Origin of the sequence: Yinghuangia seranimata (assembly GCF_029953285.1) — a bacterium.
Classification (GTDB): Bacteria; Actinomycetota; Actinomycetes; order Streptomycetales; family Streptomycetaceae; genus Yinghuangia; species Yinghuangia seranimata.
Map to the genome: position 1 here is coordinate 112,332 of NZ_JASAOI010000023.1, position 57,671 is coordinate 170,002.

42 protein-coding genes (2 of these 42 cut by a window edge) are annotated in these 57,671 nt (G+C 74.3%); 19 read left to right on the forward strand and 23 right to left on the reverse strand.

Annotated features, from left to right (window positions below):
* Window positions 1–51 carry the 5' portion of a hypothetical protein gene (locus tag QI554_RS15920; protein WP_281470557.1) on the reverse strand. 222 nt of this gene lie to the left of the window's left edge, so only the first 51 of its 273 coding nucleotides appear in the window; the start codon lies at window positions 49–51; its stop codon lies off the left edge, out of view.
* A gap of 214 nt (window positions 52–265) precedes the next feature.
* Here QI554_RS15920 and QI554_RS15925 point away from each other — a divergent pair, with 214 nt between their 5' ends.
* Window positions 266–1,108 (forward strand): GNAT family N-acetyltransferase, encoded by an 843-nt coding sequence (locus QI554_RS15925; protein WP_281470558.1) that lies wholly within the window; start codon window positions 266–268, stop codon window positions 1,106–1,108.
* Window positions 1,109–1,254: 146 nt separating this feature from the next.
* On the opposite strand, the gene QI554_RS15930 is transcribed toward QI554_RS15925, so the two are convergent.
* Window positions 1,255–2,550 carry a L,D-transpeptidase gene (locus QI554_RS15930; protein ID WP_281470560.1) on the reverse strand — a complete coding sequence of 432 codons (1,296 nt, stop codon included), beginning with the start codon at window positions 2,548–2,550 and terminating at the stop codon, window positions 1,255–1,257.
* A gap of 133 nt (window positions 2,551–2,683) precedes the next feature.
* Entirely contained in the window at window positions 2,684–3,544 is an 861-nt protein-coding gene (locus tag QI554_RS15935) for a spermidine synthase (RefSeq protein WP_281470562.1), read from the reverse strand.
* Between the two features lie 112 nt (window positions 3,545–3,656).
* On the opposite strand from QI554_RS15935, the gene QI554_RS15940 reads away from it, so the two are divergent.
* Window positions 3,657–5,513 (forward strand): alkyl/aryl-sulfatase, encoded by a 1,857-nt coding sequence (locus QI554_RS15940; RefSeq protein WP_281470564.1) that lies wholly within the window; start codon window positions 3,657–3,659, stop codon window positions 5,511–5,513.
* Between the two features lie 50 nt (window positions 5,514–5,563).
* Here the strand turns inward: QI554_RS15940 and QI554_RS15945 are convergent, their stop codons facing one another.
* A complete protein-coding gene (locus QI554_RS15945) occupies window positions 5,564–6,490 on the reverse strand; it encodes a LysR family transcriptional regulator (protein WP_281470566.1) in 927 nt (308 codons plus the stop codon).
* Window positions 6,491–6,648: 158 nt separating this feature from the next.
* On the opposite strand from QI554_RS15945, the gene QI554_RS15950 reads away from it, so the two are divergent.
* From QI554_RS15950 to QI554_RS15980, 7 genes are all read left to right on the forward strand, one after another.
* A complete protein-coding gene (locus QI554_RS15950; protein ID WP_281470568.1) occupies window positions 6,649–6,843 on the forward strand; it encodes a hypothetical protein in 195 nt (64 codons plus the stop codon).
* A 122-nt stretch (window positions 6,844–6,965) separates the two neighbouring features.
* Window positions 6,966–8,093: a HEAT repeat domain-containing protein gene (locus QI554_RS15955; RefSeq protein WP_281470570.1), complete on the forward strand. Its 1,128-nt coding sequence runs from the start codon at window positions 6,966–6,968 to the stop codon at window positions 8,091–8,093.
* A 195-nt stretch (window positions 8,094–8,288) separates the two neighbouring features.
* A complete protein-coding gene (gene gadC / locus QI554_RS15960; RefSeq protein ID WP_425527988.1) occupies window positions 8,289–9,776 on the forward strand; it encodes a glutamate/gamma-aminobutyrate antiporter GadC in 1,488 nt (495 codons plus the stop codon).
* On the forward strand, window positions 9,773–10,270 hold the full coding sequence (locus QI554_RS15965; protein ID WP_281470574.1) for a hypothetical protein: 498 nt from the start codon (window positions 9,773–9,775) through the stop codon (window positions 10,268–10,270). The genes gadC and QI554_RS15965 overlap by 4 nt, the downstream gene beginning before the upstream one ends.
* A 43-nt stretch (window positions 10,271–10,313) precedes the next feature.
* Window positions 10,314–11,702 (forward strand): dipeptidase, encoded by a 1,389-nt coding sequence (locus QI554_RS15970; RefSeq protein ID WP_281470575.1) that lies wholly within the window; start codon window positions 10,314–10,316, stop codon window positions 11,700–11,702.
* 130 nt (window positions 11,703–11,832) lie between these two features.
* Window positions 11,833–12,909 carry a hypothetical protein gene (locus tag QI554_RS15975; RefSeq protein WP_281470577.1) on the forward strand — a complete coding sequence of 359 codons (1,077 nt, stop codon included), beginning with the start codon at window positions 11,833–11,835 and terminating at the stop codon, window positions 12,907–12,909.
* A gap of 9 nt (window positions 12,910–12,918) precedes the next feature.
* The gene (locus QI554_RS15980; RefSeq protein ID WP_281470578.1) at window positions 12,919–13,464 is read left to right on the forward strand and encodes a permease-like cell division protein FtsX; all 546 of its coding nucleotides are present in this window, start codon (window positions 12,919–12,921) and stop codon (window positions 13,462–13,464) included.
* Between the two features lie 39 nt (window positions 13,465–13,503).
* Here QI554_RS15980 and QI554_RS15985 read toward each other — a convergent pair whose 3' ends face one another.
* Entirely contained in the window at window positions 13,504–14,286 is a 783-nt protein-coding gene (locus QI554_RS15985; protein ID WP_281470580.1) for an SDR family NAD(P)-dependent oxidoreductase, read from the reverse strand.
* Between the two features lie 108 nt (window positions 14,287–14,394).
* On the opposite strand from QI554_RS15985, the gene QI554_RS15990 reads away from it, so the two are divergent.
* The gene (locus QI554_RS15990) at window positions 14,395–15,504 is read left to right on the forward strand and encodes a CapA family protein (RefSeq protein WP_281470582.1); all 1,110 of its coding nucleotides are present in this window, start codon (window positions 14,395–14,397) and stop codon (window positions 15,502–15,504) included.
* Between the two features lie 58 nt (window positions 15,505–15,562).
* On the opposite strand, the gene QI554_RS15995 is transcribed toward QI554_RS15990, so the two are convergent.
* Together QI554_RS15995 and QI554_RS16000 are read right to left on the reverse strand one after the other, a co-directional pair.
* Complete coding sequence (locus QI554_RS15995; RefSeq protein WP_281470584.1) at window positions 15,563–16,894, reverse strand: hypothetical protein; 1,332 nt, start codon at window positions 16,892–16,894, stop codon at window positions 15,563–15,565.
* 60 nt (window positions 16,895–16,954) lie between these two features.
* Entirely contained in the window at window positions 16,955–17,353 is a 399-nt protein-coding gene (locus QI554_RS16000; RefSeq protein WP_281470586.1) for a nuclear transport factor 2 family protein, read from the reverse strand.
* A 178-nt stretch (window positions 17,354–17,531) separates the two neighbouring features.
* Between QI554_RS16000 and QI554_RS16005 the strand changes: the two genes are divergently transcribed.
* Complete coding sequence (locus tag QI554_RS16005) at window positions 17,532–19,631, forward strand: MMPL family transporter (RefSeq protein WP_281470588.1); 2,100 nt, start codon at window positions 17,532–17,534, stop codon at window positions 19,629–19,631.
* Window positions 19,632–19,653: 22 nt separating this feature from the next.
* Here the strand turns inward: QI554_RS16005 and QI554_RS16010 are convergent, their stop codons facing one another.
* Window positions 19,654–20,121 (reverse strand): DUF5959 family protein, encoded by a 468-nt coding sequence (locus QI554_RS16010; protein ID WP_281470589.1) that lies wholly within the window; start codon window positions 20,119–20,121, stop codon window positions 19,654–19,656.
* Window positions 20,114–21,337: an Lrp/AsnC family transcriptional regulator gene (locus QI554_RS16015; protein WP_281470591.1), complete on the reverse strand. Its 1,224-nt coding sequence runs from the start codon at window positions 21,335–21,337 to the stop codon at window positions 20,114–20,116. The genes QI554_RS16010 and QI554_RS16015 overlap by 8 nt, the downstream gene beginning before the upstream one ends.
* 122 nt (window positions 21,338–21,459) lie before the next feature.
* On the opposite strand from QI554_RS16015, the gene QI554_RS16020 reads away from it, so the two are divergent.
* Together QI554_RS16020 and QI554_RS16025 are read left to right on the forward strand one after the other, a co-directional pair.
* The gene (locus tag QI554_RS16020; protein ID WP_281470593.1) at window positions 21,460–22,680 is read left to right on the forward strand and encodes a M20 metallopeptidase family protein; all 1,221 of its coding nucleotides are present in this window, start codon (window positions 21,460–21,462) and stop codon (window positions 22,678–22,680) included.
* 907 nt (window positions 22,681–23,587) lie between these two features.
* Complete coding sequence (locus QI554_RS16025; protein ID WP_281470594.1) at window positions 23,588–24,226, forward strand: TetR/AcrR family transcriptional regulator; 639 nt, start codon at window positions 23,588–23,590, stop codon at window positions 24,224–24,226.
* A 19-nt stretch (window positions 24,227–24,245) separates the two neighbouring features.
* On the opposite strand, the gene QI554_RS16030 is transcribed toward QI554_RS16025, so the two are convergent.
* From QI554_RS16030 to QI554_RS16055, 6 genes are all read right to left on the reverse strand, one after another.
* Window positions 24,246–25,214, reverse strand: coding sequence for an AfsA-related hotdog domain-containing protein (locus QI554_RS16030; protein ID WP_281470596.1), 969 nt, complete (start codon window positions 25,212–25,214; stop codon window positions 24,246–24,248).
* The gene (locus tag QI554_RS16035; protein ID WP_281470598.1) at window positions 25,211–26,770 is read right to left on the reverse strand and encodes an NAD(P)/FAD-dependent oxidoreductase; all 1,560 of its coding nucleotides are present in this window, start codon (window positions 26,768–26,770) and stop codon (window positions 25,211–25,213) included. The genes QI554_RS16030 and QI554_RS16035 overlap by 4 nt, the downstream gene beginning before the upstream one ends.
* Before the next feature lie 35 nt (window positions 26,771–26,805).
* The gene (locus tag QI554_RS16040; protein ID WP_281470600.1) at window positions 26,806–27,561 is read right to left on the reverse strand and encodes a thioesterase II family protein; all 756 of its coding nucleotides are present in this window, start codon (window positions 27,559–27,561) and stop codon (window positions 26,806–26,808) included.
* Window positions 27,562–27,925: 364 nt separating this feature from the next.
* Window positions 27,926–31,513: a type I polyketide synthase gene (locus tag QI554_RS16045; protein ID WP_281470602.1), complete on the reverse strand. Its 3,588-nt coding sequence runs from the start codon at window positions 31,511–31,513 to the stop codon at window positions 27,926–27,928.
* A complete protein-coding gene (locus tag QI554_RS16050; RefSeq protein ID WP_281470604.1) occupies window positions 31,510–37,587 on the reverse strand; it encodes a type I polyketide synthase in 6,078 nt (2,025 codons plus the stop codon). The genes QI554_RS16045 and QI554_RS16050 overlap by 4 nt, the downstream gene beginning before the upstream one ends.
* Complete coding sequence (locus QI554_RS16055) at window positions 37,587–39,341, reverse strand: fatty acyl-AMP ligase (RefSeq protein WP_281470606.1); 1,755 nt, start codon at window positions 39,339–39,341, stop codon at window positions 37,587–37,589. The genes QI554_RS16050 and QI554_RS16055 overlap by 1 nt, the downstream gene beginning before the upstream one ends.
* 257 nt (window positions 39,342–39,598) lie before the next feature.
* Between QI554_RS16055 and QI554_RS16060 the strand changes: the two genes are divergently transcribed.
* Together QI554_RS16060 and QI554_RS16065 are read left to right on the forward strand one after the other, a co-directional pair.
* Window positions 39,599–41,203 (forward strand): GMC oxidoreductase, encoded by a 1,605-nt coding sequence (locus tag QI554_RS16060; RefSeq protein WP_281470608.1) that lies wholly within the window; start codon window positions 39,599–39,601, stop codon window positions 41,201–41,203.
* 123 nt (window positions 41,204–41,326) lie between these two features.
* The gene (locus tag QI554_RS16065) at window positions 41,327–42,196 is read left to right on the forward strand and encodes an SDR family NAD(P)-dependent oxidoreductase (RefSeq protein WP_281470611.1); all 870 of its coding nucleotides are present in this window, start codon (window positions 41,327–41,329) and stop codon (window positions 42,194–42,196) included.
* A 60-nt stretch (window positions 42,197–42,256) separates the two neighbouring features.
* Here QI554_RS16065 and QI554_RS16070 read toward each other — a convergent pair whose 3' ends face one another.
* The 8 genes from QI554_RS16070 to QI554_RS16105 form a co-directional block, all read right to left on the reverse strand.
* The gene (locus tag QI554_RS16070) at window positions 42,257–43,072 is read right to left on the reverse strand and encodes an SDR family NAD(P)-dependent oxidoreductase (protein ID WP_281470613.1); all 816 of its coding nucleotides are present in this window, start codon (window positions 43,070–43,072) and stop codon (window positions 42,257–42,259) included.
* Window positions 43,069–44,412 carry a protoporphyrinogen/coproporphyrinogen oxidase gene (locus QI554_RS16075; RefSeq protein ID WP_281470614.1) on the reverse strand — a complete coding sequence of 448 codons (1,344 nt, stop codon included), beginning with the start codon at window positions 44,410–44,412 and terminating at the stop codon, window positions 43,069–43,071. Before QI554_RS16075 ends, QI554_RS16070 begins: the two co-directional genes overlap by 4 nt.
* A gap of 245 nt (window positions 44,413–44,657) precedes the next feature.
* Window positions 44,658–45,644 carry an enoyl-CoA hydratase/isomerase family protein gene (locus tag QI554_RS16080; protein ID WP_281470617.1) on the reverse strand — a complete coding sequence of 329 codons (987 nt, stop codon included), beginning with the start codon at window positions 45,642–45,644 and terminating at the stop codon, window positions 44,658–44,660.
* Window positions 45,645–45,923: 279 nt separating this feature from the next.
* Window positions 45,924–47,357, reverse strand: a complete 1,434-nt coding sequence (locus tag QI554_RS16085; RefSeq protein ID WP_281470619.1) for a flavin monoamine oxidase family protein — start codon at window positions 47,355–47,357, stop codon at window positions 45,924–45,926.
* Entirely contained in the window at window positions 47,354–48,346 is a 993-nt protein-coding gene (locus QI554_RS16090) for an oxidoreductase (protein ID WP_281470621.1), read from the reverse strand. The genes QI554_RS16085 and QI554_RS16090 overlap by 4 nt, the downstream gene beginning before the upstream one ends.
* A 326-nt stretch (window positions 48,347–48,672) precedes the next feature.
* A complete protein-coding gene (locus QI554_RS16095) occupies window positions 48,673–50,904 on the reverse strand; it encodes a xanthine dehydrogenase family protein molybdopterin-binding subunit (protein ID WP_281470623.1) in 2,232 nt (743 codons plus the stop codon).
* 1 nt (window position 50,905) lies between these two features.
* Complete coding sequence (locus QI554_RS16100) at window positions 50,906–51,877, reverse strand: FAD binding domain-containing protein (RefSeq protein WP_281470625.1); 972 nt, start codon at window positions 51,875–51,877, stop codon at window positions 50,906–50,908.
* Between the two features lies 1 nt (window position 51,878).
* Window positions 51,879–52,484 carry a (2Fe-2S)-binding protein gene (locus QI554_RS16105; protein WP_425527985.1) on the reverse strand — a complete coding sequence of 202 codons (606 nt, stop codon included), beginning with the start codon at window positions 52,482–52,484 and terminating at the stop codon, window positions 51,879–51,881.
* Between the two features lie 237 nt (window positions 52,485–52,721).
* Here QI554_RS16105 and QI554_RS16110 point away from each other — a divergent pair, with 237 nt between their 5' ends.
* The 4 genes from QI554_RS16110 to QI554_RS16125 form a co-directional block, all read left to right on the forward strand.
* Window positions 52,722–53,171 carry a MarR family winged helix-turn-helix transcriptional regulator gene (locus QI554_RS16110; protein WP_281470627.1) on the forward strand — a complete coding sequence of 150 codons (450 nt, stop codon included), beginning with the start codon at window positions 52,722–52,724 and terminating at the stop codon, window positions 53,169–53,171.
* Between the two features lie 254 nt (window positions 53,172–53,425).
* Window positions 53,426–55,099, forward strand: a complete 1,674-nt coding sequence (locus tag QI554_RS16115) for an MFS transporter (protein ID WP_281470629.1) — start codon at window positions 53,426–53,428, stop codon at window positions 55,097–55,099.
* Window positions 55,096–56,286 carry a 4'-phosphopantetheinyl transferase superfamily protein gene (locus QI554_RS16120; protein ID WP_281470631.1) on the forward strand — a complete coding sequence of 397 codons (1,191 nt, stop codon included), beginning with the start codon at window positions 55,096–55,098 and terminating at the stop codon, window positions 56,284–56,286. Before QI554_RS16115 ends, QI554_RS16120 begins: the two co-directional genes overlap by 4 nt.
* Window positions 56,287–56,986: 700 nt before the next feature.
* Window positions 56,987–57,671, forward strand: partial view of an FAD-binding oxidoreductase gene (locus QI554_RS16125; RefSeq protein WP_281470633.1) — the 5' end (the start) only. Its footprint extends 974 nt past the window's final position; only the first 685 of its 1,659 coding nucleotides appear in the window; its start codon is at window positions 56,987–56,989; the stop codon falls past the right edge of the window.

Here is a 57,671-nt window from a genome sequence, read left to right on the forward strand (position 1 = left end):
GACGATCCGCTTGCCGACGCCGGTCAGGTCGTGCGTGTGGAAGTCGGCCATCGCCTGCTCCTTCGGTCGCGTGCCGGTGCGCCCGGGGGACAGGCGCACACTCGCTGACGGATATCCGGGCCCCGCCGCGGCCACACCTGAACGGACGCGGCGGCATCCATCCGGACCTGCGCCGCGGCCCCGTCGCGCACTCGGCGCCATGTCGTCGGCGCGCGGCCGGATTTCCGGTGGAGCACCGGCGCGCCGTCCGCTTGGATGGGAGGCGATGACCACGAACACCACGCCGCCCGGCGACCTGCTCGAGCGCGTCGAGGCCTATCTCGACGCCGTGCCCCGCGCCGCCCGCCCGCCCGAGGACTTCGGCTCCCTGACCCTGTTCCTGCAAGAGGGCGACGGCTGGCCCTACTACGCGCGCCCCACGCTGGGGCACGCCGCGCAGCCCACCGTCGGCGACGTGGCCGCCGTACGGCTGCGGCAGCGTGAGCTCGGTGTCCCCGAGGCGTTCGAGTGGGTGCACGAGAGCACGCCGGGCCTGCGCGACGCCGCCGAGCGGGCCGGGCTGCGCGTGCACAGCCACCCGCTGATGGTGCTGGACGTCGACGCCTTCCACGCCGCCGAACGCCCCGCGCCGCCCGACGTGACGGTCCGGCGCGTCCCGCACGACGCGCTCGACCTGGCCATCGTGCAGAGCGTCCCCGCCGTCGCGTTCTCCGAGCCCGGAACCGCGGTCGGCCTCGGCGGCGCCGACCTGCGCGACGCCGCCGCGCCCGGCCAGCCCCTGGGGCTGCTGCGCTACGTCGGCGAGCGGCTGCGCGCCGAGCGGACCGTCACTTATGCGGCGTACGGCGCGAAGGGCCCGCTCGCGGTCGGCAGCCACCAGCCGCGAGGCGGCGCCAGCGAGCTCGTCGGCATCGGCACGCTGCCCGACGCGCGCCGCCAGGGGCTGGGCGCCGCCGTCACGTGGCACCTGACCGCCGACGCGCTGGACCGCGGCCTCGGGCTGGTGCTGCTGAGCGCCGGCGACGAGGACGTCGCGCGGATCTACGGGCGGCTCGGCTTCCGGCGCGTCGCGACGTCGATGATCGCCGAGCCGTCGACCGACGACTAAGACCCGAGAACACGCCGAGACACGCCGAGAACACGCCGAGAACACGCCGAGAACACGCCGAGAACACGCCGAGAACACGCCGAGAACACGCAGAGGCCCCGTCGGAAGTCGCCTTCCGACGGGGCCTCGTGCCGTTCAGCGGCGCGTCACTGCGCCTGTGTGGTCGCGCCGGACGACAGCGCGCTCTTCGCCTGCCACTGGCTCCACGTCAGCTGCCACGCGCCGAAGCCGTTGCCCGGGTCGGTCGCCGTCCTGCTCTTCGAGCCCTTGATCACCACCGGGTCGCCGACCTGCACGCGGTCGTAGAACCACTTGGCGTCGTCCACCGTCATGCCGACGCAGCCGTGGCTGGTGTTCGTCTTGCCGATGTTGCCGGTGTTCCACGCGGCCGAGTGGAAGAACGTGCCCGAGGTGGTGAAGTGCACGACCCACGGCACGTCCGGCAGGTTGTAGCTGTCGCCCAGACCCACCGTCTGCGAGTCCAGGGTCTCCTTGGCGTTCTTCGACAGGATCACGTGCGTGCCGCCGCGTGTCGGGTACTCGTCCGAGCCCGCCGACATCGGCAGCGACTTCACCAGCTGCCCGCCCTCCATGACGTTGACCTTGTGGTTCGGCACGTCGACCTCGACGACGCGGGAGCTGCCGACCGTGAAGGACGCCTCGTAGTCGCGCGCGAAGTAGGTGCCGGCGCCGCTCTTGACGCCCTTCAGGTCCGCGTCGAGCGTGACCTTTGTGCCCGGCTTCCAGTAGTCCTTCGGCCGCCAGTCCACGCGGTCCTTGCCGGAGTAGTCCTTCATCCAGCCCCACGAGCCCTCGGTGGGCACCGACGCGGTGACCTTCAGGTTCCGCTCGACCGCGGCCTTGTCCACCACCGGGTAGTCGAACGTGATCGACACCGGCTGCGCGACGCCGAACGTCCCGCCGCCGGTCGGCTTCATCGCCAGCTTGTTGGTGCGGTCCGCCTTCTTCGTGGCGAACGTGCTCGCCGAGGTCTGGTCCTTGCCCTTGGCGGTACGGCTCGCGACCTCGACGGTGTACGAGGTGCCCGGCGCGGTGCTGCCGCTGGAGGTCCACGTGCGGCCGTCCGCCGACAGCGAGCCGGCGACCGCCCCGCCCTGCCCGTCGGAGACCTTCACGCCGGTGAGGGTGCCCTCCTGGGCGACGACCGTGATCGGCGAGCCGGGCTCGACGCCGGTCGTCTTGTCGGCGGGGGCGACGGTCATCTTCGCGGGCGCGTCGTGGTCCTTCTGCTTCCCCTCACCGCCGGTGAGCGCGGCGCCGCCGTTTCCCGCGGTCGTCCCCTGGTCTCTCGGTCCGTCCTCGCCGGACGATCCTCCGCCGCAGGCGGCGAGCAGCAGGGCTGACGCGGCGACCACGGGGACGACCGGGAGGAAGGTGGAACGGAGGCCCTTGCGGGGACCGGGTATGGCTGCGCGACTCACGGAGTTACCTCGGAGGTAGGGAACCGGGTGATTTTCCCCTTATCCGAGATGAACGACCAAATCCCCCGAATCGGTTGCGTGGAGTGGATCACACGCGGTCGTCACGCAGCGCGATGCCGCGTCGGCAGGGCGCTCATCCGACGCCGAAAACCCCACGTGGCGGGGCGGGTGAGCCGACCGCTGTGGCATCCGTCACAACCGCCGCGTCGCCGGTGAACGCGACCAGTTCCCCGCCCGCGACGACGACCGCCGGATACGGGTCCGCGGCCGCCCGCTCGGACAGTCGTTCGAGCGGCAGCGGGGCGTCGGAGGCGACCAGGACCGCGTTCGCGAACCGCTCGCCCGTCAGGTGGTCCTCCTCGGTGACCAGGCAGACGTGTGCGAAGACCGCCCGCGCGGTCGCGACCTGGCCGCGGAGGAACGCCAGCGCGCCGCCGTCGGACAGGTTCGCGGCGTACACCCCGCCCGGGCGCAGCACGCGCGCCGCGTCGCGGACGAACTCCACCGAGGTCAGGTGGGCCGGGATCAGCGCGCCGCCGAAGACGTCGGCGACGACCGCGTCGGCGGACCCGGCGGGGCGGGCCGCGAGGCCGGCGCGCGCGTCGGCGACCTCGACGGCGATCGGCTCGGCGGGCGGCAGCGGCAGGCGGGCGGTCACGAGGTCGACCAGCGGGCCGTCCGCCTCGACGACCCGCTGCGGCGAGCCGGGACGGGTCGCGGCGACGTAGCGGGGGAGCGTCATGGCGCCGCCGCCGAGGTGCAGGACCGCGAGCGGCGCCGCGGCCGGGGCGGCCAGGTCCAGCACGTGGGCGAGGCGGCGGGCGTACTCGAACTCGACGTACGCCGGCTCGTCGAGGTCGACGTACGACTGCGGCGAACCGTCGAGCGTCAGCAGCCAGGCGCGCGGCCGGTCGATGTCCGGCAGCAGCGCGGCGCGGCCGAAGGCGACGTCGGCGGTGACGGGTACGGGCTCGTCAGGGGTGTCGGAGGCCATCCGCCGATTGTCCCGCGCCGCCCCGACCGTGGAGTTGCCGGGCCCGGATACTCCGGCAAAGCTGGCAAATAGTACCTTTCGCATGCCTTGCGCCGCACCGGGAGGCCCACCGATGACCACGCCTTCGCCCACGCCGGCCGACCTGCCGCCGTTCGAGGACCGCACCGACTTCGAGGACGCCGACCGCGGCTTCGTCGCCGCGTTCGAGCCCGGCGTCGTCGAGGACGCCGACGGCCGCGTGGTGTGGGACGCGAACGCCTACGCGTTCATCGAAGGCGACTGCCCCGAAACCGCCGACCCCAGCCTGTGGCGGCAGGCCCAACTCGTCGCCAGGCAGGGGCTGTACGAGGTCGCCGACGGCATCTTCCAGGTGCGCGGCCTCGACCTGTCCAACATGACCCTCGTCGAAGGCGACACCGGCGTCATCGTCGTCGACCCGCTCGTCTCCGCGGAGACCGCCGCCGCGGCGCTGGAGCTCTACCGCGCGCACCGCGGCGACCGCCCCGTCACCGGCCTGATCTACACGCACTCGCACGTCGACCACTTCGGCGGCGCCCGCGGCGTCCTGCCCGACGGCAGCCGCGGCATCCCGGTCATCGCGCCGGTCGGGTTCCTCGAACACGCCGTGGCCGAGAACGTGTACGCGGGCAACGCCATGACGCGACGCGCCGTCTACATGTACGGCGACCTCCTCCCCAAGGGCCCCGCCGGCCAGATCGGCGCCGGCCTCGGCATGACCACCTCGCACGGCACGGTCACGCTCATCCCGCCGACCATCGACGTCACCGCCACCGGACAGCAGGAGACCGTCGACGGCGTGCCGGTCGTCTTCCAGCTCACCCCGGGCACCGAGGCGCCCGCCGAGATGAACTTCCTCTTCCCGGACCGGCGCGCGCTGTGCCTGGCGGAGAACTGCTCGCACACCATGCACAACGTGCTCACCCTGCGCGGGGCGCTGGTGCGCGACCCGCGGATGTGGGCGCGCTACCTCGACGAGGCCATCGACCTGTTCACCTTCGGCACCGACGTGGCGTTCGGCTCGCACCACTGGCCGACGTGGGGCACCGACCGGGTCATCGCGCTCATGGCCGGGCAGCGCGACATGTACGCGTACATGCACGACCAGACCCTGCGCCTGCTGAACGCCGGCCTCACCGGCACCGAGATCGCCGAGGAGCTGAAGATGCCGCCCGCGCTGGAGCGTTCGTGGCACGCGCGCGGCTACTACGGCTCGCTCAGCCACAACGTGAAGGCCGTCTACCAGCGCTACATGGGATGGTTCGACGGCAACCCCGCCCACCTGTGGGAGCACCCGCCGGTCGCGCAGTCCCGGCGGCTGGTCGACTGCATGGGCGGCATCGACGCCGTCGTCGCCAAGGCGCGCGCGTACATGGACGACGGCGACCTGCGGTTCGCCGCAACGCTGCTGAACCACGCCGTCTTCGCGGCCCCAGACGCCTCGGCGGCCACCGAGGCGCGCGGAGTCCTCGCCCAGGTCTACGACACGCTCGGCCACGGCGCCGAGAACGGGCCGTGGCGCAACTTCTTCCTGATGGGCGCCGCCGAACTCCGCGACGGGGTCACGCCGCCCGCCGTCGACACCACCGGGAGCGTCGGGCTCACGGGCGCGCTCACCGTCGACCAGATCCTCGACTCCGTCGCCGTCGCCGTCGACGGGCCCGCGTGCTGGGAGGACCACCTCGTCGTCGACTTCGTCGTCACGGACGAAGGGCGCACCTGGCAGGTCTCGCTCACCAACGGCGTCCTGACCCACCGCAGCACCCGGTCGGGGCTGCCCACCCGGGAGACCGCCGACCTGACGCTGACGCTCACCAAGGAACGGCTCCTCGGCGTACTGCACGGGCGCGGCCTCGACGGCATCGCCGCGGACGGTGACCGTGCCGTGCTGAGGCGGTTGGCGTCGTACGTGGAGGACCCGGATCCGGCGTTCCCGATCGTGACGCCGTAGGGCGCGCCTCGCAGGGGCGCCTACCGCCGCGCGGGGCCGCCCCGGGGTGGCTACGGCCGGTCGGGGTTTCCTGCGTCGTCCAGTCGCGGTGCGAGTTCGAGGAACGCGCGGCCGGCAGCGCTGAGCCGGTCGCGGTGCCAGACCAGCGCCATCGGGCGGTGCGGCGCAGGCGCCCGCACCGGCACGGACACGACTTCGGACGCGGAGCCCTCGGCGACCGACCGGGGGACCAGGGCGATGCCGAGGCCGCGCGCGGCCAGGCCGGGCAACACGGCCAGGTCGTCGGTCTCCGCGACGACGTCGGGCGTGAACCCGGCGTCCGCGCACGCGTTGTCGAGCTCGGCGCGCAGGCCGGTGACCGGTGGGAGGGTGACGATGCCGTGGCCGCGCAGCTCGGCGATCGCCACGTCCGGCGCCGCGGCCAGCGGATGGCCGGGCGGCACCGCGACGACCAGCGGTTCCTGGGCGAACGGCGCGTACGCGAGCGCGGCGGGCAGCCGTTGCCCGGCCGGGCCGGCCACCTGCCGGGGGCCTGACACCCCGATGAGGGCGAGGTCGGACACGCCCGCGGCGACGTCGGCCGTCAGCGCCTCGGGGTCACCGGAGAGCAGTCGCAGGCGGACCTGAGGGTGATGGCTCCCGAAGTCGGCCACGCGTTCCAGGAGTTCGGGCGGCGGCGCCGGGACCGTCCCGATGCGCAGCTCGCCGACGAGCACCCCGCGCAGCGCCGCGACCGCGTCCCGCCCGGCCTCGGCCGCGGCGAGCGCGGCACGGGCGTGCGGCAGGAACGCCTCCCCGGCCGGGGTGAGCCGCACCCGCCGCCCCGTCCGGTCGAACAGCAGGTCGCCGACCTCCCGTTCCAGGCGCGCGATCTGCTGGCTGACCGCGGGCTGGGCCACCCGCACCCGCTCGGCGGCACGGGTGAAGCCGCCCTCTTCGGCGACCGCCACGACGTAGGCGAGTTGACGCAGTTCCATAAGCAAAGCTTATGCGAGTCGATCGCTCGAATATGTTGGACATCTGGGACCGGGCTCGGGAGAGTGGGAGGACAGGCAGGGCGCCCCGCCCGCACTGGTTCAGAACCCGGCTCCGCGCCGAACCCCCGCCGTGAGCCGAACCCCCGCTGGAGGCCGCCGTGTCCCGCCACCGCCAAGCGTTCCTCGTGTGGGCCGCCGTGCTGCCCACGCTCACCGTGCTGCAGCTGGTCCTCGGCGGCGCGCTGGCCGACGTACCCCCGCTGCTGCGCCCGCCGATCATGGCGACGCTCGCGGTACCGGTCGTCGTGTACCTGCTCATGCCGGCGCTGGCCAAGCGGTTCGCGAGGGACTGACGGGCACTCAGGCGCGGTGCATACGCGGAGTTCCCCGGCGCCGCTGTCGACAAAGAGATGCCCATCGGCGTGTCGTCTCGAACATGCGTCCGATGTCGGCGTGGGTCGCTAGCCTCCGCAGCATGACGACCTTCTGGGACGGACCACACTCCGACACCGCGTTCGAGGACGTCGACTGGGCGTCGCTCACGCACGCCTACGGGCCCGCCGACGACGTCCCCGGGCAACTGGCCGCGCTGCGCTCCGGCGAGCAGGCCGTGCGGGACACCGCGTACTGGCGGTTGTACGGCAACGTCTTCCACCAGGGCGACCGTTACGCCGCCACGCCGTACGCCGCACGGCACCTGATATCCGTGGCGGCCGACCCCGCCACCCCGGAGCGGCACCGCGCGCTCGGGCTGCTCGCGCGGCTCGCCATCGGGTACGACGACGCGTACCTGCCGCGCGGGTTCGACGCGGGCCTGCTGCGTGCCGAGGCCGCGCGGATCGCCGCGCTCGACCCCGAGCAGGCGCGCCGCGAACTGGCCGAGTGGGTCGCCGAGGCGCCCAACGAGGACATCGCCCGCAACCGCGCGTACCACCTGGAGGTGTTCGACGTCGCGCACGAGCGCGACGCCGTGCGCTGGGCGCTCGAGTCCTACGACGCCGTGCGCGCCGGCACCGCCGTCTACCGCGCGCTGCTGGAGGACCCGTCGCCCGCCGTGCGAATAGGGGCCGCGTACCTGCTCGGCTGGTTCCCCGAGGACGCCGCGCGCAGCGTGTCCGCGCTCGTCGAGGTCCTGCGGTCCGAGACGCATCCGCCGGTGGCGGCCACCGCGGCGGTGGCGGCCGCGCTGCTCGGCGGCGGCCCGGCGGTGGCGCGGTGGGCCGAGGCCGCGCTCGCGGACCCGGCCGAGGTGGTGGCGTGGGCCGGCGCCGTCGTGCTCGCGCTGCGGTACGCCGGGACGGGCCCGGGCGCCGTACGCGTGTACCCGGCCTCGCTGGACGACGAGGCACTACACGAACGAGTGATCGCCGTGTTGCGCGCCCACATCGCCGACGCCCCCGACCTGCCCGACGCCCCGGGTGGCGAAGACCTCGACGACGTGGTGGGCGAGTTCGAGGACTACGTGCCACAGCCCGAGGGCGACGCCGGCTCGCGCGTCCCCTACCTGGACGGCGACCTGGCCGGGCTCGCGATGGGCGCGCTCGAACTGCTGGGCGAGGACGGCTGCGACGACGGCCGCGAGGAGGCCGGCCTCGGCGGCTGACCCGGCGTCACCACCCGTCATCCGTACGGCCCAACGCGCTGAGGCGGCGTCAGCTCCTGTTGCGGCGGCCATGATGCTGCCGAATGATGCAACGGTGGAGAAAAACCGGACTAAATAGGGCAAACTGCCCCTGTTGGTCTCCCGGCCCCCGGGTCCGGTGTGCCGCCCACCGTGAGGAGCCCCGACGTGGCATCAATGGACGTGCCCGCAGGCCAAGTCATAACCCAGCCCCAACGCGCGCCCCGCGCGGCCCCCAAGCTCAACGCGATCTCGTGGCTCGCCCTCGCCCTGATGACCACCAGCTCGGTGGCGTCGCTGCGCGCCGCGCCGACCATGGCCGTCTACGGCCTCGCCGCGGTCTTCCTGTACCTGGTCCCCGCGATCGTGTTCCTGCTGCCGACCGCGATGGTCTCCGCCGAACTCGCCTCCGGCTGGTCAGGCGGCGTGTACCGCTGGGTCGCGGAGGGCCTGAGCAAACCGCTCGGATTCCTGGCCGTGTGGTGCCAGTTCGCGATGACGATCTTCTACTACCCGAGCCTGCTCGCCTACGTGGCGAGCACTTTCGCGTACGTCATCAACCCTAGCCTCGCCAACAGCGGCGTCTACACAGCGGTCATCATCATCTCGCTGTACTGGCTCGGCGTGTGGGTCTCGTCGCGCGGCACCAAGACCGTCGCCGGCCTGTCGAGCACGGGCCTCGTCATCGGCACCCTCATCCCCGGCCTGCTGCTGGTCGTCCTCGGCTTCGTGTTCCTCGGCCAGGGCAACCCCTCCGCGGCCCCGATGAACAGCAGCCACATCCTGCCGCCGTGGACCGGCCTGGCCAGCCTCGTGCTCATCGTCAACAACTTCCTGAGCTACAGCGGCATGGAGATGAACGCCGTCCACGTCTCGTCGCTGCGGAAGCCCGCCAAGGAGTTCCCTCGGGCGATGTTCCTCGCCGTGGGGCTCGTGCTGCTGATCTTCATCCTGCCGGCGCTCGCGATCAGCTGGGTCGTCCCGTCGTCCAGCCTGTCGCTCACCGCGGGCGTCATGCAGGCGTTCGACGCGTTCTTCGCCTACTTCAACGTCACCTGGCTGACACCCGTGCTGGGCATCATGCTCATCGCCGCCTCGCTCGGCGGCATGCTCACCTGGCTCGCCGGGCCGTCCAAGGGCCTGCTGACCGTCGCGCGCGAAGAGGGCTACCTGCCGCCGTACCTGCAGAAGCTCAACAAGCACGGCGTGCAGCAGAACATCCTGGTCGCCCAGGGCGTCGTCACCACCGGCATCGCGCTGCTCTACGCGTTCATCCCCGACGTCTCCAGCGCCTACTGGATCCTGTCGGTCATCACCACGCAGGTCTACCTCATCGTCTACCTGCTGATGTTCGTCGCCGCGATGCGCCTGCGCCGGATCGCCCCCGCCCACCCGCGCGGCTTCCGCGCCCCGGCACTGCACGTGCTGTGCGTCGTGGGCTGGCTCGCCTCCGCCGCCGCGCTCGTCATCGGCTTCGTGCCGCCCTCGCAGTACGGCTCCGGCAGCGTGTGGTCCTACCTGCTGATCGTCGGCGGCGGCCTCGTCGTGGTCGGCCTCCTCGTCCCGTTCGCGTTCTACAGGTTCCGCAAGCCCGGCTGGAAGCAGCCGGACACCGAGTGGAAGGCCGGCGTCGGCACCACCACCGAAGGCGAGGCCACGGCGTGAACACCAAGGCACCGCACACGAGCACCCACCACCTCGGCGAGGACGTCGACCACGCCGGACACGTCGACACCGGCATCATGAGCCGGCGCTGGATCTACATCGGCTCCGTCGTGCTGCTGGTCGGCCTCCTCATCGGCGGGATCCTCGCCTACCGCGACGTCCGCCAGACCAACGAGGCCACCGACAAGGCCAACGAACTGCGCGAGACGCTCACCGCCGCCGGCCTGCCGGCCCCCTCCACCGACACCATCACCCGTACGCTCGGCACCGACGGCGGGCCCGTGTGCGAGGACCCCGGCAAGGCCCTGCACAACGGCGTCGACCGGGTCGGCCTCGACAACGGCGCGGCCGGGCCGGGCCTGCGGCCGGTCATCGGCACCGCGCGCATCGCGCAGGCCGAGCGCATCGTCCTGCAGACGTACTGCCCCGACAAGGTCGACGACTTCGACGACGAACTCGGCGACCTCACGTTCGACGACGTCGTCAAGCCATGACGCCGGCCACGCCGCCGCCCCCGAACCCGCGGAAGGACAACGCATGACCTCGCAGGCCACCTCGGCAGCCGGCACCGACGGGGCGGGCTCCGACCTCGCCCGCCGCGTCGCCGGACTCATGCCGCGCGCCAAGCAGGACCTCGCCACCCTGGTCGGCTTCAGGTCCGTCGCCGACCCGCGCCAGTTCCCGCCCGAGGAGTGCGAGAAAGCCGCCCGCTTCGTCGCCGACGCCTTCCGCGAACTCGGCTTCGCCGACGCCCGGCCCGAGAAGACCCCCGACGACAGCTACGCCGTCGTCGGCCACCGGCCCGGCCCGCCCGGCGCGCCGACCGTCCTCCTGTACTGCCACTACGACGTCCAGCCGCCGCTCGACGACGCCGCCTGGACCACCCCGCCGTTCGAACTCACCGAACGCGACGGACGCTGGTACGGGCGCGGCGCCGCCGACTGCAAGGGCAACATCGCCATGCACCTCACCGCGCTGCGGGCCCTCGGCGACGACATCCCCGTCTCGCTGCGCCTGGTCGCGGAGGGCTCGGAGGAGCAGGGCACAGGCGGGCTCGACGAGTTCGTCCCGCGGCACCCCGAACTGCTGCGGGCCGACGCGATCCTGGTCTGCGACACGGGCAACGCGGCCGTGGGCGTACCGACGTTGACCACGACGCTGCGCGGCGTCGCCAACGTGGTCGTGGAAGTCCGGGCGCTCAAGAGCGAGGTCCACTCCGGCATGTTCGGCGGCCCGGCGCCCGACGCCCTCGCCGCGCTGATCACCATGCTCGCTTCGCTCCGCGACGAGAACGGGGCCACCGCGATCGACGGACTCGCCCACGACCAGGTGTGGGACGGCGAGGCCTACGACGCCGACCAGTTCCGGGCGGACGCCGGCGTGCTCGACGGCGTCTCGCTCGTCGGCGGGGGAGCGGTCGCCGACCTGGTGTGGGCCCGGCCCGCGGTGACCGTGCTCGGCATCGACTGCCCGCCGGTCGTCGGGTCCACGGCCGCCGTGCCCGCGGTCGCCCGGGCCCGCGTGAGCCTGCGCGTGCCACCGGGCACGGACCCGGAACAGGCGCTGGCGAAACTGACCGACCACCTGAAGGCCCACGCGCCGTGGGGCGTACGGCTGGAGTTCACGCCGGAGCAGAGCGGCTCGCCGTTCAAGGCCGAGATGGGCGGGCCGGCGTACCAGGCGCTCTCCGAGGCGCTCTCCGAGGCGTACGGCCGGCCGATGACCACCGTGGGGCAGGGCGGGTCCATCCCGCTGTGCACGATCCTGCGGGACACCTTCCCGGACGCGGAGATCGCCCTCATGGGCGTCGAGGAGCCCAAGTGCCTCATCCACGCGCCCAACGAGAGCGTGGACCCGGCCGAGATCGAGCACATGGCGCTGGCCGAGGCCCTGTTCCTGCGGAAGTACGCGGCCGCGAAGAGCTGATGAACAGGCCGGTCGGGGTCGGCCCGCGACCCGCCGCCCACAGGGGCGGCGAGCGCGGGCTTCGGCGTGGGCTTCGGTGCGGGCTTCGGCGTGATCTCCACGGGTATCGGCACAGGTGGAGGTGTGGGCGATGAGCGGGCCGCCGCCGGAGGACCGGGTGCCGGGCGAGGACGTGCCGGTCGACGGCGCGGCCGGCGCGGCCGGCGCGGCCGACGCCGCCCTCGACGCGCTCGGCGACGAGGACGCCTGGCTGCCGCCCGCGCTGCTCAAGGCCGTGTGGGCCGACCCCGCGCACCTGCCGGAGATCATGGCGCTGTTCGCGGTACGGCACCTCGGAACCGGCGCCGAGCGCGTGGCGCGGAAGCTGCGGGAAGAGCAGCCGGACGCGCACCCCGCCACCTTCGACCGGCACGTCGTCGTCCGTGGGACCCGCACCAGCGTCGCCGAAGGGACGTGCATCGGCGGCCCGTTCGTCGTCATCATCCCCGTCGCGTTCTGCGCCGCGCTGCTCGCCCAGGCCGGCATGGTGCTGCAACTCGCGGCGCTGCACGGACGCGACCCGCGCGCCGAGACGCGGGCCGCCGACCTCCTCGTGCTGCAAGGCGCCTACCCGGACCAGCAGCAGGCCGCCCGGGCCATCGCCGCCGTACGCGACGGCGAGCCCGGCGGCTCCCACCGCGTCCCACGCGGCCAACGGCTCGCCACCCTCGCGCGGATGGCCGCCATCCTCGGCATCACCCAACCCGACGAAGGCCACCGCGTCGGGCGGGTGCGCCAGGTGCTCACCTGGGTCGGGATCACGCTGTTCGTCGTCGTCGGCCTCTTCCTGCCGTTCATCTGGCTCCCCGCGATGGCCTGGTCCTACCAGCGCGCCACGCCGCGCCTCGGGCGCCGCGCCGTCAGGTTCTACGCGGCGACGAGCTCGGCGGCCGAGGCCACCGGGCAGCGCATCGCCGCAGGACGCGCCCCCCGCCGCGAGGGGGAGGCGGTCGAACCGCTGGGCCTGCTGGGCGTCCTGCGAACACTGGCGGCGGTCGTACTTCCGCTGGGCGCGCTGGCGTTCGTGCTCTTGGCGGACGTCCGGTTCGGGGAGAGCAACCTCGCCGCGGCGGGCCTGTGGCTGGTGGTCGGGGCCCAAGTGGGGGCGCTGCTGTGGTTCCTGGCGTGGTGGTGGCGGAGGCGGCGGCGCCGGAAGCGGGGGGCCTAGGCTGAACCCATGCCGCTCAGCAACGCCGTTCGTGCCCGCGCGGCCGAACTCCTGTGCCTTCCCCTGCTCTCCGGGGCGATGCTCGTCGTCGCCGGCTGTTCCGACTCCGGATCCGGCGGGAACACCCGGAACGGGGCCGCGACTTCGGCCGCTCCGGGCCCGGCAGGCACGTCGTCGGCCGGCGGCGCGTCCGCCACTCCGTCCCGCGCGGACTACTGGGCCGGCAAGGCCGACGTCGCGCTCTTCCTCTGCAACAAGTTTGATCCCACGCGCGACGGCTGCGCCAACGGCCCGGTCACCGACGCCGAGCGGGAGGCGGTGCGCCAGGACCTCCAGCGCATGCCCGAGGTCGAAAAGGTCTACTACGAGAACCAGGCCGAGGCGTTCGAGCACTTCAAGGCGGCCGAGAAGGACAGCGCGCTGGCCGCCGCGGTCACCGTGGACCAGATGCCGGAGTCCTTCCGCGTGAAACTCCGCGACCCGCGCTCCGCCGACGTCGTGACCACGGCGTTCCGCGGACGCGCCGGGGTCCAGTCCGTCATCGTGCGCCGCTGAACCACCGCCCGGACTCCGGCGCGCACCCTCGTGGCGGGCCTAACTGCGGAGGTACGACGCCCCGTTCAGGTCCAGGATCGTGCCCGACGACCATTCCGCCTGCGGGGACGCCAGCCACAGCACCGCCGCCGCGACCTCGTCCGGCTCGGCCACGCGGCCGAAGGGGCTCTGGGCGCGGATGGCCTCGCCCGTAGCGCCCGCCAGGCGGTCCGCGACGCGGTCGGTGGCGATGAAGCCCGGTGCCACCGAGGCCACGGCGATCCCGTACCGCGCGACCGACAGCGCGAGGGACTGGCCGAACGCGTGCACGGCGGCCTTGGTCGCGCCGTACGCGGGATGGTCCGGTTCGCCGCGGAACGCCCCGCGCGAACCGACGTTGACGATGCGCCCGCCTCCGCCCTGCGTGATCATCCGGGCCACGGCCTGGTGCGTGACGTTGGCCGTGCCGAGCAGGTTGACGTCGGTGTGGCGCCGCCACGCGGCCGCCCACTCGTCGTACGACGTGGTCGTGGGGGGATGGGGCGTGTTCACGGCCGCGTTGTTGACCAGCACGTCGATGCCGCCGAGTCCGTCCGCGGCCTCGGCAACCAGCCGTTCGACCGCCACCGGGTCCGCGACGTCGCCGCCCACGACGACGTGGCCATCGCCGGGCAGTTCCGCCGCCGTTCGCTCGGCCTCGTCCCGCCGCGTCCCGTAGTGCACCGCGACCCGGTCGCCGTTCGCGGCGAACGCGAGCGCGACCGCACGCCCCAGCCCCCGCGCCGCCCCGGTCACCAACACCCGCCGCCCCACCGCGGGGAAACGCGAAACTGCGGACGACATGGAACTCCTCGGCGGTGCGGGCGGATCTCTCGCGGCCGATTCTCACATCCGCCGCCGTCGCCCGGTGCGGTGGACCCGCGGCGGGGCCGACCGTGCGACCGTGGAGGCATGGGCAGCAGCACCGTCACCCTGTTGCTGTGCGGTGACGTCATGCTCGGGCGCGGCGTCGACCAGGTCCTGCCGCACCCGGGGGATCCTGTGCTGCGTGAGCCGTACATCGGAGACGCGCGCGAGTACGTGCGGCGTGCCGAGGCCGCCAACGGGCCCATCCCGTACCCCGTCGGGTTCGACTGGCCGTGGGGCGACGCCCTCGCGCTGCTCGACGACGCGCGGCCCGACGTCCGCATGCTGAACCTGGAGACGAGCGTCACCACCGCGGGCGACTTCGACCCGGGCAAGAGCATCCACTACCGGATGCACCCCGCGAACCTGCCGAGCCTCGGTGTCGTCCGCCCCGACGTGTGCGTGCTCGCCAACAACCACGTGCTCGACTTCGGGCGAAGGGGGCTGCTGGAGACCCTCGACACGCTGCAGGGGGCCGGACTGCGCACGGTCGGTGCCGGACGGGACGCCGATGAGGCCGTACGCCCTGCCGTCGTCCCGGTCGAGGCGGCCGGCACGCGCGTGGTTGCGCTCGCCTATGGGACGCCCTCCAGCGGCGTGCCCGACGGCTGGGCTGCGGGCGTACACACCCCCGGTGTGGACTTCATGGCCGACACCACGGGAGACGCCGCACAGCGCGTGCTGGAGCGCGTGGCGCGGGTCAGGACGCCGGGCGACGTCGTGGTCGTCTCGCTGCACTGGGGGTCCAACTGGGGCCACGACATCGAGCGCGCGCAGACGTCTTTCGCGCGCCGCCTGGTCGACGGCGGCGTCGACGTCGTCTACGGGCACTCCTCGCACCACCCGCGCGCGTTGCACGTCCACGGCGACAAGCTGATCCTGTACGGCTGCGGCGACTGCGTCGACGACTACGAAGGCATCGCCGGATACGAGTACTACCGCGACGAGCTGCGCGTGCTCTACCTCGCGACCGTGCGGCCCGGCGGCGGCCTCGCCGAGCTGCGCATGGTGCCGATGCGGGCCCGGCGGATGCGGCTCGGGCACGCGGACCGCGACGACGCGGAATGGCTCGCGGCCACGCTGTCCAGGGTCAGCCGACGGTTCGGCTGCGCGGTCGCGGTGGACGCGGAGGGGGACCTGGCGCTCAAGGGCTGATGTGTGGGCTGCGGCGCTCAGCGGCTGATGGCTGGTGCTGCGGCGCTCAGGGACGGGGTCAGAAGCCGCCGCCTCCGTCGCCGCCGCCCCAGCCGCCGCCTCCGCCCATGTCGCCCCATCCGCCGAAGCCGCCGACGTCCCCGCCGCCCGTCGGGTCGCCGAACGACGACGCGTCGCCGTACGTGTAGGGCGCCGCGGCGGCCGCGCCCAGCGACGTGCCGAGCAGCAGCCCGGGCAGCATCATCGCGCCGTACCAGCCCATCGCCCACGGGGCGTACGCCGGACCCGCGTCCCAGTACGGGCGGCGGCCGTCGGGGGTGTCGACCTGGCGGGCGTCCGGCGCCACCCCGTCGGCCAGGCGCGCCGCGTCCGCCGCGCACACCGGGACCGTCCGGGGGGCACCGTCGGCCGGCGACCATTCGACGTCGCGCACCGAGGGGCCGTGCCGCGGGTCGAAGAAGCACGGGGGCCGGCGCTCGGGCAGCGGCGCCCCGGCGCGGCGGGCCTCCAGCGTGGCCAGGGCGAACCGGCCCGCGTCGAGCGCCTCGGCGACCGCCCGGATGTCGCCGGGGGAACGGGCCCGCTTCATCGCGGACTTGGCCGCGTCGTACGCGTCGAGCGCGGTGGTCCAGTCCGCCCGCATCGCGTCGTCCGCGTATGCCGCCCCGGGGTCGAACGCCGCCTGGGACAGTGCCTCGCCGTACGCCGTGATGTCCTCGTCCACCGTGGGCCTGACCTGCTCCAACTCCGCGCGCTCCTCCGCCGCGCGACGGCGACGGCCGCGGCGGCGGTACAGGAACAGGCCGCCGAAGACCGCCGCGGCCAGCGCGGTGACCACGACGGCACCCGACCACGAACTCCCGCGGTCGCGCTGCGCCGACGACGACGAACCACCGGTGCCGGCGTGCTGCACCGCGCCGTCGACGAACTGCGTGAACAGGCCCGGCCCGTCGCCCTGGTGCGCGGCGAGGCTGTCGCTCTTGAGCGTCGCCAGCTCGGCCGGCGGGATCACGGACGCGTCCGCCGCTGCGTCGAAGGTCCGGCCCACCGCGACCGCGTACACACCCGGACGGCCCACCTGCTCGCGCAACGCCGTCAGGACGGCCGCCCGCGAGCCCGCGCTCGCCAGCGGCGAGTCGGCGGGGACGGCGACCACGAAGACGGGCTTGCCCGAATCGCGGATCGTCGTACGCAGGGCGTCTGCGGTGGCCGGAGGCAGGACGTCGGACGCGGCCGGCTCGGTGTACACCGGGTCGGTGCGCAGGTGCGCCGCGATGTCGCTGATGCCCGCGGCGCCGGCGGAGCCGCCGGTCAGGGGCAGCAGCACGAGAGCCAGCAGGAGCACCAGCAGCGCGCGCAGGCTTGCCCGAGGAACGGCGTACGCCCTCACAGCCCCCAGGCTACGCCGCATCGGCGATGCCAACCGGGCCGTCGGGGGCCCGCGCGGCCGTCACCCGGTGAGCGTGTCGCCGTGGCGGTGGGCCACCCGCCACTCGCCGTCCTCGCGGCGGTACACCTGCGTCACCCGCAAGGTGTACGTCCGCGGCTCGCCGTTCACCGACACCGAGGTGTGCTCCAGCCCGACGGTGTACGCCATGGCGCCGACGACGTCGTACGCCAGCAGCTCGAAGGCGTACGACGTGCAGTCGGAGAAGCCGTCCGCCAGGAAGCCGATCAGCGCGTCGACCTCCCCGCGGCCTTGCGCGTTGCGCCACGCGCCCAGCACGCTCACCGGCTCGGTGCGGGACCACAGCGCCCGCCTCGGCGCCGGGTCCCCGTTGTGCAGCGCGAACTCCGCGTCGTACAACGCGGATCTGACCCACGCCAGGAAGTCGTCGCGGTCCGTCATGCACCCAGAATGCCGTGCCCGTTCGCGCGGGCGCAGGCGCCACGCGGACGGAGGCACCGCGCTGCGCCCGACCTGCGAGGCGCGCGCCGCGATGCAAGGCTGGGGACATGTACCCCGGCATCCGAGCCGGTGTCCGACGGCGTGACCTCCGGCGCCCCCGCACAGGGTCGGCAGCCGGATGAGTCCGACGCGGAGACTGGCCTCGCTACCCTGTGGCCGCCGAAGCAAGTGGGTGGTCCTGGCGGTCTGGCTGCTCCTGGTCCTGGTCGCCGGGCCGCTGGCCGGCAAGCTGAGCGGCGCCGAGGACAACCAGGCGTCCAGCTGGCTCCCCGGCAGCGCCGAGTCGACGAAGGTGCTCGCCGAGCAGCAGCACCTGTTCCAGCCCGTGCAGACCTTCGACGCGGTCGTCGTCTACGAGCGCCCCGGCGGCATTACCGACGCCGACCGGGCCAAGGCCGCCCAGGACGCCGCCGCGTTCGCGGCCGCACCGCACGTGACGACGCCCATCACCGGGCCGGTCCCCTCCACCGACGGCCAGGCGCTCCAGACCGTCGTCCCGATCGCCGTCGGCGCCACCGGCTGGAACAACCTGACCCCGGCCGTCGACAAGCTCCGCGCCGTCGCGTCCGAGGGCAGCGACGGCATGGTCACCCACGTCACCGGACCCGGCGGCGTGGGCGCCGACCAGGCCAAGGCGTTCGAGGGCATCGACAGCACACTGCTGACCGCGACCGTCGCCGTCGTGGTGATCCTGCTGCTCCTGACCTATCGCAGCCCCGTGCTGTGGATCTTCCCGCTGCTGTGCGCGGGGGTCTCGCTCGCCGTGTCGCAGGCCGTCATCTACCTGCTCGCCGACCACGCGGGGCTGACCGTCAACGCCCAGAGCGCGGGCATCCTGATCGTCCTCGTGCTCGGCGCCGGCACCGACTACGCGCTGCTGCTCACCGCCCGCTACCGCGAGGAACTGCGCCGTCACGAAGACCGGCACGAGGCCATGGGACTGGCGCTGCACCGCGCCGGGCCGGCGATCTTCGCGAGCTCCGCCACCGTCGTGGTGTCGATGCTCTGCCTGACCGTCGCCGAGATGAACTCGACACGCGGACTCGGGCCCGTGTGCGCGATCGGCGTCCTCGTCGCCCTGGCGGCCATGCTCACCCTGCTGCCCGCGCTGCTGGTCATCGTCGGACGGTGGGTGTTCTGGCCCGTACGCCCCGACTACGGGACCGCCGACCCGACGCGGACCGGCCGCTGGTCGCAGATCGGCACCGCGATCTCCAAGCGCCCGCGGCAGGTCTGGTTCGGCACCGGGGTGCTGCTCGGCGTGTGCAGCCTCGGGCTCATCGCGCTCAACGCCAACGGGCTGACCGTCGCCGGGACGTTCACCGGCAAGCCGGACTCCGTGGTCGGACAGCAGGTGCTCGCCCGGCACTTCCCGGCCGGCACCGGCGACCCGCTGTCCGTCATCAGCAACGAGGCCGGCGCGCCCGAAGTACGACGGGCCGTCGACGCCACCCCCGGCATCTCCGCCACCAGCACACCCGTCACCGCGGGAGGCCGCGCCTTCTTCCAGGCCACCGCGACCGACCGGCCCGACAGCGCCGCGGCCAAGGACACCGTCGACCGGGTCCGCACGGCGGTCCACGCCGTACCCGGCGCCGACGCCAAGGTCGGCGGCGGCACCGCCGTGGTCCTCGACGCGGGCCGCGCCGCGACCCACGACAACAAGGTGATCATTCCCCTGGTCCTCGGCGTGGTGCTGCTGATCCTCGCCGCGCTGCTCCGGGCCGTCGTGGCACCGCTCGTGCTCATCGCCACCGTGGTGCTGTCCTACGCGGCGGCGCTGGGCATCAGTGCGTTCGCGTTCACGCACTTCTTCCACTTCAGCGGGGAGGACCAGGCCTTCCCGCTCTTCGTGTTCGTCTTCCTCGTCGCACTCGGCATCGACTACAACATCTTCCTCATGACCCGCGTGCGCGAAGAGGCCGCCAAACACGGCACCCGCGAGGGCGCGGTCGCAGGCCTCGCCGCGACCGGCGGCGTCATCACCTCCGCCGGCCTCATCCTCGCCAGCACCTTCGCCGTCCTGGGAACCCTCCCCGCCGTCGGCTTCGCCGAAATCGGATTCGCCGTGGCTCTGGGCGTCCTCCTCGACACCCTCATCGTCCGCTCCGTCCTGGTCACAGCCCTCACCATCGACCTGTCCCACCACATGTGGTGGCCGAGCGCCCTCTCCCGAGCCACCCCCTCGGACGCGACCGACCCGGCCCGAGTCCCGTAGGACGGGCTACCAGCCCGAGTGCTCAGCGGCGGTCGCGGGCCCACACGTAGGTGAACGGCGAGGTCTCGACGACCTCGCGCGGCCAGGTTCGCCGCACCGTTGCCAGACGACCCTCGTGCTCGGCGATCCAGCCCTCGGGCGCGCGGATGCCCACGGCGACGGTGAGGCGGTCCGGATCGTCGACCGCTACGGAGAGACCTCCCTGGTGGTCGACGTAGATGCTCATGCTGAGGCCGCGGTCGCTGCCGATGGAGAGGTGTCCGCCTGGGGTGAGGGTGGACAGATCCCGCTGCCAGGCGTCGAGTTCGTCGGGGTGGAGTTGTGTGCGGAGCCGGGCGTCCACGAAGTCTGCGGAGACCAGCACGTCCGCGCGCAGGACGTCGTGACGGGTCAGCACGCCGGGTTGGACGCGACCGGTGACGCGGACGACGCAGCCGTTGCCCTCCGCGTCCTCGAGGCGGACCAGGTCGACCGGGGCGGGTTCAGTCATTGGGGTTGCCTCCGAGGCGGGGTTGCTCGTCGGGGAGGGGGTCGGCCCAGATGTTCAGGGGGACGTAGCCTTCGGCGCGGCCGTCTGGGGTCAGGAGGCGGCCCATGCGTTTGGTGACTTCCAGGACCACGGAGCGGTCGAGGACGGTGATGCGGGGGAAGCGGCGCAGCCAGTCGGCTTCGAGGGCTGGGACGTCGCCCGCGGAGCGGAGCCAGACGGCGACGCACAGGTTCGCCTCGCCGGTGACCGCGACGCACATGCGGACATCGGCGTTCGCCGCCAACGCCCAGGCGGTCTCGTCGAGTTCGGGCGGCGGGACGCGCAGCCACAGGGTCGCGCACACCGGCCAGCCGGACAGCGAGTGGGCCACCTCGCAGCGCAGCCGCGCCTGGCCGGAGGCCACCAGGCGGGCCAGGCGGCGGGAGGCGGTGGCCGGGCTCAGGCCGGAGGCCTCGGCGAGTTCGCCGACGGGGAGCCGGCCGTCGCGGCCCAGCGCGAGGACCAGGGCCTGGTCGGCGTCCGAGACACGTACGGGCGCCGCGTCCGGGACACGTACGGGCGCCGCGTCCGGGACACGTATGGGCGCTGCGGCCGAGCCGTGTACGGGCGTCGCCGCCGAGCCCCGTGCGGACGCTGCATCCGAGACACGTACGGGCGCCGCCGGGCCGCGGCGCGGTCCCGGGCCGAGGAGGCTGCGCCGCTGCGCCGGGTCGAGCGAGCGCAGGCGCCAGGCGCTGCCCTCCTGGTAGAGGCGCGTGACCAGGCGCACCCGGGTGGCGCGCACGCCCGGCCGGGCGGAGAGCCGGTGCAGGACGTAGCGGGTCAGCGTCCCCGGGTCCGGCGCGGCGACGGTCAGCTCCAGGTCGCGCCCGCCCGTCATGTGATGGACCGTCAGCGCGTGTACGTCCCGCGCCGTCGCCCGCGCCACCTCGAGGCGGAGCGCCGGCTCCACGTCGACCTCGACCAGCGCCATGCACCCGACGTCGAACGACCCCCGCCCCGGCGCCGGGTAACACGTCACCCACGCGCTGCCCGACGCCTCGAGGCGCCGCCAGCGGCGGGCCAGCGTCACCGGGTCCGCGCCCAGCACCGGCCCCAGCTCCGTCCACGGCGCCCGCGGCGACACCTGGAGCGCGTGGATCAGCGCCAGATCGAGCTCGTCGAGCGCCCCGGCACCTCCCGCGCCTCCCGCGGAACCGGATCGATCCTGCGCCACGATGGCCTCCCTTGCGGTTTTCCGGCGAACCGACATGTCATCAGGCCGCCTCCCGAGACCCTGGCACGGGTCCCCGCCGCCAACCGGACCGGGTGGGGCCACGCCACGAGAGGAGCGCCGCGATGACCGTCCTGGAGGACGCCCGCGCACTGCACGACGACCTGGTGCGGATGCGCCACGACCTGCATGCCCGCCCCGAGCTCGGCCTCGAACTGCCGTACACGCAAGAGCGCGTGCTCGCCGGGCTGGACGGCCTGCCGCTCGAGGTCACGACCGGCCAGGCGCTCAGCTCGGTCACCGCCGTCCTGCGCGGCGCCCGCCCCGGCCCGACCGTGCTGCTGCGCGGCGACATGGACGCCCTCCCCGTCACCGAGCGCTCCGGCGTCGGCTACGCCTCCACCGTCCCGGGCCGCATGCACGCCTGCGGACACGACCTGCACACCACGATGCTGGCCGGCGCCGCGCACCTGCTGTCCGCGCGCCGCGACACGCTCGCCGGCGACGTCGTGTTCATGTTCCAGCCCGGCGAGGAGGGCCCCGGCGGCGCCGGCCTCATGATCGAGGAGGGCGTGCTCGACGCCTCCGGGCAGCGGGCGAGCGCCGCCTACGCCCTGCACGTCGCGTCCGCGATGCTCCCGCAGGGCGTGTTCTCCGGCCGCCCCGGGACCGCGCTCGCCGCCGCCGACTCGGTCACCGTGACCGTCCGCGGCCAGGGCGGCCACGGCTCCATGCCGTACCTCGCCAAGGACCCCGTGCCGGTCGCGTGCGAGATGGTCCTCGCGCTGCAGGCCATGGTCACCCGGCGGTTCGACATCTTCGACCCGGTGGTCGTGACCGTCGGCAGCTTCCACGCCGGGACGGTCGACAACGTCATACCGGGCGAGGCGGTCTTCCACGCCACGCTCAGGTCGTTCTCGCGCGAGGCGCACGGCCGCATCAAGGACGAGGTCGTCGCCGTGGTCCGCGGTGTCGCCGCCGCGCACGGCCTCGAGGCGGAGTGCGACTTCGGCCGCATGAGCTACCCCGTGACGGTCAACGACGCCGACGAGGCCGCGCACGTCGCCGCGACCGTGCGCGAGGTCCTCGGCGAGGAGCGCTTCCGCGACGCGCCCAAGCCCGGCGCGGGCGCCGAGGACTTCTCGCTGGTTCTGGAGGACGTCCCGGGCGCGATGGTCATGCTCGGCGCCTGCCCCGCCGACCGCGACCTCGCCAAGGCCCCGGCCAACCACGCCCCGGAGGCCGCGTTCGCCGACGACGTGCTGTCCGACGGCGCGGCCATCTACGCCGAACTGGCCCTGCGGCGGCTGACCGCCGCTGAGGCGGAGCAGGTCGCGACGGAGTAGCACAGCGGCACGGCGGGCGGCTTCGCACCCATGGCGGGGCAACCGGGGTGCGAGGCCTCGCCGATGGCGTGTGCCCGGCGAGGCGGCCGCGGGAGCGACGGCGGCGTGGCCGCCGCCTACCGTGCGCTCGGGCACGGTCGACGTGACCGCGGTGGTCCCGGCGTGGGCTGTGCCGATGGCGCGGGGCGAGGAGACGCCGGCACCCGCGTCCCGCGACGGCGCGCCGTCTCGGCGAGCAGCATCTCGGGGTCAGGACCCGTTCCAGGCCTCGTGACCCGGCCGCCGCCTACCGTGCGCTCGGGCACGGTCGACGTGACCGCGGTGGTCCCGGCGTGGGCTGTGCCGATGGCGCGGGGCGAGGAGGCACCGGCACCCGCGTCCCGCGACGGCGCGCCGTCTCGGCGAGCGGCCCCTCGGGGCCAGGACCCGTTCCAGGCCTCGTGACCCGGCCGCCGCCGTGTGCCCTCGCCGCCGCACCCCGCCGCGTGCCCCCGTCGGAGGCCCCGCTTCGCGTCGGCGTGGCTTCGCCGCCGTGTCGCCGCGCGATCTGGGGCCGCGGCGCCTTGTGACCCGGCCGCCGCCGTGTGCCCTCGCCGCCGCACCCCGCCGCGTGCCCCCGTCGGAGGCCCCGCTTCGCGTCGGCGTGGCTTCGCCGCCGTGTCGCCGCGCGATCCGGGGCCGCACCGTCGGTCGCCGGTCGCCGGTCGCCGGTCGCCTGGGCCCGCGCCGTGCCGTCGTTCGCGTGCCTCCGTTCCCGCCGAAGGCGCCTCCGCACGTGGCCGATAGGTGATCTCGCGCGTGGGAACCACGACCCGTGCCGGGTAGTTTGGTAAGCAGAACCATCCGGTCCGTCCCACGGGGGCGAGTGACGTGCCGCGCGCGACGCGGGCGTCGGCGAGGAGGCGCGATGCCGACGAAGACGGAGGCGACGCCGGCGCGCCGCCGGCAGGCTCGAGGGGAGGCCCGCGCGGCGCATCTGCTCGAGGCGGCGTCGGAGGTCTTCGCGGACGTCGGGTACGCGGCCGCCACCACCAACGCCATCGCGGCCCGCGCCAAGGCCTCGCCCGGCACGCTCTACCAGTTCTTCCCCAACAAGGAGGCGATGGCCAGCGCGCTGGCCGAGCGCTACCTCGCCCAACTCGACGACGACTACGCGTTCGTCGCCGACGCCGACCTCGCGGCCCTGCCGCTGGACGCGCTGCTCGACCGCATCATCGACCCGATGATCCGGTTCAACGTCGCCAACCCCGCCTTCAAGGCCCTGTTCGCCGGCCCCGCCACCCCCGGCCACCTCGCCGAGTCCGCCGAACGCCTGCACACCGCCGTGCACGCCTGGGTCGACGCCGTCCTCACCGCGATCGCCCCCGCCCTGCCGCCGCGCGAGCGACAGCGCGCGGCGACGGTGACCGTGCACGTCGTCCGCGCGCTGCTGCCGGTGATCATCGCCGCCCGCGGGTCGGAGCGGACGGCGATGACCGCCGAGCTGAAGAAGGCGCTCCTGGGCTACCTGACCCCGCTCGACGCCCGGCCCGCGCCGGACGCCTAGCGGCCCTGTCGGCCGGGCGTCACGCCGGGTACGGCGTCAACGTCACCCGCCCCGTCGCCAGCTCCTTCCCGAACTGCGTGACCGCCACCTCCACCTGCACGCTCCCCGGCAGCACCCCCGGGTCCGGCTCGCCGACCACGCGCGCCGTGTAGTCCAGGTCCGTCTCGAACTCGCCGAAGTCCGCGAACCCCGTCTCGCACGCCGTCAGCGCCACCTCCGGCGCGGACAGCGCACCCGTCCGGCACGACTCCAGGATCGCCGCCTGCCGGAAGCCCTCGACGATGAACGGGCCCGGCACGTGGTCGTAGTCGTGGTCGAAGTACGACGGATGCCCACGGTCGATCACCAGCGGATACCGGCCGGCCTCCGGCTCGGCGACCACGATGTTGCGCACGTCCCGGCGCCCCACCAGACGCGGGTCCACGCCCGACCGCGGCACCGGCGGCGGCGCGTCCGCCAGCGGCTTGCGCGAACGCTGGAAACGGCGCAGCGCCAGGTAGTCGTCGCGCGACATGAACGCGACGTCCCCGTTGATCGTCATCGCGGTCACCCCGCCGACCTCGAGCTCGCCGACCAGGCCGAGGCTGCCGAGCTCGCCGTCGGCGAACTTCTTGTCCACCAGCCGGTAGCGCAGCAGCCCCTCCAGCGGCGACCGGGCGTTGTCGCGGAACGCCTCCAGGTCGGTCACCTGGAACCCGTACGTGCGCAGGCTGAACGGCAGCGACAGCGGGATGTCCACGAACCGGTGCAGCACGACGAACGAGCCCTGCCGGGCCGCCTCCGCCGTCGCGAACGGGTCGTGGAACGGCACCACCCGGTCGCCCCACAGCGCGTGCGCGCGCGGGATCTGCCACGCGAGCAGGAACTCGTCCTCGCCCACCTGCGCGGCGTCCGTCACGAACACCTCGCCGACCGCGCGGCGGTGCGCGATCGCGTTCGGCACGGTCTGGCTGAACGTCAGCTGCGGGGCGGTGTCGGTCGTGGTCATGCGCGGGCCTCCTCGGCGGGCGTCGTGTCAGTGAGAGCGGACGAAACGTCGGAGACGGCGGTACGGGCGCCGCGCACCGCGGCCGGGGCCGCCGACGCCGCGCGGGGCACCGGGCCCGACCCGTTGCGGTGCCGCCGCCCGGCGTCCGGCGGCACCTCCTCGAACACGGGCCGCCGCGTCTTGCGGCGCCGCGCCAGCTCGAGCGCCAGCACGTCCCGCACCTCGCGCGCCACCGCCGCACGCCCCTGCGCCGGGGGCTTCCACAGCAGCCGGGCGGCGGCCCCGACCACGCGTGGGGGCGACACGAGTTGCGCCGGGCCGATGCGGTGGCTGAACAACGCGAGGAACTCGTCGATCTTGCCGCGCTCGTACAGGCGCGCCATCACGTCCGGCACGACCGCGGGCAGCGGGCCCTCCTTGCCCAGGTCCGCGGCCAGCCAGTAGTACGGCGCGTACGAGCGGTCCCGCCACCCCCAGAACCGGCGTGTCGCCCGGTCCACCTCGCGGTCGGACACCCGCAGCGTGCGCACGATCTCCGGTGCCAGCCACGACGCCTGGTGGAACGCGTCGCCGATGCCGCGGCCCGCCGCCGGGTCCTTGAAATGACCCGAGTCGCCCAGCAGCACCCACCCCGGGCCCGCCGCCTCGCGGAAGTAGCCCGTGAAGTTCAGGATGCCGTGGATCTTCGAGGCCAGCGTCGCGTTCGCCAACGCCTTCGCCACCGGCGCACAGCTGTGCACGTGCTCCATCAGCATGCCCTCGAGGTCCGCGCGGAACAGGTCCCGCTCGTGCACCTCGGGGGACACACCCACGATGTACAGGCCGTCGTCCGCGGGACCCGCGAAGATGTGCCGGTCACCCCAACGGTGGAACACGAACCGCGGCGTCGGCGCCAGGTCCGCGCCCGCGAAGTACGCCCAGTAGTAGTGCCGCTCATTGGTCGTCAGGTTGTAGCGGCGGGCTCCCCGCAGCCGCGCCACCGTCGATTCCCGGCCATCGGCGCCGACCACCAGACGCGCCCGCAGCACCGACTCCTCGCCGTCGTGCACGACGCGCACACCCGCCACCCGGCCGTGCTCCACGAGCAGGTCGGTCACCTTCGTGGCCATCCGCACCGACGCCCCGGCGTCCACCGCCGCGTCCCGCAGGATCGGGTCCAGCACATGCCGGCGGATCGACGCCGCGCCGCCCGGATCACCCGGCCGCAACGGGAAGTCCTGGGCGAACGTGAAGTCGTCCATGCGCGTGTCCGTGCCCGTCATCAACGTGGCACCGGTCGCGTGGATTTCGTCCATCACCCCCAGGCGGTTCAGGAACGCGAGTGCGTCCGCCTGGATGCAGTGCGACGACAACGTCGGACGCGGGAACGTCGCCTGCTCCACCACCGCCACGTCCAACCCGCCGCGCGCCAACAGCGCCGCCAGCGGCGAACCGGCGCACCGCGCCCCGACGATCACCACGTCGAACGACTCGTCGCGCCCCGCGCGCGCGGCCTCCACGGCCCGCGCCCGCGCGGCCCGCTCGATCTGTACGGCCCGTTCGGCCTGCTCGGCCACGACGGAACCCCCTCCCGGACTCGATGGGCGGCCGGTCATGCGACCAGGGCCGCGCGGATCGTGCGCAGCACGTCCCGCTCGTAGTTGTGCAGCGCGAAATGGCCGCCGGTCAGCATGTGCGCGGTGAACCGGCCCGTCGTGAGGTCCGCCCAACCGCGCAGGCCCTCCCGGCGCACGGTCGGGTCACGGTCGCCGGCGAACGCCGTGATCGGGCAGTCCAGCGGCGGGCCGGGCACGAACCGGTACGACGCCGCGAGCCGCAGGTCGGCGCGCAGCACGGGCAGGAAGTAAGCCAGCAACTCCGGGTCGGCGCGCACCACGTCCGGGATACCGCCGTACAGCCGGTCGACCAGCTCGACGAGCTCGCCGTCGTCGTCCGGCACCGCCGGCGCGTGCCCCGAGGTCGGCGCGGACCGAGCCGCGACGACCAGGTGCACCGGAGGCACGCCGAGCGCGGTGAGCGCCCGCGCCACCTCGAACGCGACGACCGAACCGAGGCTCTGGCCGAACAGGGCCACGGGCCGGTCCACCTCCGCCGCGATCCGCTCGGCGAAGCCATTGACGAAGTCCGGCCAGGCGGGGACGGGCGCCGTACCCGCACGCACCCCCTGCCGGGGCAACGTGCCGTGCCACACCTCGACGTCGGGCGCCAGGCGCTCGGGCCACTGCCGGAACATCGACGCATTGCCCCCCGCGTGCGGGAACCCGACGAGCGCGACAGACGCCCGCAGTTGCGGAACCCGGCGGCCGACCTCGACCGCGAGCGCCGTAGTGGTGGAGATCTGGGACATCAGGAACCCTCGGCTCTGACGAGTAGTGGCGTTGGAGGAACGGCCTTCCGGCCGGGGGACGGACGGTTGTTGCGCCGACGGGACGGGTGGGGTGGGACGGGGGCGTGGGCCGTGGCGCGACGCGCCGTGGGACGGGAGGCATCGCGCTCGACGTGGCCTTCGACGCGACGCTCGGTGCGCGACGACGCCGTGCGATGGCCCTGAGTGTGCGGCGCCGTCCGGGACGTGGGCGCTGCGTCGGCGAGGCTGTCACCGGCGGGCCGGCCGCCTCGCTCGGCAGTCGTGGTCGGGGCTGTGGTCGGCTGTGGGGTGGCCTGAGCCGTTCGGCCACTCCCGTTTCGCGTTGCCCGGTCGCTTTCGGGGGTCATGCCGCGGCCTCCCGTCGGCGGCCGGGCTCGGTCGGTTCCGGTTGGGGGTGGGGCGGGGGGCCGCCGTCGGCCTCGGCGGCCGCGGCGGCGACGGCCGCGCCGAGGCCGGCCACCGTGCCGCTGTCGAGCAGGGCCGCCAGCGGGACGGTGAAGCCCAGTTCGCGGGAGATCTGGTTCTTCAGCTCGACGATGATCAGCGAGTCGAGGTCCAGGCCCTCCAGCGGCGCGTCCTCGGCGACCTCCTCCGGGGCCGCCAGGCCCATCGCGGCGGCCAGGCGCTCCCGCACGAACCGGGTGCACGACTCCGGGGTCGGCCGCGGTTCCGCCGAGGCGTGCTCGATCTCGTCGCTCTCGGGGACGGAACGCACCAGCCCCGTGGCGCGGTGGCCGTGCGACTCGGGGGCCACGTCCAGCCAGTGCCGCCGACGCTGCCACGGGTACAGCGGCAGCGCGACGTGCCCGGCCGGCCGGCCCAGGACCGCCGTCCAGTCGACCGGCACGCCCGCGCGGTACAGGCCGCCCAGCGCCGCCGCCAGTTCGGCCCCCGCCGCCCGGCCGCGCCGCAGGCTCGGCACCGCCTCGTGCGGCACACCCGACGCCTCGAACGTCGCACCGATGTCCTGGAGCAGCGCCGGGTGCGGCCCCACCTCCAGCACCACCGTGTACCCGTCGCGGGCCAGCGCGGCCGCCGCCGGGTGGAACAGCACCGCCTCGCGCAGGTTGCGTGCCCAGTGCGCCGCGTCGAGCTCGGCCGCGCCGATCCGTTCGCCCGTCACCGTCGAGTACAGCGGCGTGTGGCCGGGCGCCGCCCGCAGCGCCCGCACCTCGTCGGCCAGCGCCTCGGCGTGCCCGTCGAGCAGCGCGCTGTGGAACGCGTACTCGACGGCCAACGCCCGCGACGTGACGCCGCGTTCCGCCGCGAGCGCGACCACGCGGGCGACCGCCTCGGCCTCGCCCGACACGACTGTCGAACGCGGCCCGTTGACCGCGCCGAAGCCGACCACCCCGCCGGCCTCGGCCAGCAGCGCGCCGACGGTGTCCGCGTCGGCGGCCAGGGCCGCCATCCGCCCGCCGCGCGCGCCGCGTTCGGTGTGCCGCGCACGGCGCACCAGCAGGTCGAGGGCCTGCTCGCGGGTCAGCATGCCGGCGGCGCAGGCCGCGACGACCTCGCCCATGCTGTGCCCCGCGACCGCGTCCGGCACGACGCCCCAGGCCCGCCACTGCGCGGCGAGCGCCAGCTGGAGCGCACCGATCGCGACCTGCGCGACGCCCGTCTCGGCCAGCCGGGTCTCCGCCTCCGGCGCGTGCAGCGCCTCGACGACCGACCAGCCGGCCAACTCCCGTACGACCGCGTCACACGCGACGAGTTCGGCGTGCGCGGCCGGGAACAGCCCGGGCCGGTCCGCGAACTCGCGTCCCATGCCCAGCCATTGCGTGCCCTGCCCACTGAACACGAACGCCACCCGCGGCCCCTCCGCCGCGGGACGAGGCCGCCCACCGACGGCGCCGCGCAAGCCCGCCGCGAGCTCCGCAGCGTCGACACCGGTCACGGCGAGACGCAGCGGGTGGTGGGTGCGGGAGTGCGCGGCGGCCGAGCACACGGCGGCGGGGTCCGCACCGGACTCCAGCAGGTCGGCATAGCCCTGTGCCAGCGCGTCCAACGCACCGCCGGAGCGGGCTGAGAGCGGCAGCACGAGCACCGGCGCCGAGGAGGCCGACGCGTCGACGTCCGGCAGGGACGATGCGACCGCCGCCGACGCGCCGGTGTGGGCCGCGTCTACCGCCGGCGACGAGGTGGATGATGTGGGCGGACTCGTGTGTGTCGCCTGTGTTTTCGCGCCCACGGGCTGGCCGGTTGCGGCCGCAGACGTGACCGCCGACGACCCGCCGCTGTGTGACGGGTCTACCGCCGCGAAAGGCGGGCTGTCTGCCGTGCGCGTGCTCGCGACGTCGCCCGCCGACGACGCGCCGGGCGTCTCCCGCATGTCCGCATCCGTCTGCAGGGTCGACGGGGACGGTGTGACGCCCTGAGCCACGTGGCCGTCCGAGGCGGACGGACCCGCGGTGCGCCCGGCCGCGGACGTGGATGCCTTGGGCTGAGTGACGTGTGTCGCCTGTGTGTTCGCGCCGCCTCGCTGGCCGGTTGCGGCGACCGCTCCGGGTGGCGGGCCCGCGAGGATCGCGTGGGCGTTTGCTCCGCCGAAGCCGAACGAGCTGACCGCCGCCAGGCGCGGCGGGCCTTCTGCGGGGTCGGCGTCGGCCGGGTCGGTCAGGTCCGCGGGTTCGGTGGCGGGGCGGGGCGTCGGGAGGTCGGTCAGTTCGGTGGGGACGGTCAGCCGCGTTCCCGACAGGTCGATCTCCGGGTTGAGCGCGTCCAGGTGCAGGTGTGGCGGGACCTGGCCGTGTTCGAGGACCAGCAGGGCCTTGATCAGGCCGCTGATCCCGGCCGCCGCCTCCTGGTGGCCGAAGTTGGTCTTCACCGAGCCGATCGCGCACGCGCCGCCGCCCGGCCCGTAGACCTCGCGCAGCGCGTCGACCTCGATCGGGTCGCCGAGGCGGGTGCCGGTGCCGTGCGCCTCCACGTACACGACGTCCTGGGCGCGCGCCCCCGCGTCGAGCAGCGCGCGGCGGATCAGCCGGGTCTGGGCCTGCGGGGCGGGCGCCGTCAGGCCGTTTGTTCGCCCGTTGTGGTTGACCGCGGTGCCGCGGATCACGCCGCGCACCCGGTGCCCGGCCTCCTCCGCGTCCGACAGCCGCGTGAGCAGCAGCATGCCGCAGCCCTCCGCGCGCACGATGCCCTCCGCGCCCGCGTCGAACGTGCGGCACCGGCCGCCCGGCGCCATCGGCAGCACCTTCTCCGTCACCTGCGACGCCGCCTCGGTCAGGATCACGTTCACCCCGCCGACGAGCGCGAAGTCGCAGTCCCCGGCGCGCAGCGCCCGGCACGCCAGGTGCAGCGCGATCAGCGACGACGAGCACGCCGTGTCGACCGCGAGGCTCGGACCGGTCAGGTCCAGCAGGTACGACACCCGGTTCGCGGCGATGCTGTGCGCGCCGCCGGGCGCCGTGTACGCCGTGATCGGCGCCCGCCCCGCCATCTGCATCGTCAGGTAGTCGCCGCCGTACAGCCCCAGGAACACGCCCGTGCTGCGCTCCCGCAGCCGTTCCACCGGCAGCCCCGCGTCCTCGGCGGCCTCCCACGCGGTCTCCAGCACCAGGCGCTGCTGGGGGTCCATGTGGTCCGCCTCGGCCGTCCCGATCCCGAAGAACTCGGCGTCGAAGCCGTCGAGTTCGGGCAGCAGCGCCGCGTACCGGCCGTCGGCCGGCGGACCGGCGGGGGCGGCGGCGCGCCGCCCGTCCGCCGTGTCCACCATCGCCGTCACCGTGTCGGTGCCGGCGCACAGCAGCTCCCACAGCCCGGCCGTGTCGGCCGCGCCGCCGGGTGTCCGCACGCCGATCCCGAGGACCGCGACCGGCTCGGTGCGGGCCCGCTCCGCGGCGGACAACCGGGCCCGGGTGTCCCGGAGTTGACGCAGGGCCTGTTCCAGAAGTCGACGCTGGTCTCCCGCGCCCGACCCGCTCATGATTCCTCCGCGTTGTCCACTGGTGCCAAGGCGTCGAGCTCGGCCGCGAGCAGGGCGGCGAGTTCGGCGTCGTCGAGGTCTTCCAGGCCGTCGTCCGGGTCGGTGGTGTCGGGGGTGTGGCCGTTCGAGGCACCGTTCGAGCCGCCGTTCGACGCGGTCACCGGGTTGCCCGGGGCGTCTTCGACGTCGGCCAGACCCATCCGGTCCAGCAGCGCCCGGGTCAGCGCGGCGACCGTCGGGTGGGCGTAGACGAGCGTCGCGGACAGCTTCACCGTGAGCGCCGCCTCCAGCCGGTCCCGCAGCTCGACCGCCATCAGCGAGTCGAACCCCAGGTCCTGGAACGGCACGGACGACGGGACGCCCGCCGCCGTCGCCCCCAGCACCGAGGCGACCTGCCCCGTCAGGAACTCCCGCAGCAGCCGCGTGCGCGGCTCGCCCGCGGCCGCCCCCGCCAGCGCCGCGCGCACGTCCGGCGCCGCCGGGCCGTCCGACGTCTCCGGCAGCAGGCCGGCGAGGACCTGCCGTGCCGCCGGGCCCCAGCCCGCGCCGCGCAGCGCCTCCGGGACGAACGCGGCCGCCGCCATGTGCGCGGCGCCGCGGTCCAGCGCGTCGTCGAACAACGCCACGCCGACCCGCGGGTCCAACGCCGGGATGCCGCGCGCCGCGAGCCGGTCCAGGCCGTCGGCCCCTGCCTGCAGGGCCAGGCCGGCCTCCGCCCACGGGCCCCACGCGACGCTCTGCGCGGGCAGGCCGCGTGCCTGACGGTGGAACGCCAGCGCGTCCAGGACGCCGTTCGCCGCCGCGTACGCCGCCTGCCCGGGCGAACCGACCAGGCCGGCCAGCGACGAGAACAGCACGAACAGCTCCACCGGCTGATCCGCCGTCAGCTCGTGCAGGTGCCACGCCCCCGACGCCTTGCCGGCGAACGCCCTCAGGACGCCCTCGCCGGTGAGGTCCGGCAGCAGCGCGTTCTCCAGCACGCCCGCAAGGTGGAAGACGCCCGCGACCGGGACGTCCGACGTCGCCAGCGCGGCCGCCAGTGCGCCGCGGTCGGCGGCGTCCGCCCGCGCGGTGCGCACGTCCGCGCCCCGCGCACGCAGCGCGGCCAGCTCCCGCTCCGCCGCCTCGGACGGCGCCGAACGGCCGAGCAGCAGCAGATGCCGCGCGCCCCGCTCGACCAGGCGCCGCGCCACCAGCAGACCCAGCACACCCAGGCCGCCGGTGAGCACGTAGCGGCGGTCGGCGCGGATCGTGGTCGGAGCGTCCGGCACACCGGACGCGGCGACCAGCTCCGGCGCCACACGCACGCCGGCGCGCACTGCCTGCTGCGCGGGCGGATACGCCTCCAGCAGCGCCGCACCCGCCGCGTCCCACGCCTCGGGGTCCCGCGGGTCGTCCAGACCCAGCAGCGAACACCCGGACTCGGACAGCTCGTTCGCCGCCACCCGGCCCAGACCCCACACCGCGCCGCCCGACAGGTCGCCGTCGGCGACCGCCAGCCACAGACGCGGCGCGTCGGCCGCCCACGGGTACGCCGCGACCGCCTGCGCCACGCGTAGCGCCCGCAGGGCCGGGAGCGGATCGGGCCCGTCGAGGTCCGGCGCGTCACCGGGTCCGGCCAGCGCCCGGGCGTCCAGCACACCGCGCAGCGCGCCGAACCGGGCCTCCGCGTCGGCGAACACGGCCTGGTAGCCGCCTGCCGTGTCCGGGTCCGTGATCAGCGTGTGCCCGCCCGCGCGGATCAGCCGCAGCGCCAACTGCTGCGCCACACCCGCCCCGTCGTCCAGCACCAGCCAGTCGCCCGGCGAACCCGCCGCCTCCGCCGCGGTCTCGTCGAGCGGCCGCCACACCACGTCGTACAGCCGACCGGTCTCCACCGCCCGGCGCGGCGCCGACAGCGCCACCCGCAGGCCGCGCGCCGCCCACAGCACGACGCCTTCGTCGTCCGCGACCGTCACGTCCGCGACGATCCGCCGCCCGTCGACCGACACCAGCCGCGCGTGGCACCACACCGTCTCCGGGGGAGTGCCGTCGTGCCGCGACCACACCTCGTCCGCGCCCGCGGGCAACGGAACGCCGCCGTGCGCCGAAGACGTGGCGGCCGCGACCGTGTGCAGGCACGCGTCCAGGTGCGCCGGGTGCAACGCCTGGGCGCGGCCCGGACGGTAGCGGGGGAGCCCCGAAGGCAGGACGACCCTCGCCACCGCCTCGCCCGAACCCGCCCACGCCTCGGCCAGGCCCCGGAAACGCGGGCCGTAGCGCAGCCCGGCCTCCTCCAGCGCGCGGTACAGCGCGTCCACGTCGAGCGTCTCGGCGCAACGCGCCCGCGCGGCCTCGAGGTCCTCCGCCGGAGGCCGCGGACCGGCGGGAGCGACGCCGCCCGACGCGTGCGTCACAGGGGTGCCCTCGCCCCACGACGCGACCGTGAACCGGCTTTCCACGAGCGTCAGTTGGGGTTGCTCGGAGACCGGCGCCGGGCACGGAGCGGCGAAGTCCACGCCCGTGAGCGTGACCGGCACCGCCGGATCCGCACCGGCCGCGGCCTCGGCGGCCGCGGTCAGCCAGTACGCACCCGCCACCAACGGCAGGTCCTCGACGACGTGCTCGGCCAGCTCCGGGGCCGACCCGGCGTCCACGGCCAGCGGCCACAGGCCCAGCCCGGGCTGCGCGGCGACGCGGACACGCGGACCGAGCAGGCCGTCCGCCTGCGTCGCGCCGACGCCCGAGCCCGAGCCCGAGCCCGTGAACGGGCGCGCTGCGGGGAACCGGCGATGCGACCACCCGTGACGCGGCACCGGCACGTGCGGCACCGGGGCCGGGTGCAGCGCCGACCAGTCGACCGGGACACCGTCCGCGTACAGCTCGCCCAACGCGCCGAGCATCGCGGCGGCCTCGTCGTCCTCCCGGCGCAGCGACGAGACCACGGTCGCGTCGCCGCCGACCAGTTCGGCCAACGGGCGGGCCAGCACCGGGTGCGGGGTCAGCTCGACGAACGTGTCGAACCCGTCCGCGAGCAGCCGCTCGACGGCCGGGGCGAAACGGACGGTCGCGCGCAGGTTCGTGCGCCAGTACTCCGGGCCGAGCGTCGCACCCGGGACCGGCGTGCCGGTGACCGTCGAATAGAACGCCAGCCCGCCGTCGCGAGGGGCGATGCCCCGCAGTGCGGCGAACAGCTCCGGCTGGACGGGCTCGACCTGCGGGCTGTGCGCGGCGAACTCGACGGCGATCCGGCGTGCGAACACCGCCCTGGCGGTCAGCTCCGCCACGACGTCGTCCAGCGCCTCCGGCGTACCCGAAAGAACCGTCGCGCGCGGGCCGTTGACCGCGGCGACGGCAAGCTCACCGGGGCGTTCCGCGACCAGCGCCTCCGCGCCCGCCGCGTCGAGCTCGACGACCGCCATACCGCCGCGGCCGGTCAGACCGGTCAGCAGACGGCTGCGCTCGCACGCGATCCGCGCCGCGTCGGCGAGGTCGAGGGCGCCCGCGACGTGCGCGGCGGCGATCTCGCCCATGCTGTGGCCGACCACCGCGTCGAACGCCACCCCGCGCGCCCGCCACGACGCCGCCAACGCGACCTGCAGCGCGAACAGGGCGGGCTGCACCTGCGCGGTGCCCTCGGCGACCAGGCCGAGCTCGTCGTCCCACAGGCCGTGGCCCAGCCACACGGCCAACTCGGCGTCGACCCGGCGCAGTTCGTCCCGGAACACGGGGTCGACCGCGGCGAGCCGCCGCCCCATCCCGGGCCACTGCGGACCCTGCCCCGGAAAGACCAGCACGGTCTTCGCCCGCCGCCGTGCCGCGGTCCGCGGCCCGACGGTCCCGGGCAGCGCCTTGCCGTCCGCGAGCGCCCGCAACCCCTCCGCGAGCTCCCCGGCCGACGAGGCCACCACCGCGGCCCGCACGGGATCGTGATCAGCCCGCACCGCAGCGGCCGCCGCGGCCCGCACAGCCCACACAGGATCCCCATCCGACGCGTCGGCCTGCCCCGCCCAAGCCCCCGCCCGCCGAACCAGCGCTTCGGGGCTGCGGCCCGACACGGGGAACAGGAGCGGGAACCCGGCCCCGAGCTCCGACGGACCGCCGGGGTGAGCCGACGAGGCCGAATCAGGGGACAGGAGCGGAGCGGAGGAACGGTCGCCGCCCTCGCCGGCCCCGCGGGCCGCAACGGCTCCGCCGCGCGACGTCGCGGAACTGGCGGACTGTTCGGCGGCATTGCCTGCGGTGGCGGGGGAGTGGGACCCGCCGGGCCCTTCGATCGCGGCGGCATCGCCGTGTGACGGGTCCGGGGAGTCGGCTCCGGGTGCCCAGACGGCGCCCGCGCCGATGCCTGCGAGGAGGCCGTCGTGCGCGCCCACCCGGCCGCGGACCGTCGGCGACCGGTGGTCGGTCTCCGCCGCGGCGGTTGCGGTGGTGCGGTGGTCGGCGACCTTGCTCGCGACGCCTGGTCGGTTCGTGTCGTCGACGTCGACGGGCTCGTCGGTGCTCGGTCGCGCGTTGGGTGCCAGGGGGGCCGGGGCGGCGGCCAGGACCAGGTGGGCGTTCGTTCCGCCGAAGCCGAAGGAGCTCACGCCTGCCAGGGCTTCGCCCCAGCCGGGCCACGGTTCGGTCTGGGCCGGGACGACCACCGGGATGCGGTCGAGGCCCAGGAGCGGGTTGGGTTTGTCGAAGTGGACCGTCGGGGGGACCGTGCGGTGGTGGAGGGACAGGGCCGTCTTGATCAGGCCTGCCACACCCGCCGCCGCCTCCAGGTGTCCGATGTTGGACTTCGCGGAGCCGATCAGGAGGGGGCGGTCCGCCGGGCGGTCGGCGCACAGGACCGTGGCGAGGGCGCCGACCTCGATCGGGTCGCCGACGGCGGTGCCGGTGCCGTGGGCCTCGACGTACGCGACGGTGCCCGGGTCGACGCCCGCCGCCTGGTACGCGGCGGCCAGCGCGGCTTCCTGCGCCGGGCGGTTCGGGGCGGTCAGGCCGTTGGTCCGGCCGTCCTGGTTGACCGCGCCCCCGAGGATCACGGCGTACACGCGGTCGCCGTCCGCCAGCGCCCGTGCCAGCGGCTTCAGGACGACCACGCCGGCGCCCTCGCTGCGCACGTAGCCGTCGGCGCGCGCGTCGAACGGCTTGCAGCGGCCGTCGGCGGCCATCAGCCCGCTGCGGCTGAAGCTCAGCGCGATCCGCGGGCTGGTGATCACGTTCACGCCGCCGGCCAGCGCCAGTTCGGCCTCGCCGGCGCGCAGTGCGGCCGCCGCGAGGTGGACCGCCACCAGCGAGGAGGAGCACGCGCTGTCGACGACCATGCTGGGCCCGCGCAGGTTCAGGACGTACGAGAGCCGGTTGGCGACGATGCTCAGCGCCCCGCCGGTGCCGTCGTACGCCTCGGCCCCGTCGAGCCGCCCCAGCATCGCCGAGCCGTGGTCGAACGTCGCGACGCCCATGTACACGCCGGTCCGCGACCCGGACAGCCCGCTCGGCGCGATGCCCGCGTCCTCCAGGGCCTCCCACGCGACCTCGAGGGCGAGCCGCTGCTGCGGGTCCATGCGCGCGGCCTCGCGGGCCGAGACACCGAAGAACTCGGCGTCGAAGCCCTCGGCGTCGTCGAGGAACCCGCCCCAGCGGGTGTTCATGCGCCCCGGCACCTGCGGGTCCGGGTCGTAGTACGCGTCGGCGTCCCACCGGTCGGCCGGGACCTCGCGGATCGCGTCGACGCCGCCGGTCAGCAGCTTCCAGTACGCTTCGGGGCCGGAGGCCCCCGGCACGCGGCAGCCGATGCCGACGACCGCGACCGCGTCGTGGTCGACCGCGTCGGACCGCACCGCGGCGCCCGGCGCCGCCTCCGTGTCGGCGGCGAGCCGTTCGGCGACGTGGGCGGCGACCGCGTCGATGGTCGGGTAGTCGTACGCCAGCGTGGCCGACAGCTCGACGCCCAGCCAGCGCTGCAGGTCGTCGGACAGCTCCACGGCCTGCACCGAGGAGAGCCCCAGGTGGGTGAACGGCATGTCGTGCGGCACCGATTCGGGCCCCACGCCCAGCAGCGACGCGACGCGCCCCGCCAGCCAGTCCGCTATGTGCTCGGCCATCACCCGACCTCCTTCACCTTCGCGCGGGCCGGGTCGGCCGCCGGCTTGACCCGGCCGTCCTCGTACAGGGCCTTCGCGGCGCGGCGCTGCACCTTGCCGCTGGAGGTCTTCGGGACGGTGCCGGGCGCGGCGAGCACCAGGTCGTCGACGACGATGCCGTGGTCGGCGCTGACCGCGGCGCGCACGCGCATCGCGATCTCGGCGAGCGCGGGCGCGGGTCCGGAGAACCCGGAGCGGCGCTGCTCGGCCGGCCGCAGCACCTCGGCGACCAGCACCACCCGCTCGTGCCCGTCGCGTTCGACGGAGAACGCCGCGCAGAAGCTGGGGCGGACCCACGCGTGCGCGCTCTCCGCGGACAGCTCGATGTCCTGCGGGTAGTGGTTCTTGCCGCCGACGATCAGCAGGTCCTTCAGGCGGCCGGTGATGTAGAGCTCGCCGTCGTACATCGCGCCCAGGTCGCCGGTGCGCAGGAACGGCCCGGCGCCGGTGTCGCTGGTGCGCGCCGCGAACGTCTCGAGCGTCGCCTCGCGGCGGCCCCAGTAGCCGACGGCGATGTCGTCGCCGGCGATCCACACCTCGCCGACGCTGCCGTCGGGCAGGCTCGCGTGGGTGTCGGGGTCGGCGATCTGGATCCGGCGCGACAGCCGCGGGCCGCCGACGCTCACCAGCTCGTGGTCCGTGCCCGGCTCGACCCGGCCCTGGTGGAGCGCGGCGCGGTCGACGGACAGCACCTTCGCGCCGCCGCCCGGCGTGCCGCCGGTGGTGATCAGCGTCGACTCGGCCAGGCCGTACGCCGGGTACAGCGCCGTGGACTTGAACCCGTACGGCGCGTACGCCTCCGCGAACGCGTGCAGTGTCGCGGGCCGGATCGGCTCGGCGCCGCTGAACGCCAGCTTCCAGTGGCTCAGGTCGAACTCGGCGCGCTCCTCGACCGGGATGCGGCGCACGCACAGGTCGTACGCGAAGTTCGGCGCGCCCGTCGCGGTGCCGCGGTAGCGGGTGAGCGCCCGGAGCCAGCGGGCCGGCCGCTGCACGAACGCCACCGGCGGCATCATCACGGCGGACGCGCCCAGGTAGAGGGTCTGCAGCATCTTGCCGATCAGGCCCATGTCGTGGAACAGCGGCAGCCACGACACCAGGACGTCGTCCTCGGTCAGGCCCATGCAGACGGAGAACATCTCCTCGTTGGCCAGCAGCGCGCGGTGCGTGACCATCACGCCCTTGGGCGTCGACGTCGAGCCGGACGTGTACTGCAGGAACGACAGGTCGTCGGCGCCGATACGCGGCGCCTGGTACGCGTCGGCCTCGTCGTCCCCGACGGTGTCGGTGGCCAGCCACGGCAGCGCGCCGATCTCGGGGGCGACGCTCGACACCGGCTCGTGCAGCCCCGCGGCGCTCTCGCTCAGCACCACGCCGGCATCGCAGTCGCGGGCGATCGCGCGCAGCGTCGCCACCCGCCGCTCGGAGCCGAGCGGCACCGGCGGGGCGACCGGGACGGCTATTACACCGGCGTGCTGACAGGCCAGGAAACCGCGAATGAACTGCATATTGTCGGCGGCCAGCAGCAGCGCCCGCGAACCCGGCTTCACGAGGGTGTGGAGGCGGGCCGCGACGGCGCGTGCGGAGCGGTCCAAGGAGGCGAACGTAAGCCGTCCGGATTCGGTCTGACCGTCGTTGAGAAACGTATAGACAGTTTTTGCCCCACGCTCCTCTGCATGCGTGCTGAGCAGCGAAGAAAGCGTCTTTTCGGACATGAAGCAACCCCTCTTGGAAAATCCGGATAACTCATTTCAGGCTAACAGCGGAACTCTCTCCACGGGCATTTGAAAACGAATGGGGGGAGGTAATCCGAGCAATTCGGAAGTTTTTGTCCGAGCACCTGGATTTAACTTGCCAGCGGGCCGGTAATCGTGTTTTCTCGATTCCGGGTCAATCGGATCCCGTGTGGGATCCGGGTATCCGGGACGTCGAATTCTTTCTGGTTTTCCATATCAAGGAGTTGACCTCACCCATGGCCACGCTCGACCGCAGACGCTTCCTCGCCCTCACCGCCGGTGGATTGGCCGCCGCCGGCCTGGGAACCGCCCAAGCGCACGCGGACACCGCCAGCACCGACCCCGCTCCCTCCGGCGCCGACGGCACGGACGCCGCCGGACGCGGCGGACCGCGCGCCATCGTCATCGGCTCCGGCTTCGGCGGCGCCGTCGCCGCGCTCCGCCTCGGCCGCGCCGGCATACGCACGACCGTCCTGGAACGCGGCCGGTGGTGGCAGTACAGCCCCACCCAGCCCGTCTTCGGCGACGAACTGAACCCCAACAGCGACATGTTCTGGTTCCAGGACACCGCCACCTGGCCGACCGTCCCGCCGATCGCCATCGACAAGGTCCCCGGCGTCCTGGAGGTCACGCAGCAGAACGGCGTGACCGTCGCGTGCGGCGCCGCCGTCGGCGGCGGGTCGATCGTCTACACCGGCTGTACCGTCCAGCCGCCCCAGCGCTACTTCGAGCAGATCTACCCGAGCACCGTCACCTACCGCGAGATGGACACCGTCTACTGGCCGCGCGTGCGCCGCATGCTCGGTGCCCAGACGATCCCGCAGGACCTGTACGGCACCGACCCGTTCACCCACTCGCGCGCCTTCGACGAGCAGATGCGGCTGGCCGGCTACCCCACCACGCGGGTGCCCACCACCTTCAACTGGGACAAGGTCCGCGCCGAACTGGCCGGCACACTGCGCCCGTCCGCGATCATCGGCGAGTCCACGTTCGGCAACAGCGACGGCGCCAAGAACGACGTCACGCAGAACTACCTGCCGGCCGCGCTCGCCACCCGCAACGTGCACATCAGCCCGCTCACCGAGGTCACCGCGATCGGCCGAGGACGGCGCGGCGGCTACACCGTCCAGGTGCGCCGGCTCTCCGAGCAGGGCACCGTCGTCGGCACCGAGGAACTCGCCTGCGACCTGCTGTTCCTGGCCGCCGGGTCGGTCAACACCACCCGGCTCCTGGTCGCCGCCCGCGACACCGGAGCGCTGCCCGACCTGGACGCGTCGGTCGGCACCGGGTGGGGCACCAACGGCGACGCGTTCGGCCTGCGCACCTTCGCCGGCGCCACCGGCGACGGCCAGGCCGCGCCGTGCGTGTCCACCACGTTCGTCGACTCCGGCTTCGGCATGCCGATCCGGGTGGAGAACTGGTACGCCATGGCGTTCGACCGCACCGCCGGCATGGCGCAGTTCAGCGTCGCCGTCGACATGGACAACCGCGGCACCTGGCGGTACGACCCGGCGACCGGCCAGGTCGCGCTCGCCGACTGGACGGCGGCGAAGAACGCGCCGTCCGAGGCGGCGGCCGTCGGCTTCAACCAGATGATCATCGACAAGGGCCTGGCCGGCCCCGCACCCGTACCGAACCCCACCGGCCTGACCGCGCACCCGCTGGGCGGCTGCGCCATGGGCGGTGCCGCGGACACGTTCGGCCGGGTGCGCGGCAACCGCGGCCTGTACGTGGTCGACGGGGCGCTCGTCCCCGGCAACATCGGCGGCGCCAACCCGTCGCTGACCATCGCCGCGCTGGCCGAACGCGCGCTCGACGACATCGTCGCGCACGCGGGCTGACCCGGCACCCGTCCGGTCGGCCGCGGCACGACGGTCTGCGGCCGACCGGACGGCACCACCCCGCGCACCACCGGACGCACCACCCCGGACACCGCTCCCGAACTTCGGAAAGGCCGACACCCCATGGACGCCACCACCGCGGGCACCGCCGTCGTCATCGGCGCGACCTCCGGCATCGGCCGCGAGACCGCCCGCCAACTCGCCGCCCACGGCCACGACGTCGTCGCCGTCGGCCGCGACGCCGCCAACGGCGCCGCGCTGCTGCGCGACCTGGCCGCCGACGCCGCGCACGCCGGCCGCGTCGACCCCGACCGGCACCTGTTCGTCCCCGCCGACGTCAGCACCGCGGCCGGCGTCGCCGACGTCGCCCGCCGCGTCCACGACCGCACCGACGCCGTCGCCGTCCTGGTCAACGGCGCCGGCCTCGTCAGCCGCAAACGCCGCACCACCGCCGAGGGCCGCGAACTCAACTTCGCCGTCCACCACCTGGCGCCCTACTCGACCACCTCGGCCCTGCTGCCGCTGCTGCGCGCCGGCGGCGGCCGCGTCGTCAACATCAACTCCGAAGGCCACCGCGCCCCGCTCAGCGGCACCGGCACCGTCGCCATCGACTTCGACGACCTCGACCACACCCGCGACTACAACCCCTACATGGCCTACAGCCGCACCAAGCTCGCCAACCTGCTCTTCACCCACGAACTCCACCGCCGCCACCCCGAACTGACCGTGACCGCACTCCACCCCGGCATGGTCCGCACCGGCATCGGCCGCGATCTCCCCCGCGTACAAGTCGCCTTCCTCTCCCTCATGGCCCTGCCGGTCCGGCAGGGCGCCCAGCCGGTGGTCCGGCTGGCGGTCGCCGACGACGTCGTCCCCGGCGCCTACTACGACCGGTTCACCCGCGTCACGCCGTCCGCCGCCTCCCGCGACCGCGCCACCGCGGCCCGCCTGTGGGACGTCACCGCCGCACTGCGCGGCCCCTTCGGCCGCTGACGACACCTCCGCCGGACGGCCGGGCCCCGGCACCGCATCCTGCGGTGCCGGGGCACCGGGCTACGCCAACCGGGCCCGCCGCAGCCGCGGCAGCACCACCGTGCGCAGCAGCAGGAACACCGCGCCGCGCGGCAGCTGCCGCCCCGCCAGCGCCTGCCCCTTCGCCATCACGCCCGGCACCACCACACGCCGCCCGCGCTCCGCCCCGCGCAGCGCCGCCTCGGCGACGAACGGCGCCGACTTCCACGCGAACCAGCGGTGCGCCTCCAGGCCCTCGATGCCGCCCACCGCGGTGAACTCGGTGTGCACCGGACCCGGCGCCAGCAGCGTGCAGGTGACGCCCGTGCCGCGCAGTTCCTGCGCCAGCGCCGCCGCGAAGGTGTTCGCGAACGCCTTCGTCGCCGAGTACGTCGCCGCCGTCGGCACCGGCTGCTCGCCCGCCGTCGACCCCGTCACCACGATCGCGCCGCGCCGCCGCGCCAGCATGCCCGGCAGCACCGTGAGCACCAGGTCGTGCAGCGCGACCGCGTTGACCTCGACCTCCTCGCGCTCACGCGACGCGTCCGCCTCGGACAGCGGACCGCACGTGGTGAAACCCGCGTTGGCGCACAGCACGCCCACCTCGAGCTCCGCCAACTCCGCCCGCAGGTCCGCGCGTCCGACCCGGTCGCCCAGATCGCACACGCGCACCTCGACCTTGCCGCCGTGCGCCGCCCGCAGCTCGTCCGCGAGCTTCTCCAGCCGCGCCGCGCGCCGCGCCACCAGCAGCAGCGCGTGCCCGCGCGCCGCCAGCCCGCGCGCCAGCTCCTCGCCGATGCCCGACGACGCCCCGGTCACCACCGCCCACGCGGTGCCGCCGGGCAGCCGCCCGCTCACCGCGCCGCCGGCGCGAAGCCGGCCAGGAACCCGTTCAGCCGGTCGCCCGCCGCGTTCCCCGAACGGCTGCACGCCTCCAGCGACACACCCCACAGGTAGTCGCCCGCCAGCTCCAGGCCGCGCACCTGCGCCACCTGCTCGTCGACCTCGGTCAACAGCTCGCTGTGGTACGGCGAATAGGCGCAGTACGCCGCCGCCCACGCGCGCGACACCTGGTTGACCCGCTTCGCGCGCGCCGCCCCCAGGTACCGGGTCAGCCGCTCCTCCGTCGCGCCCACCCACTCGGTCAGCAGCGACTCGGTCGGCTCCGCGACCCGCCCGTTGCGGCCGCTGAAGGTGTACCGGACGATGTGCCGGTCCTCCATGCCGTACGAGCCCGCGTTCGAGCACGGCCCGCCGTCGTGCATCGCCAGCGCGCGCACCTCCGGCGTGAACACCGGCCGGTCGTACTCCACCAGCACCACCGTGGACGGGAAGTACCGGATGTCGCCGAGCCGCTTGCCCAGCGTCGGCAGCTCCGCCGAGACGATCTGCGCCGCCGCGTACGCCGGCGTCGCGAGCACCACGCCGTCGTACTTGCGCACCTCGGCCGGCTTGCCCGCGGTGCTCAGCCGCAGCCCGGTCAGCCGGCCGCCGGCCAGCTCCAGGCCCTCCACCTCGGTGTCCAGCAGCACCTCGAGGCGGTTGGGCAGCGTCGCCAGCGCCGGCTGGATGCCGTCCGTCAGCTGGTCGTAGGTGTCCATCAGCAGCGCGAGGTTGGTGTTGAACGTGCCCAGGTACACCTCGTCCGGCTCGGCGCCGTTCATGCGCACCGTCATCGGCCGCAGCAGCGTGTCGGCCAGGCCGGGCCCGAAGTGCGCACCCAGTGGCTGGTGGTCGTACTTGGCCGACAGCTTCGCGAAGTACGGCGCGCCGAGGAACTTGTTGCGCTCGTCCAGCCGGATCCGCGCCGCCAGCGCCGCCAGGCGCGCCAGGTCGGCGGGCCGGCCCATCCGCCGGATGTTGTCGACCGACCGGCTGCGGCGGGTGCTGTCGAGCGTCAGCACCTCGCCTTCCTTCATCATCGACGCGTTGATGCCGAACGGCTCCCACGCGTAGCTGCCGAGCGCCGACAGCGTCCCGCGGAACGCGCTGTACTTGCGGCCGATGTTCTTGCCGCCCATCATCACCGGGCGGTCGCCGAGGTCGCCGACGCCCATACGGCCGCCCAGCACCCCTTCGCGCTCGATCAGCTCGACGTCGTACCCGAGCCGTTCCAGCCGCACCGCGGCCGCCAGACCCGACGCGCCACTGCCGACGACCGCCACCCGGCGCCCGGCGCCCACGTTGTTCCCTAGCACGAGAATCCCCCTCGCATCGCTGCGGATTGCCGATCTGTCCGTCCATGGACCCCGGCGGGCAGGGCCGCCGGTTGTGCCGAGCCGCACCGGGCGGCCGGCCCCGGCGTACGCAGGCACGCCGAACCGACCACCCGGCCAGTACTGTGGAAAAGAGACTTCAGAGAAGAGACTTCAGACCGCGCCCGGCGGACGCCGGACGCACACCGCGCGTGCCCGGCCGCCACCAAGGGCGCCGGGCCCGCGCGTCACCCCCGGAACCCGGTCGCGGTCCCGGCCTGCCAACGCGGCAGCCGGGTCCGGGAGAAGTCGGCCGCGCCGCCACCCGAGGCCAGGTGCGCGCGGATGTCGTCGAGGTACCGGCCGAGCGCCCGCTGCGCCGGCGCGCCGCCCGCAAGGGCCAGGAAGCTGGCCCGCTCCGCGGCCAGGCCGCGCTCCACGGACGCCGAACTCGCCTCGTACACCAGGCGCTTCGCGGCGCCGACGGCGGACGCCGAACGGGTCGCCAGGCGCGACGCGACCTCGTGCGCGTGCTTGACCACCTCGTCGCGCGGCACCACGTGGTGCACGAGGCCCGCCTCCAGCGCTTCCGCCGGAGAGAACAGCCTTCCCTCCAGCAGCAGTTCGATGGTGCGCGCGGAGCCGAGCATGCGGGCCAGCAGCTGGCTGCCGCCGCCGCCCGGCACCAGGCCGAGCAGTAGCTCGGCCTGCCCCAGGTCGTACGGGCCGTCGCCGGTCACCCGGATGTCGCAGCCCAGCGCCAGCTCGAACCCGCCGCCGAGCGCGGGCCCGTCGATCGCCGCGACGAACACCGTGTCGCTGCGCCGCATGCTGCGGATCACCTCGTGGAAGCGCAGCAGCGAGACCAGGCCTCCGACGGGCGTCGCGGCCAGCGCGGCGCGCAGCCGCGGCACCCGCACCAGCGGCGCGAGCACCCGCAGCGGCACAGGCGCGAGCCGCTCCGGCAGCGCGACGCCGGCGCGCCGGACGCCGTCCAGGATCTCGTCGATGTCGTAGTGGCCGATGAACACCCCGGGCGTCGCGCCGGTCAGCACCACGGCACGCACATCGGGATCGCGCCGGGCGGCGGCCAGCGTGTCGGCCAGCCGGTCCATCAGCGCGGCGTTCAGGAAGTTCAGGGGCGGGTTGTCGACGCGCACGGTCAGCACCGCGCCGTCGCGTTCGGCTGTGACGGCGGACGGGTCGACGGAAAAGGGCGAGGGCAACGAAGGCATGTCGGGATTTCCTCTGTGGAGGGACGCGCGGCCGAATGCGGGCAGCGCGAAGCCGCGAGGCGGTCGGAAGTACGGCCGCGGAGCCGAGGGGCCGGCGAGCACGGGGAGCGGGCCCGGCTCGCACCGCGGTGTCGTGGGCGGTGGTGTGTGTCGGCGCCGAAGCGCGCGACGGGTGGGCGCAGTCGGGCGGTCCCAAGAGGCCGCCCGGGGCGGCCCGGCGGTCCGGGCCGCGCGTGCGGGGCGGCCGCGGATCGCGCGCGCCGCGTCCCCGCGTCGGCTCTACACCCGGGTGCGCGCGGGTTCTGTCAGCGCGGTCAGCACCTCGGCGGCGGCGCGTTCGCCGGACGCGACGGCGCCGTCCATGCCGCCGTAGTTGTCGGTCGCGGTCTCGGTACCGGCCCAGTGCACCCGCCCGATCGGGCGGGCCAGCACGCGCAGCACGCCGGTGAGCGTGCCCGGCGCGGCCAGGCCGAAGTAGCAGCCGCGCGCCCACGGGTCGGCGGCCCAGTCCTTCTCCAGGAACAGCCCCGGGTCGCCGGCCTCGGGGCCGAACAGCCGGGTGAACGTCGCGAGCGCCGCGCGCCGCCGGTCGGCCGCGTCCAGCTTCGCGAAGTCGCGCGCGCGGTCGCCGGGCACGAAGCCCAGCAGCACGCCCGGGCCGCCGGTGGGCGGCGAGTTGTCGAACGTCGCGGTGACCGGGCCGCGCACGGTGAACGCCTGGCCGCTGAGCCCGCGGTCGCGCCAGAACGGCCGGTCGTAGACCGCGGTGACCTTGGTGACCGCGGCCATCGGCAGCGCCTGAAGCGCCGTCAGGCGCTCCTTCGGCAACCCCGGTTCGAACTCCAGTTCCGCCGCGAGCACCGGCGGGACCGCGACGATCACGCGCCGCGCCTTCACCTTGAGCCGGCCCGCGCGGACCTCGACCCCGGAGCCGGTGTCGACGACCGACGTGACCGGCACGCCGGTCAGCACCCGGTCGCCGAGCCCCGCGGCCAGCCCCTCCGCGATGACGGTCGACCCGCCCACCACGCGGTCCTGGACCTCGCTCGTGGTCAGCGCCTCGAAGCCGCCCGCGCCGCTGATGTACGCCAGCGCCTGGAGCAGGTTCACCTGGTGGGGCGCCGCGCCCCAGATGGTCGTGACGGCGACGTCGAGCATCGCGCGCCCCGTCCGCGTGCGCACCGCGCGGTCCAGCCACGCGCCGAGCGTCGACGCGTCCAGCCGGGCGGCGTCGGGGGCCGACGCCGCGTCCGCGGCCGGCACCCGGCGGGCCTGCCGGTCCAGACGCGTCTGCGCCTGCACCAGGTCCACGAGCGTGCCGGGCCCCAGCGGCGGGACCTTGCCGCGCTGCCGGCGGATCTTCCCGGCCACCTCGAGCAGGCTCGCGCCGGTGTCGTGGCTGCGGAAGAACTCCGCGCCGACCAGCTGCGCGGCCACCCGCAGGCGGGAGTTGCGCGGCGCCGACCACTGGCCGCCCATCTCGGTGGTGAGGCCGCCGCCGATGGCGGCCGCCTCGAGGCGGCCGCCGACGCGGTCGCGGGCCTCCAGCACCAGCGGCTCGTAGCCGGCGCGTAAGACGTCGCGGGCGGCGGACAGGCCCGCCAGGCCCGCCCCGACGACCACCACGTCGGCCTCCCGGGTCCGGGTCCGCGGCCTGGCCGCCGACCCGTTCCCGGAACCGCCCTCCGCGGCGGGGGTGTTCTCGTCCGTCATGACTGCTCAGCTCTCGGTGTCGCGAGGTCGAACACGACCCCGGTGGACTGTTCGGAGACCTCCCAGAGGCGGTGCGCCACCTCGGTGTCGTAGGCCTTCTTCTTCGCCTTCACCACACCCGGCGCGCCGCGGTACTGGCCCATCCGGCTGGGGCCGACGAACGTGCCGCCCGGCAGCCCCGGCAGGGTGGCCGCGCACAGCTGCGGCAGTGCGCCCTTGCGCGGGCTCACGGCCATCAGCTTGTTCATCCCGCCCGCGATCGCCCGGATCGGCGCCGCCTTGATGGACGCCGTCTGCAGGTTGGTCGCCGCGTAGCCCGGGTGCGCGAGCACGCTGGTCAGCGCGACCCCGCTCGCCTTGGCGCGGCGGTCCAGCTCGAACCCGAAGTGCAGGTTGGCGAGCTTGGCCTGGCCGTAGGCGGTGTAGCGGTTGTAGCGCCGCTCGCGGTGCAGGTCGTCGAAGTTGATCTTCCCCTGCGCGTGCAGCGTGCTGCTGACCGTCACCACGCGCGGCGCGGGCGCCGCGAGCAGGTGGGGGAGCAGCAGACCGGTCAGCGCGAAGTGCCCGAAGTGGTTGGTGCCGATCTGCAGTTCGAAGCCGTCGGCGGTCTTGCCGCGCGGCGTCGCCATCACGCCGGCGTTGTTCACCAGCAGGTCCAGCGCCCGGTACGCGCCGGCGAACCCGGCTGCGAACTCCCGCACCGACGCGAGGTCGGCCAGGTCCAGCGCCCGCACGTCGAGCTTGGCGTGCGGGACGTCCTCGCGCAGGACGTCGACGGCCCGCTCGCCGCGCGCCGCGTCGCGGCACGCGATGACCACCGTCGCGCCGGCCCGGGCCAGCTCACGCGCGGTCTCCAGGCCCAGCCCGCCGTTGCCGCCGGTCACCACCGCGGTGACACCGGTCAGGTCGCCGATGTCGGCGGCCGACCACTTCTTGGGGATGACCGAGCCGGGGCGGCCCTGCTCGGTACCGGATTCCGTTGTCGCCATGAGGCCTCTCCTTCGCGTGCGACCAGGGGTCGTCCCGCGGGCGGTGCTCCGGTGGATCGGCACGTCGTCGGGCCGCGAAAACCGGAACAGCGCTTGTTTGTGCGGGCGCGCGGAAATACCGCGGTCCGCCCCGGATTCCGGGGCGACCGACCTGGTCTGCGCGGCTTATATATCGACGGTGCGCTGCGGTTCCGTTTCGGAGTCTATAAGATCCGTGACTCCGGTCAATGTGAATTTATTTGCTGTTGTGTAAACTCTCGGTGGCGGACTTGAATTCCATGGGCAAATCTTTACCGGCAGGGCCGGTAAAGGCCTGTGAGAATTGGTCAGCCAAACAGTTTGTCCACCGTGACCGGCAGGTCCCTGACCCGCCTCCCGGTGGCGTTGAACAGGGCGTTTGCTATGGCGGCCGCCGAACCCACGGTTCCCAGCTCGCCGATCCCGCGCGCCCCGAACTCATTGAAGTTCGTATCCGGATGGCTGAGGAATTGAATATCGAAAACCGGAACGTCGGCGTTCACTGGAATGAGGTATTCCGCAAGGTTGGCGTTCGCGGTGCGCCCTGACGCCGGCTCCATGACGCTGCCCTCGAACAACGCCTGGCCGATCCCGAACACCAGCCCGCCGGCAATCTGGGAGCGCGCCGTCCGCTCGTTCACAATGCGCCCGGCGTCGATGACGGACGTGAACCTGCGCAACCGCACCTCGGACGTCCACGCGTGCACCCGCACCTCGCAGAAATGCGCGCCGAACGAGTGCACCGCGAAATTCCGCGCGTCCGGCGGGGGAGCGGAGCCGTCCTGCGCCTCGACCCCCGACACGTCGATCCGCGTCAGCAGCTCGCCGAACGCCGCGTCCAGGCCGCCGGGCCCGGTCAGCCGGCCCTCCGCGTACACCACGTCCTTCGGGTCGAGCCCGTGGAACGGCGACGCCGCGTTCTGCACGGCGACCTGGACCAGCTGCGCGACCGCCGCCGACGCCGCGGCCCGCGCCGCCGTCGCCGTGCTCGCGGTGCCCGCCGACGCGAACGCCCCGTAGTTCATGGGCAGCACCGAGTCGCCCAGCACCGCCGCGACGCGCTCGCCGGGCAGGCCCAGCCGCTCGGCGACCACGCTGGACAGCACCGTGCGCATGCCGGTGCCCAGGTCGGCGGTCGCCGACGACACCTCCGCGCCGCCGTCCGCACGCAGCCGGACCTTCGCCATCGTGTACGGGAACTGGTTGCCCGGATACGCCGCGGACGCCATCCCGTACCCGATCAGCCAGTCCCCCTCGCGCACCGAACCCGGCCGCTGCGCGCGGCGGTTCCAGCCGAAGCGCGCGGCACCCAGCCGGTAGCACTCGTCCAGGTGCTTGCTCGACCACGGCACACCGCGGCCCGGCACCACCGTCGAGTAGTTGCGCAGGCGCAGCTCGACCGGGTCCAGGTTCAGCTTCGCGGCCAGCTCGTCCATCGCCGACTCCAGCGCGAACGACCCCGGCTCCTCGCCCGGCGCGCGCATCCAGGTGCTCGGCGGCGCGTCCAGCATCGCGACCTTCTGCGCGACGTGGATGTTGGGTGCCTTGTACAGGTAGCGCGACGTGGTGTGCGCGGCCTGCTCGAAGATCAGCCCCGAGGTGGAGAGCCCGCTCACCGCCTCGTGCTTGACCGCCTGGAGCGCACCGTCCGCGGACGCGCCGAGCTCGACCGTCTGGTGCACGGGCGTGCGGTTCCCGGTCACGCTGAACATCTGCTCGTGCGTGATCACCGTCTTGACCGGCCGGCCCAGCGCCTGCGCGGCCGCCGCGGTCAGCAGCGGATGCGCCCAGGTGTAGAGCTTCCCGCCGAAACCGCCGCCGACGTGCTCGCTGAGCACCCGCACCCGCGCCGGATCCTGGCCCAGCGCCGCCGCGACCGTCAGCGCGCTCGGCATCGCCGCCTGCGTGCCCAGGTGCAGCGTCAGCCCCGCCTGGTCCCACACCGCGACCGTCGCGTGCGGCTCGAGCGGCACCGGGTTCTTCGGCGGCTGCGTGTACGTGCCGCCCGCGCGCACCGGCGCCGCGGCCAGCGCCGCCTCGATCGACGGCACGCCCGGGGCCAGCAGGTCGAGCACGTCCGGCTCGCCGTTGATCGGGCCCGGGCTCACCGCGTTCGGCAGCGCCGCCGCGAAGTCCGCGACCGGCGGCCGCGCGTCGTACACCACGCGCACCAACGCGGCGCCGCGCCGGGCCTGTTCGAAGGTGTCCGCGACCACCAGGCCGACGATCTGCCCGTGGTGGCGCACCTCGGCGTCCTGCAGCGGCAGCCAGTTCTGGCCCAGGAAGCTCTGGTCGGAGTGGACGATGCCGCCGTACAGCTTGAGCGGGTTGAACGGCGAGTACACCGCGAGCACGCCGGGGGAGGCGAGCGCCGCCTCGGCGTCCACCGCGGTCACCGTGCCGCGCCCGACGGTCGCGAGCACCAGGTACCCGTACGCCAGCCCCGAAGGGTGCAGGTCCGCCGCGTACTTCGCGGCGCCGGTCACCTTCGCCGGGCCCTCGACCCGGGCGCGTCCGCGCCCGAGGATCTCCGCGGTCATGTCATCCCCCCAGTGCAAGGAGTGTGCGCACCGCGGTGCGGCGGAGCAGCGCCGGCTTGAACGCGTTGAACGCCAGCGGCCGCGCGTCGGCGGTGCCGGCCTCCACCGCCTGGCGTGCCGTGGCCTCGGTCAACCGCTTGCCGCGCAGCGCCTGTTCGGCGAGCGGCAGGCGCCACGGCCGGGTGCCGACCCCGCCCACCGCGAGCCGTACGTCGCGCACGGTTCCGTTGCGCACGTCCAGCGCCGCGGCGACGGAGACCAGCGCGAACTCGTAGGACTGCCGGTCGCGGACCTTGAGGTACGTCGAGCGGCGTGCGAACGCGAGCCGGGGCACCGCCACCGCGGTGACCAGTTCGCCCGGCCGCAGGTCGTTCTCGACCTGCGGGGAGTCGCCCGGCAGCCGGTAGAAGTCGGCGAGCGGCACCTCGCGCCGGCCCGCGGGCCCGGCGAGTTCGACGCGCGCGTCGAGCGCGACCAGCGCCACGGCCAGGTCGCTGGCGTGCGTCGCGACGCAGCTCGCGCTGGTGCCGAAGACGGCGTGGCCCCGGTTGGCGCCGGTCTGCGCGGGGCAGCCCGAGCCGGGCTGCCGCTTGTTGCACGCGGTGGCCACGTCGCGGAAGTAGCCGCAGCGGGTGCGCTGCAGAAGGTTGCCGCCGATGCTGGCCATGTTGCGGATCTGCGGCGAGGCGCTGGCCTGCAGCGCCTGCGCGACGACCGGGAACTCGGCGGCGACCACCGGGTGTTCGGCGACGTCGCTCATCCGCTCCAGGGCGCCGACGCGCAGGCCGTCGCGGTCGAGGCGGATCCCGCGCAGGCCCAGGCCGTTGATGTCGATGACGGCGTCGGGCTCGACGACGCCGAGCTTCATCAGGTCGACGAGCGTGGTGCCGCCCGCGAGGTACGCGGTGCGCGGTGTGGTGCGGGCGAACGCGTCGGCGGGGGTGCGGGCGGCGGCGTACTCGAAGGCGCGCACGTCACACCGCCTCGTCGAGCGCGGCCGTCGCCGGGGCGCCGACCGACTGGATCGCCTTGACGATGCCCGGGTAGGCGCCGCACCGGCACAGGTTGCCGGACATGTTCTGGCGGATCTCCTCGGCGGAGCCGCAACGCCGTTCCTCGACCACGGCGACGGCGCTCATGAGCTGGCCGGGGGTGCAGAAGCCGCACTGGAAGGCGTCGTTGTCGATGAACGCCTGCTGCATCGGGTGGAGTCGCTCACCGGAGGCGAGGCCTTCGACGGTGGTCACCGGGCGGTTGTCGGCCGCGGCGGCGAGGGTGAGGCACGAGAGGACGCGGCGGCCGTCGACGTGGACGGTGCAGGCGCCGCACTGGCCGCGGTCGCAGCCCTTCTTGGTGCCGGTCAGGTCGAGCCGCTCGCGCAGGGCGTCGAGCAGGGTGGTCCGCGGGTCCACCGCGAGCCGGGTGGTGGTGCCGTTGACCGTGAGGGTCGTCGTCACGAGGTTCTCGCCGGGGCCGGTGAGCGGGGCCTCGGGGAGTACGGCGGGTGTCGTCGGACTCGCTAACGCGGCGGGCGCGGAGCCGGCGGCGACCGCCGCCGCCCCGGCCGAGGCGCCGGCCACCCGGCCGAGGAAGAGACGCCTCGAAAGCCCTTGCCTCGCTTGCCCGGTGGTCGTTCGATGCGGTGCGGACGGCTGGACGTCGTGCGGGCCTTGCTGTGCCACAGATCCCCCAGTGATGCGGTCGGAGGGGCACCGGAGGGCGGTGCCCGGTGGTTCTGGCCGCGAACTTCTGCGTACGGCGCCAGTCTTGGTCAGCGCTTGTTCTCTGTCAAGTGGTTGATGGTTATCATGCGCGTTATGCGCATGCGTCGAATGAATCGAATCATCTGGGCCGCGCGGCAGGCGGGGCTCGCGATGACGGCCTCGAAGGAGCGCCGGCTCAAACCCCTCGGGTTGGCCTCCGCGCACTATTCGGTGCTGTCCGCCGTCTCCGAGCAGCCGGGTGTCACGGGCGCCGAACTGGCCCGCGACCTGGGTGTCACACCGCAGAACGTGGTCGGCCTGGTCAAGCGCCTGACCGACCGCGGGCTCATCGAACGGCGGGCCCACTCCCGGCACAAGCAGGTGCTGGAGATGTGGCTGACCCCCGCCGGGGAGGCCGTCCTCGTGAAGGCCGACGCCGAGCTGGCCGCGCTGGAGAAGACCATCGCGGACATCCTCGGCGACGACCGGGCCGAGCAACTGCGGCTCCTCCTGGAGGAGTTGGCTGAAGGTATGGGCGACATCCCGAACTCCGAGGCGGGCTGACCGCACGGTCGGGGGCACCCTGCCCGCCCCTACGGGCAGGGTGTCGCGATGCGTTGACAAACGCGAGTCGATGCTCGTAATCTCAAATAACGCGAGTAAATGCTCGTGTTTTCCGAGAGCGTCGGACGTCGGCGGTGCTGCGTGACCACGCTCTTGTCGATCGTTCCGTCGAACGCTTTGTCGAACGCCGTTGCGCGCCGGGCACGCTGACACCGACCCGGACCGCCCCACGGCGGGAATCCGGGGAATCGGCCGTGACCACAGCGAGCACCACCCGCGAGACCAAACCCTGGCTGGTCCTGATGACGCTCTGCCTGGGCTTCTTCATGATCATGCTGGACACCACCATCGTGAACATCGCGCTGCCCTCGATGCTCGACGGTCTGCACCTGAGCCTCGACCAGAGCCTGTGGGTGGTCAACGCGTACCTCATGGCGTACGCGATGCTCCTCATCACCGCCGGCCGGCTCGGCGACATCTTCGGCCCGCGCAACCTCTTCGTCGCCGGCCTCGTCCTCTTCACGATCTCCTCGATCGCGTGCGGACTCGCCGACAACGCCTGGCAGATCATCACCGCACGCGCCGTCCAGGGCGTCGGCGGCGCACTGCTCACCCCACAGACCCTCGCCATCATCGCCGCGGTCTTCCCCCGCGAACGCCGCGGCGCCGCGATGGGCGTCTGGAGCGCCGTCGTCGGCCTCGCCACGGTCGCCGGCCCCACCGTCGGCGGCGTCCTCGTCAACGACGCCAGCTGGCGCTGGATCTTCTACGTCAACGTGCCCATCGGCGTCATCGCCCTCGTCGGCACCTACCTGTACGTCCCCGACCTGCGCCCCGGCCGCAGCCACCGCTTCGACCTGGTCGGCGTCGCCCTCGCCAGCGCCGCGCTGTTCCTCCTCGTCTTCGGACTCGTCGAAGGACAGCGCTACGACTGGGGCGAGTTCCGCGGCGGCATCACCATCCCGATGGTCCTCATCGCCGGCGCCGCCCTGCTCGCCGCGTTCATCGCCTGGGAGTTCCGCCCCAAGGAACCGCTGCTCCCGCTCAAGCTGTTCCGCATCCGCAACTTCTCGCTCATGAACGCCGTGCAGTGCTTCATCGCCTTCGGCATGCTCGGCATCTACCTGCCGGTCGTCCTCGTCCTGCAGTCCGTCCTCGGCATGAGTGCGCTGCGGGCCGGCCTCACCCTGGCCCCGTGGTCCGTCGCCACCATGTTCACGGCGCCCGTCGCCGGACGGCTCGCCGACAAGCACGGCGGCAAGTACGTCCTCATGGCCGGCATGGCGCTCTTCGGCCTCGGCCTCGGCCTCATGATCACCGCCGTGCACACCGACGCCACGCTCACCAGCTTCCTGCTGCCCGGCATCATCGCGGGCGCCGGACTCGGCTTCAGCCTCGCCCCGCTCACCGCCGAGGCCATGCGCGACGTCCCCATGGAACAGGCCGGCGCCGCCTCCGGCATGCTCAACGCCATGCGGCAGCTCGGCGGCCTCCTCGGCACCGCCGTCGTCGGCAGCGTCCTGCAGAACCAGCTCTCCGACAAGCTCCGCGACGAGGCCCTCACCCGCTCCGGAGGCGTGCCCGCCGACGCCCGCACCCCGTTCGTCGACGCCTTCAACAACGCCGCCGACCACGGACTCCAGGTCGCCCCCGGATCCAACGGCGGCGTGAAACTCCCGGCTGGCGCCACACCGCAGGACACCGCGAGCATCAAGCAGGTCGCCCACGACGTCTTCACGCACGGCTTCGTCAACGCCGCCAAACCCACCATCGCGGTACCCACCGCGGTCGTGTTCGCCGGCGTCCTGTTCGTCCTCGGCATGGCCCGCCGCAAGCCCGCGCCGGCCCCCGCCGCACCGGACGCGAAGCCCGACGCCGCGACCGGCCGGGCGCCCGTCGCCCGCGCCGCCGAATCGACGAGCTCGTGAGCACCGCACCCCAGACCCCACCGGCGCATGCGGGCGGCGTGCGACCGGTGGAACCGGCCGGAGCGGAGGGCCCGGCCGGTCCCCCGGCGGCCGCGGGAACGGCGCGTCCGACGCCACCCGCGGCCGCCGGCCGGGGGAGTGCCACCGCACTCCGCCCGCCGCGCCGACGCGGCCTCCGACTCGCCTCCGCCATACCCGAGTTCGTCGACGCCGGACCCGAACCCACGGCAACCCGCGGCGCAGCGGCAGCCCGCGCCGCGGCCCGCGACGGCGCCGGCAGCGTCACCGCCAACCGGCGCGGCACACCCCCGCCCGGCACCGGCCCCGCCGCGCACCCGACCGCACAGCCCGCCGCCCGGCCCACCAACCGCACCAACCCCAGGGCCGACCACCGCGGCGACAACCGGCCGGACCCGCTCGCCGCCGCACTCGGCGGCGAACTCCCCGCCGGCGAACGCACCGCACCGCCCGGCACGCCCCCTCAGGGACGCCGCCGGCCACCCAGCGCCCGCGCAACCGTCCTCGGCAGCATCCTGCCGCCGACCGTCCGCACCGCCGAACTCTTCGACGACAACCCCGGCGGAACCCTCTTCCCCGACGAGGACCACCTCGTCGCCCTCGCCGGCGAAGTACGCCGCCGCCAGTTCGCCGCCGGCCGCCTGTGCGCCCGACGCGCCCTGGTCCGGCTCGGCATCCCGCCGGCCCCGCTGCTCCGCACCCCGCACGGCGCCGCACGATGGCCCCAGGGCGTCTGCGGCAGCATCACCCACGCCCGCACCTACCGCGCCGCCGCCGTCGCCCGCACCCGCGACATCCTCGCCCTGGGCATCGACGTCGAACCGCACCGGCCGCTCAAGGACGGCCAACTCCCCTCCATCGCCGCCCCCGGCGAACGCACCCACCTCGCCGAACTGCGCCGCCACCAACCGGCCATCGACTGGGACCGGCTCCTGCTCTGCGTCAAACAGGCCGCCTACAAGACGTGGTCGCCGCTCACCGGCCGCCGCCTCGGCCACGACGAGGCCGTCGTCGACATCGACCCCGACCACGGCAGCTTCACGGTACGAGTCCGCACCGCACCCGCCCTCGTCGAAGGCCGGCCCCTGACCACGCTGCCCGGCCGCTGGACGACCCGCCACGGACTGCTCTTCGCGGCCGTGACCGTCCCCGCGGTCGGCTTCCACTAGGGCGTGCCCGGGGGGATCTCCCGGGCCCGGCGCGCACGCACCACGCGACGCGGGCCGATCCGAAGAGATGCCCCGGGCACGCCCTGGCGGCCCTGCCCAGCGCCGTGTTCCCGGACCTCGCGACGACGACCCGGTACGAGCGCCGGGCCCGGCGGCCCTTCCAAGGCCTGCGCCTTGCGACGCACGGCACGAAGGCGGGCTGGGGAGGGCCGCTAGGCCCGGAGCAAGGCCCGGCCGACGTGAGCGGCACCGCGCCGAAGGACACCACCGGACGCGCAACGCTCCACCTGGCCGACGCTCAGCCGAACGCGGTCCCGCGCGTCCGGCTGAGCGCCGAGCAGCGTCCGACCACCCGCGCCGGCCCAACGGGGCGCACGCGCCACGCCGTTCGCGGCGGGGTGTCCCTGCGCGCTCCGCAGACCGACCGCCGCGTCGGACGCACTGGGCCAGCTGGGCAGACCAGCGCGGGGCCAAGCCCGCCCGTCGGACCGCACCACGCGAACACCACCACGGCTCCGGCCGGGAGCCCCGCCCGGGCCGCCCGGCGGGGGGAGCGGCACGTCCGGCCCGACTCCGTCACCCCGGGCCGCACGCCACACGCCGCACCCCCGCCCGCGCGGCCGCCTGATCCGGCGCGCGGCCCCCGGCCGGCCCGACCCTCCGCACACCTCCGCCCGAACACCCAGGGAGAACACCCGACATGCCGCACGTCAACCGCCGCTCGGTCCTCACCGGCGCCGGCGCGGCCGCCGCCGCGCTCGCCGCCGGAAGCACCGCACGGGCCGCCGCCGCCGACCCCGCGCCCCCGGCCGTCCCCGACGCCACCGTCGACGCGGGCGGCTTCTGCGCCGACCCGTTCGCGCAGCCCGCCGTCGTCCTGCCCGGCGACGAGCGCTACGCCGAACTGTCCACCGGCGTCAACCAGCGCTGGACGGCCACCCCCGACTCCGTCGTCCTGCCCACCACGACCGCGCAGGTCCTGCGCATCGTGCAGGCCGCGGCGCTCAACCGCACCCGCGTCACCGTGCGCAGCGGCGGCCACTGCTACGCCGACTTCGTCTCCAACGCCGAGACGAAGACCATCATCGACCTGTCCCACATGAACAAGGTCACCTACGACGCCACCCGCAACGCCTTCGCCGTCGAACCCGGCGTCCAGCTCGGCGCCCTCTACGAAGCGCTGTACCGCAGCTGGGGCGTCGCCGTCCCCGGCGGCGTGTGCCTCACCGTCGGCATCGGCGGCCACGCCGTCGGCGGCGGCTTCGGCCTGCTCACCCGGCAGCACGGACTGGTCGCCGACCACCTCGACGCCGTCGAGATGGTCGTCGTCGACCGCTTCAACCGGGCCCGCGTCGTCACCGCCTCCCGCAACCCCGCCGACCCCG

What these genes read in the sequence shown, in the direction of transcription:
- QI554_RS15925 (WP_281470558.1), top strand. Translation starts at nt 266, where the DNA reads ATGACCACGAACACCACGCCGCCCGGCGACCTGCTCGAGCGCGTCGAG.
- QI554_RS15935 (WP_281470562.1), bottom strand. Translation starts at nt 3,544, where the DNA reads ATGGCCTCCGACACCCCTGACGAGCCCGTACCCGTCACCGCCGACGTC.
- QI554_RS15940 (WP_281470564.1), top strand. Translation starts at nt 3,657, where the DNA reads ATGACCACGCCTTCGCCCACGCCGGCCGACCTGCCGCCGTTCGAGGAC.
- QI554_RS15945 (WP_281470566.1), bottom strand. Translation starts at nt 6,490, where the DNA reads ATGGAACTGCGTCAACTCGCCTACGTCGTGGCGGTCGCCGAAGAGGGC.
- QI554_RS15955 (WP_281470570.1), top strand. Translation starts at nt 6,966, where the DNA reads ATGACGACCTTCTGGGACGGACCACACTCCGACACCGCGTTCGAGGAC.
- gadC (WP_425527988.1), top strand. Translation starts at nt 8,289, where the DNA reads ATGGACGTGCCCGCAGGCCAAGTCATAACCCAGCCCCAACGCGCGCCC.
- QI554_RS15970 (WP_281470575.1), top strand. Translation starts at nt 10,314, where the DNA reads ATGACCTCGCAGGCCACCTCGGCAGCCGGCACCGACGGGGCGGGCTCC.
- QI554_RS15975 (WP_281470577.1), top strand. Translation starts at nt 11,833, where the DNA reads ATGAGCGGGCCGCCGCCGGAGGACCGGGTGCCGGGCGAGGACGTGCCG.
- QI554_RS15980 (WP_281470578.1), top strand. Translation starts at nt 12,919, where the DNA reads ATGCCGCTCAGCAACGCCGTTCGTGCCCGCGCGGCCGAACTCCTGTGC.
- QI554_RS15985 (WP_281470580.1), bottom strand. Translation starts at nt 14,286, where the DNA reads ATGTCGTCCGCAGTTTCGCGTTTCCCCGCGGTGGGGCGGCGGGTGTTG.
- QI554_RS15990 (WP_281470582.1), top strand. Translation starts at nt 14,395, where the DNA reads ATGGGCAGCAGCACCGTCACCCTGTTGCTGTGCGGTGACGTCATGCTC.
- QI554_RS16000 (WP_281470586.1), bottom strand. Translation starts at nt 17,353, where the DNA reads ATGACGGACCGCGACGACTTCCTGGCGTGGGTCAGATCCGCGTTGTAC.
- QI554_RS16005 (WP_281470588.1), top strand. Translation starts at nt 17,532, where the DNA reads ATGAGTCCGACGCGGAGACTGGCCTCGCTACCCTGTGGCCGCCGAAGC.
- QI554_RS16010 (WP_281470589.1), bottom strand. Translation starts at nt 20,121, where the DNA reads ATGACTGAACCCGCCCCGGTCGACCTGGTCCGCCTCGAGGACGCGGAG.
- QI554_RS16020 (WP_281470593.1), top strand. Translation starts at nt 21,460, where the DNA reads ATGACCGTCCTGGAGGACGCCCGCGCACTGCACGACGACCTGGTGCGG.
- QI554_RS16025 (WP_281470594.1), top strand. Translation starts at nt 23,588, where the DNA reads ATGCCGACGAAGACGGAGGCGACGCCGGCGCGCCGCCGGCAGGCTCGA.
- QI554_RS16030 (WP_281470596.1), bottom strand. Translation starts at nt 25,214, where the DNA reads ATGACCACGACCGACACCGCCCCGCAGCTGACGTTCAGCCAGACCGTG.
- QI554_RS16040 (WP_281470600.1), bottom strand. Translation starts at nt 27,561, where the DNA reads ATGTCCCAGATCTCCACCACTACGGCGCTCGCGGTCGAGGTCGGCCGC.
- QI554_RS16045 (WP_281470602.1), bottom strand. Translation starts at nt 31,513, where the DNA reads ATGAGCGGGTCGGGCGCGGGAGACCAGCGTCGACTTCTGGAACAGGCC.
- QI554_RS16050 (WP_281470604.1), bottom strand. Translation starts at nt 37,587, where the DNA reads ATGGCCGAGCACATAGCGGACTGGCTGGCGGGGCGCGTCGCGTCGCTG.
- QI554_RS16055 (WP_281470606.1), bottom strand. Translation starts at nt 39,341, where the DNA reads ATGTCCGAAAAGACGCTTTCTTCGCTGCTCAGCACGCATGCAGAGGAG.
- QI554_RS16060 (WP_281470608.1), top strand. Translation starts at nt 39,599, where the DNA reads ATGGCCACGCTCGACCGCAGACGCTTCCTCGCCCTCACCGCCGGTGGA.
- QI554_RS16065 (WP_281470611.1), top strand. Translation starts at nt 41,327, where the DNA reads ATGGACGCCACCACCGCGGGCACCGCCGTCGTCATCGGCGCGACCTCC.
- QI554_RS16080 (WP_281470617.1), bottom strand. Translation starts at nt 45,644, where the DNA reads ATGCCTTCGTTGCCCTCGCCCTTTTCCGTCGACCCGTCCGCCGTCACA.
- QI554_RS16085 (WP_281470619.1), bottom strand. Translation starts at nt 47,357, where the DNA reads ATGACGGACGAGAACACCCCCGCCGCGGAGGGCGGTTCCGGGAACGGG.
- QI554_RS16090 (WP_281470621.1), bottom strand. Translation starts at nt 48,346, where the DNA reads ATGGCGACAACGGAATCCGGTACCGAGCAGGGCCGCCCCGGCTCGGTC.
- QI554_RS16095 (WP_281470623.1), bottom strand. Translation starts at nt 50,904, where the DNA reads ATGACCGCGGAGATCCTCGGGCGCGGACGCGCCCGGGTCGAGGGCCCG.
- QI554_RS16110 (WP_281470627.1), top strand. Translation starts at nt 52,722, where the DNA reads ATGCGCATGCGTCGAATGAATCGAATCATCTGGGCCGCGCGGCAGGCG.